Consider the following 54,705-nt stretch of genomic DNA (forward strand, 5'->3'; position numbering starts at 1 on the left):
TCTGGGTGACCTCGGTGTCCTCGCCGAGGGCGCGCCGCAGCGACTCGGGCGCGGACTCGGGGAACGGCTCGGTGACCACCAGCCTGATGGTGGCCCGGCCCCGGGACCGGGTCAGCTCGAACGGTGAGCCACTGGCGATCACCCGGCCGTGGTCCACGACGTGGACCTGGTCGGCCAGCCGCTCGGCCTCCTCGAGGTAGTGCGTGGTGAGCACGATCGTCACCCCGGCCCCGCGGAGCTCGGTCAGCAGGTCCCACGTGGTGCGCCGCGCCGCGGGGTCCATGCCGGCGGTCGGCTCGTCCACGAAGACCAGCTCGGGCCGGCCGACCAGGGCCATCGCGAGGCCGAGCCGCTGCTGCTGGCCACCGGAGAGCCGCCGGTAGGGGGTGCGCCCGCACTCGTCGAGGCCGAGCCGCTCGACCAGCAGCCCGACCGGCACCGGGTGGGCGTGCAGCGCGGCCACGTGCCGCAGCATCTCCTCGGCGCGGATGCCCGACCAGGCGCCGCCGGACTGGAGCATGACCCCGATCCGGGGGAGCAGGTCCCGCCGCTGTCGCACCGGGTCGAGACCGAGCACCCGGACGCTTCCGGCCTGCGGACGCCGGAATCCCTCGCAGGTCTCCAGGGTCGTGGTCTTGCCGGCGCCGTTCGGCCCCAGGACCGCGGTGATGCTGCCGCGCTCGACCCGCATCGAGAGTCCGTCCACGGCCACCGTGTCGCCGTACCGCATGACGAGGCCCGTGATCTCGACGGCAGGCTCGAGCGGGGAGGGGGCGGGCACCGTCCCAGTCTAGGAAGCCGGGCCGCGGCACCCGGGGGTAAGGGGTGCCTTACTTGAACCGGTGCCAGCAATAACGCAACAATGATGTTGTGCAATTCGTCAGGACCCCCGATCAGCCCGACAGCGAGCGGCCGCAGCGCGCCGCCCGCGAGGCTGACGCGCCCACGCGCGCGCGGGTGGCCCGGTCGATCCTCGAGCAGGGTCCCTCGACCGCGGTCGAGCTGGCCCGCCGGCTGGGGCTGACCCCGGCCGCGGTCCGCCGACACCTCGACCACCTGGTCGAGGACGGTGCCGTGCAGGCCGGTGAGCAGCGCGTCCACGGGCCCCGTGGCAGGGGACGGCCGGCGCGGGTCTTCGCCCTGACCGAGTCCGGTCGCGACGCCTTCGACCAGCAGTACGACGACCTCGCCGCGCAGGCCCTCCGGTTCCTGGCCGAGCAGCAGGGCGACGAGGCCGTGCTGGAGTTCGCCCGCCGCCGGGTGGCGTTCATCGAGCGGGACTTCGCCACCGTCTCCGACCTGCACCCCGAGCTGTCGCCGCCGGAGGTGCTGGCCAGGGTGCTCACCGACGGCGGGTACGCCGCCTCCGTGCGCGCCCTGCCCATCGGCGACCAGCTCTGCCAGCAGCACTGCCCCGTGGCCCACGTCGCCCACGAGTTCCCCCAGCTGTGCGAGGCCGAGACCGAGGCGATCGCCTCCGTGCTCGGCCGCCACGTGCAGCGACTCGCCACGATCGCGCACGGTGACGGCGTGTGCACGACCTGTATCCCGAATCTCCCGACCGACGACGAGAGTGGAGCCCGACCATGACCACGACCCCCAGCATCGAAGAGCTCAACCCCGAGCTGCAGGGCATCGGCCGCTACGAGTTCGGCTGGTCCGACAAGGACGACGCGGGCGCCACCGCGACCCGCGGGCTCAACGAGGAGGTCGTCCGCGACATCTCCTCGAAGAAGAGCGAGCCGCAGTGGATGCTCGACCTCCGGCTCAAGGGCCTCAAGCTCTTCCACCGCAAGCCCATGCCCACCTGGGGCTCGGACCTGTCGGCGATCGACTTCGACAACATCAAGTACTTCGTCCGCTCCAGCGAGAAGCAGGCCACCTCGTGGGAGGACCTGCCCGAGGACATCAAGAACACCTACGACAAGCTCGGCATCCCCGAGGCGGAGAAGCAGCGCCTCGTGGCCGGCGTCGCGGCGCAGTACGAGTCCGAGGTCGTCTACCACTCGATCCGCGAGGACCTCGAGGAGCAGGGCGTCCTGTTCCTCGACACCGACACCGCGCTGCGCGAGCACCCGGAGATCTTCCAGGAGTACTTCGGCACGGTGATCCCGGTCGGCGACAACAAGTTCGCCGCGCTGAACACCTCGGTGTGGTCGGGCGGCTCGTTCATCTACGTGCCCAAGGGCGTCCACGTGGACATCCCGCTGCAGGCCTACTTCCGGATCAACACCGAGAACATGGGCCAGTTCGAGCGCACGCTGATCATCGTCGACGAGGACGCCTACGTGCACTACGTCGAGGGCTGCACCGCGCCGATCTACTCCTCCGACTCGCTGCACTCCGCGGTCGTGGAGATCATCGTCAAGAAGGGCGGCCGCTGCCGGTACACGACGATCCAGAACTGGTCGAACAACGTGTACAACCTGGTCACCAAGCGGGCGACCTGCGAGGCCGGCGCCACCATGGAGTGGGTCGACGGCAACATCGGCTCCAAGGTGACGATGAAGTACCCCGCGATCTACCTCATGGGGGAGCACGCCAAGGGCGAGACCCTGTCGATCGCGTTCGCCGGTGAGGGCCAGCACCAGGACGCCGGCGCCAAGATGGTGCACGCCGCCCCGCACACCTCGAGCTCGATCCTGAGCAAGTCGGTGGCGCGCGGCGGGGGGCGCACGTCGTACCGCGGGCTGATCCAGGTCAACGAGGGCGCGCACGGATCTAAGTCCAACGTGCTGTGCGACGCACTGCTGGTCGACCAGGTGAGCCGCTCCGACACCTACCCCTACGTCGACATCCGTGAGGACGACGTGTCGATGGGCCACGAGGCGAGCGTCTCCAAGGTCTCCGACGACCAGCTCTTCTACCTCATGTCCCGCGGCATGCAGGAGGACGAGGCGATGGCGATGATCGTGCGCGGCTTCGTCGAGCCGATCGCCAAGGAGCTCCCGATGGAGTACGCCCTCGAGCTGAACCGGCTGATCGAGATGCAGATGGAGGGCGCGGTCGGCTGAGCGCCTCCCGCGCGCCGTCCGCCCCCCCACCGGGCACCGAATCTCCCCACCCAGAAAGCGACCAGTAGTGACTGTGACTGAGACCCCGGCTGTCGCCGAGGCCATCGAGACGACGAAGGTGTCCTCGCACCTGCACCCCGAGGGGTCCTTCCGCGTGGAGGACCACCCGGTGCCCACCGGGCGCGAGGAGATCTGGCGGTTCACCCCGCTCAAGCGCCTGCGCGGCCTGCACCAGGAGACCGCCCTGACCGGGGACACCGACACCCCGGTGGTGACCGCCCCCGACGGCGTCGTCGCCGAGCTGCTCGGCGCCGACAACGCCGTGAAGGGCACCAGCGGGTTCGTCCCCAACGACCGGATCAGTGCCCGCGCCTGGGAGGCGGCGGCCCGCACCCTGTCGCTGCGGATCCCCACCGAGGCCGTGGTCGAGGAGCCGATCGTGGTCACCCTCACTGGCACCGGCACCGAGGACGCCTCGGCCACGCACGCCGTCGTCACCGCGGAGCCGCACAGCAAGGCGACGGTGGTGTTCCGCTTCGAGGGCTCGATGACGCTGGCCGACAACGTCGAGATCGTGGTCGGCGACGGCGCCCAGCTCACGGTCGTCAACATCGACGACTGGGCCGACGACGCCGTGCACGTGGGCCACCGGCACGCGCAGGTCGGCCGGGACGCCACCTTCCGGCACGTCGACGTCACCTTCGGCGGCGACGTGGTCCGCCACGACACCACCGCCGAGTACGCCGGCCCCGGTGGCAGCGTCGAGATGCTCGGGCTGTACTTCGCCGACGCCGGCCAGCACATCGAGCACCGGCTCTTCGTCGACCACAACGCGCCGAACACCGAGAGCAACGTGGTCTACAAGGGCGCGCTGCAGGGCGAGGGCGCGCACACCGTGTGGGTCGGCAACGTGCTGATCCGCAAGGTCGCCGAGGGCATCGAGACCTACGAGGAGAACCGCAACCTCGTGCTCACCGACGGCTGCCAGGCCGACTCGGTGCCGAACCTCGAGATCGAGACCGGCGAGATCGCCGGCGCCGGCCACGCCTCCGCGACCGGACGCTTCGACGACGAGCAGCTGTTCTACCTGCGCTCCCGCGGGGTCGAGGAGAACGAGGCCCGGCGGCTGGTCGTGCACGGCTTCTTCAACGACCTGATCCGTCGCATCCAGGTGCCGGCGCTCGAGGAGGAGCTGGTCGCCACCGTCGAGGCGGAGCTCGCCAAGAACGTGCTGAAGGCCTTCTGATGGCGTTCGAACGAGCCTGCGCCGTGAGCGAGGTGCCGGCCGACGAGGCCCTCGGTGTCACCATCGGCCCCCTCGACCTGGCCATCGCCCGGGACGGCGAGGAGTTCTACGCCCTGCAGGACCTCTGCTCGCACGCCGCCGTCGCGCTGTCCGAGGGGGAGGTCGTGGACTGCCAGATCGAGTGCTGGCTGCACGGCTCGCACTTCGACCTGCGCACGGGCAAGCCCACGTCGTTCCCCGCCACCGAGCCGGTGGCGACCTTCCCCGTCGAGGTGCGCGGCGAGGACCTGTACGTCGACACCGCCACGACGCTCAACGGCGTCACCCCTGACTGAACCCGCTGAGACAGCGAGAGAGCGAGAGAGCACGATGAGCACACTGGAGATCAAGGACCTGCACGTCTCGGTGGCCACCGAGGACGGTGACAAGGAGATCCTCAAGGGCGTCACGCTGACCATCAAGGACGGCGAGACGCACGCGATCATGGGTCCGAACGGCTCGGGCAAGAGCACCCTGGCCTACTCGATCGCCGGCCACCCGAAGTACACCGTCACCGGCGGCTCGGTCACCCTCGACGGCGAGGACGTCCTCGCGATGTCGGTGGACGAGCGGGCCCGGGCCGGCCTGTTCCTCGCGATGCAGTACCCGGTCGAGGTCCCCGGCGTCTCGGTGTCGAACTTCCTGCGCACCGCCAAGACCGCGGTCGACGGCGAGGCCCCCAAGCTGCGCACCTGGGTCAAGGACGTCAACTCCACGCTGGAGCGGCTCGACCTCGACGCCTCGTTCTCCCAGCGCTCGGTCAACGAGGGGTTCTCCGGCGGCGAGAAGAAGCGGCACGAGATCGCCCAGCTCGAGCTGCTCGACCCCAAGGTCGCGGTGCTCGACGAGACCGACTCGGGCCTGGACATCGACGCGCTGAAGATCGTCTCCGAGGGTGTCAACCGGTTCCGCGAGCAGGAGGGCAAGGGCGTCCTGCTGATCACGCACTACACCCGGATCCTGCGCTACATCACCCCCGACTACGTCCACGTCTTCGTCAACGGCCGGATCGCCGAGGAGGGCGGCCCGGACCTCGCCGACCAGCTCGAGGCCGAGGGCTACGACAAGTACGTCAAGGCTGGCGTCTGATCATGGCCGCCACCCTCGAGGGGCTGCTGCCCGAGCTGGAGGTGATCCGCAAGGACTTCCCGATCCTCGCGCGGACCGTCGCCGGCGGGCTGCCGCTGGTCTACCTCGACTCGGCCAACACCTCGCAGAAGCCGCAGGTGGTGATCGACACGATGGTCGACCACCTGGAGCGGCACAACGCGAACGTCGCCCGGGCGATGCACCAGCTCGGGGCCGAGTCCTCCGAGGCGTTCGAGAGCGCCCGCGACCGGGTCGCGGCGTTCATCAAGGCGCCCTCGCGCGACGAGGTGGTCTTCACCAAGAACGCCTCCGAGGCTCTCAACCTCGTCGCGAACACGCTGGCCTGGGCCCGTGGCCCGCTCGCGGTCGGTGAGGGCGACGAGGTGGTGATCACGGAGATGGAGCACCACTCCAACATCGTGCCGTGGCAGCTGCTGACCGAGCGGACCGGTGCCACGCTGCGCTGGTTCGGGCTCACCGAGGACGGCCACCTCGACACCTCGAACATCGTCGACCTGATCACCGAGCGCACCAAGGTGGTCTCGCTGACCTGGGTGTCGAACATGCTCGGCACCGTCAACCCGGTCGCCGAGATCGCCCGCCGCGCCCACGAGGTCGGCGCGATCGTCGTGGTCGACGCCTCGCAGGCGGTGCCGCAGATCCCGGTCGACGTTGTCGCCTCCGGGGCCGACGTCCTGGTCTTCACCGGCCACAAGGTGGTCGGTCCGACCGGCATCGGCGTGCTCTGGGGCCGGCGCGAGCTGCTCGAGCAGCTGCCGCCCTTCCTCGGCGGTGGCGAGATGATCGAGACCGTGACGATGCAGCGCTCGACGTACGCCGGGATCCCGCACCGGTTCGAGGCGGGCACGCCCCCGATCGTGGAGGCCGTCGGCCTCGGCGCGGCGGTCGACTACCTCGACCACATCGGCATGGAGAACATCCACCGCCACGAGCAGGCGATCACCGGCTACGCCCTCGACGGCCTGGCCACGGTGCCGGGCCTCACCGTCCTCGGTCCGCTCCAGGCGACCCAGCGGGGCGGCGCGATCTCGTTCGAGCTGGACGGCGTCCACCCGCACGACGTGGCGCAGGTGCTCGACGCCCGCGGCGTCGCCGTCCGGGCCGGGCACCACTGCGCCAAGCCGGCCCACCAGCGGTACGGCGTGCAGAGCTCGACCCGCGCGTCGTCGTACCTCTACACGACGCCGGCGGAGATCGACGCCCTGGTCGAGGCGCTGGAGTACACCCGTTCCTACTTCAAGGTGGGTTGAGCGATGTCCACGGACCTTGACGCGATGTACCAGGAGATCATCCTGGACCACTACAAGAACCCGCTCCACAAGGGCCTGCGCGACCCGTTCCAGGCCGAGGTGCACCACGTGAACCCGACCTGCGGCGACGAGGTGACGCTGCGCGTGCAGGTCGCCGACGGTCTCGTCTCCGACGTCTCCTACGACTCGGTGGGCTGCTCGATCTCGCAGGCGTCGGCCTCGGTGATGGCCGACCTGCTCATCGGCAAGCCGGTCGAGGAGGCGATGGCGGTGCACGAGAGCTTCCTGGCCCTCATGCAGGGCCGTGGCTCCGTGGAGCCGGACGAGGACGTGCTCGAGGACGGCATCGCGTTCGCCGGTGTCGCCAAGTTCCCCGCGCGCGTGAAGTGCGCACTACTGTCCTGGATGGCGTGGAAGGACGCGACCGCCCAGGCACTGGAGGAGAAGCCATGACCGACCACACTGTCGACCACACCGACCTGCCCGAGGTGGATCTCACCGGGGGCTCCAGCGTCACCACCGACGACGTGACCGAGGCGATGAAGGACGTCGTGGACCCCGAGCTCGGGATCAACGTCGTCGACCTCGGCCTGGTCTACGACGTCCACCTCGACGAGTCGGCCAACTGCGTGCTGGACATGACGCTGACCTCGGCGGCCTGCCCGCTGACCGACGTGATCATGGACCAGACCAACCAGGCGCTCGAGGGCCTGGTCGCCGACGTCGCGATCAACTGGGTCTGGATGCCGCCGTGGGGCCCGGACAAGATCACCGACGACGGCCGCGAGCAGCTGCGCGCCCTCGGTTTCAACGTCTGAGCCGCGGGTGGAGCGGTCGGCGGTCGAGGCGTTCTGGGAGCTGGCACGCTTCCACGCCAAGCTGAACACGATGCCGACCTACTTCGGGCCGACCACCCTCGAGGTGGTGCCGCCGCCGGCCTGGTCGTTCGGCGCGACGCCGGAGGTGGCCGACGAGCTCCTGACGCTGGTGCTCGCCGGCACCAAGACCGCCACGGCGAGCGCCCGCTGGGACTACGACGCCGAGGACGAGCCGCTGCCGCAGCCGGGGGCCCTGAGCATCATCCTCGACGGGAGCGGCCACCCGCGTGCGCTGATCGAGACCACCGAGGTCGCGGTGGTGCCGTTCGCCGAGGTGGACGAGGAGCACGCCCACCTCGAGGGTGAGGACGACCGGACGCTCGCCTCGTGGCGGGAGGTCCACCAGCGCTTCTTCACCGACCTCGCCGCGCCCGGGCACGCCTTCACCTCCGACATGCCGGTCGTGCTCGAGCGGTTCCGCGTGGTCTACCAGGAGGCCTAGGGTCACCGGGTCTTGCCGCTCGGCCGACCGCGGAGGACGCTGAGTCCATGGGTGTAGCCGAGCAGGTCGCGGGGCACTACGGTCGCCCGGGCCTCGAGCAGGACGTGCTCACCGCCGTGGCCGAGGCCGGCCTGGACCTGGACCACCTGCGCCCGCTGGACCTTGCCGAGATCGACGAGTTCCACCTCGGCGGTCTGGAGACGATGCGCTCGCTGCTGGCCGAGCTGGACCTGGGTCCCGGCCGCCGGCTGCTCGACGTCGGCTCCGGGATCGGGGGACCGGCCAGGCTGGCAGCCGCCGAGTTCGGCTGCCCGGCCACGGGGGTGGACCTGACGCCCGAGTTCGTCGAGACGGCGCGCACCCTGACCCGGCTGGTGGGCCTCGAGGACCAGGTCGTCTTCGAGACCGCGGACGCGGCGGCGCTGCCGTTCGCGGAGGGCGCCTTCGACCGGGCGACGATGATCCACGTCGGCATGAACCTGCCCGACAAGGCCTCGGTCTTCGCCGAGGTGCGCCGGGTCCTCGAGCCCGACGGGCTGTTCCTGATCTTCGACCAGATGCTGACCGGCGACGCCGAACCCGACTACCCGGTGCCGTGGGCCGCCGAGGCCTCGGCCTCGTTCCTCGAGACGCCGGCGCGCTACCGCGAGCTGCTCGGCGAGGCCGGCTTCACCGTCGACCTCGAGCGGGACCTGACCCACGAGGGCGTCGCCTTCTTCGAGCGGATGCGGGCCGAGGCGGACGCGGCCGGCGGGCCACCGGCGCTGGGCCTGCACGTGATGTTCGGCGCCGAGTGGCCCCAGCGGGTGGCCCACGACGCCGCGGCGCTCGTCCAGGGCGTCCTCACGGCGAACGTGGTCGTGGCGCGGGCGACCTGACCGGGGCCGCCCGGTCGGCTAGCGTCGCCGCGTGCCCCCACCTCCCGGTCCCGACGTCGTGCCCGTGCCCGGCCAGCGGCTGCCGCGCTGGGTCGAGAACTTCGGCGGCCGGCACGGCTCGACCCGGCTCGCGGTCACGGACGGGGCCCTCCGAGGCGAGGCGGAGGACGGCTCCTGGTTCGTGGCGCGGCTGCCGTTCGGGGCGTCGTACGACGGCCCGGCCGAGGTGGCCGCGTTCGCCGACGCCGCCCTGCCGCCCGCCGCCTGGGGGGTGCTGCTGGTCCGCAAGGGCGGCTTCGCCGTCGCCCGGCTGACGGGGGAGCGGATCGTGGAGTCGAAGGTCGGCCAGCGGCACGTGCAGGGCCGGACCAAGGCCGGTGGGCAGAGCCAGCAGCGGTTCGCCCGGCGCCGGGACAACCAGGCCAGGCAGGCCTACGAGGCGGCCGCGGGGCACGCCGCCCGGATCCTGGGGGAGATCGGCACCGTCGTCGGAGGCGGGGACCACGCGGCGGTCGAGGCGGTGCTCACCGACGCGAGGCTGCGTCGGGTGGAGCTCGTCGAGCCCTGGCTGGCCGTGCCGGACCCGCGGCGATCCGTGCTGGAGCAGGCGGTCAGGGATGCCTGCGCCGTGCGCGTCGAGGTCGCCAACGCCTGAGCCGGCTCCCGCTGCCGGGCCGACGACCGGAGCTACGCCCCGGTCCTCCCGTCGATCCCTTCGCGCAGCAGGTCGAGGTGCCCGCAGTGCTGGGCGTACTCGGTGACCATCCGGAGCACCAGCCAGCGCAGGTCGACGTCCTCGTGCCAGTCCAGCGGCCGCGCCGTGTCGTCGAGGTCGTGCGCCGCGACGATCTCGCGGGAGACCGCACACTCCGCGCGCCAGGCCTCGAGGTCGGCGGCGAGGTCCGCGTCCGGCGGCGGGTCGAAGTCGAGGTCGGGGTCGTCGGCGGAGACGAAGAGGAACGGCACGTCGCGACGCTCGAAGTTCTGCTGGAACCACCACCGCTCGACGCCGGCGAGGTGCCGGACCAGGCCGTGCGGTGACAGCGTGGACGGCGGCATCGGCCGGGTCCGGGCCTGCTCGGGGGTGAGGCCGCGGCACTTCATCTCCAGCGTCGCCCGGTAGTGTTCCAGGTACGCCACCAGCGCCTCACGCTCGGCCGCCACGCGCGGGATCCGGGGGCGGTCGTCGTCGGCCCAGACGGGCGAGAAGTCGTCGTCGGTCAGGCCGGACTCCGGCCGGGCCGCGCCCTCGGCACGGTGATCGCTCATGCGCCGCACTGTGCCACGTCTGCCCGGGCTGTCGATCTCGCCGGGGCTCTCGGTCCGCGATCGGCGAGGCTCTACGTTCGACAGGTTCGAGGGCCCGGAAACCTGCAGATCGTAGAGAGGCTCCCGACGTCCCGGCCGAGCACGGCTAGCCCCCGCCACCTCCACCGGACCCGTCTCCGATGCCCCCGGGTGGGAACCGGTTGGCGAGGACGACCCTGGGGCTGTACTTGCCGCACCGTGCGCACTCCTGCCACCGTGCATTGGCATTGACCCGGGTCGCCCAGGTGTGGGATCCGATCCGGCAGCGGAACGGTCTCTTCTCGTTGCTCGGCTTCATGTCGCTCCCCCTTCGGCGCGAGGCTATCGCCCGACGGTCCTCGCGTCTCAGGTCTGCCGTTGCCACGGTGGCCGGAGCCCGGTCAGAGCAGCGCGTCGAGGTGGTCCCCGAGCCGCAGGCTGAGCGCGAGCAGCGGGAAGGTCGGGTTGGCATAGCCCCCGGTGGGGAACACCGAGCTCCCCGCGACCCACAGGTTGGGCACGCCGTGCACGCGGCAGTCGGCGTCCACCACGCCCCGGCGAGGGTCGTCGGCCATGCGGGTGGTCCCCATGTGGTGCGGACCACCGATGACCCGCTCCTCCCAGCCCGGGCTCGGCGGCACCAGCCGGCCCAGCCCCTCACGGCGCAGTCTGCCGTCGAGCAGCGCCAGGGTGCGCCGCAGGCTGTCCAGGTCCTGCTCGTGCAGGCGCCAGTCGAGCCGGGCACGAGGCATCCCGAACGCGTCCCGGCCGGTGCCGAGCGTGACCCGGCTCTCCGGCTGGGGCGTCTGCTCGGCGCGGGCGTAGAGCGCATGCACGCCGACGGCCGGTGCCTGGTCGCGTGCCACCCGGACCGCCTCCCGGTACGACGCGCGCACGTCGGTCGCCGTCGCGCGGTACCACGCCCGGCCGCCCAGGTCTCGGAGCGGGTGCCGGTCGCCCGGGTCTCCGGTCGGCCGACGAGCGGCGAGCCGCCGCAGGGCGCGTTCGGCGTACACGGTGGCGCGCGGCGACCAGGACAGGAACGGCTGCCCGTCGGGGTGACCCGGGGCCTCGACGACGAGCGAGGTCGCCAGCAGGCGGTCCCGCGCCTGGGCCCGGGCGCTGGTCGCCAACGCCCCTCTGATCGTCCCGGCGCTGGGGTGGTGCCGGAGCGCGTGGAACCCGGCTCGCAGCCGGGGGTGCGGGCTCAGCAGGTGGCCGGCAGGGACGTGCAGGTGCTCCATGAAGTAGCGGCCGACGACGTCGTGCTCGTTGCCGAGCCCGGCCGGCCGGTCGGCGGTGCTCGCCAGGAGCAGCCGGGGGTTCTCGATCCCGCCGGCGGCCAGCACGAAGGCCCGCGCCGTCACTCGCAGGTCCGGGCCGCGCCAGGTGCTCACGTCAGCGTGGCCGACCCGCGCGGAGCCCGGTGCCAGGTGCAGCCCGGTGACCGTGGCGTCGGTCAGCACCGTGACGTGCGGGTGGGCCTCGAGGCCGGGGCGCGCGAGCGGACCGTAGTCCATCTTTGTGGGGCTGAACTGGTAGACGACGTGCTCGAAGTCGGGGTCCAGCTCCATGGGCGGGCGGACCAGGTCCTGCCAGGTGTCGACGTCGAACCCGGCACGGGTCAGACGCAGCAGTTCGGCGGTCTCTCGGTGGTGGCGCGACAGCTCCGCGGCGTCGATGGGCCAGCCGCCGTGCTCGACCCAGCCCCGCTCCTCGAGGTCCGAGGCGTCGAGCGGCCGACTCATGCCGCCCCACCTGTTGCCACTGCCGCCCAGGAGGCGGAACCGGGCGGTGTGCAGCGGCCAGTAGGGGTGGCCGACCACCTCTCCGCGACCCAGCATCTGGGCCCGCACGGTCTGCCGCACCCCGCCGCTCTCCAGGACCAGGACCCGACGCCCCGGGCGTCCGAGCCGCGAGGCGAGGGCGAGGCCGGCCGGCCCGGCACCGACGATGCACACGTCGCACCGCAGGTCGGTGCCCGCGGCCTCGGTCAGCGCGGAGCGCAGCATCGGCGTGCCCCCTGGTCGGCCCACTCGCCGACGGCTCGACGGCCCCCCCGGGCCACTCAGGAATGAGCCTAGCCTGAGGCCTCCCACGTGCCACGATGTCCGGCATGTGGCAACCCGAGCCCGGCTGGCAGGCGCTGCGCGCCGGAGCGGGTCCCTCGACGGTCGGCGTGTGGGCAGCGGGGGAGACGGTCGTCAAGCGGGTCGCGGCGCCGCTCCCGGGAGACCCGCCGGAGCTCTCCCGGCCCGGTCACTTCGCCTATTGGCGGCGCCCGGTGGACGTGGCGCTGCACGGCACCGTCGAGGCCACCCTCGGCCTGCGCGGGCCGGCGGCGCTCAGCGTCGTCGAGGACGACGAGGGTGCCACCCTGGTGCACCCGCGGCTCGAGGCCGGGCCGGCCGGGCCGCCGACCGGTCCGTTCGCCGCCCGCGCCCTGGGCCGCTTCGCGGGGTGCGAGGTGCCGGACCTGCCGTGGCTGGCCCGCGGCCAGCTGGCCGACCGACTGTCCGCCGTCGAGCGACGCGGAGGCTGGGGGACCCTGGCCCGCACCACCGTGGCCGACGTCGCGGACGCGCTGTGGTCTCGGCGGACGAGTCTGCTCGGCCGCCTGGCCGAGCTCCCACAGGTCCTGCAGCACGGTGACCCGGTGCCGGCGAACCTGGTCCGCGCCGAGGGCGAGGACGTGCTCGCCCTCGACTGGTCCACGCTCGGCTCGGGTCCGGTCGGCGGCGACGCCGGCTACTGGACGCTCAGCGCCCGGGAGGGCTTCGAGGTGCTGGTCGCGGCCTACTGCTCCGGGCTCCCCGCCGGTCTCGCCTCCGCGGAGCAGGTGCTGCTCGGGGCCCGGGTCACCGCCGTCCTGACCGCCCTCACCCGGGCCGACTGGGCGCTGGCGCGGGTCGCCGGGGGAGAGGGCGCGCTCGCCGGGAAGTACCGCCACCCCAGCGTGGCGCCGTACCTGCGGTCCCTGCAGCGGCTGCTGCCGGAGATCGAGGCGCTGCTGGACGGCTGATCAGAGGCGAGTCGCCGCGAACGTGTCGCAGGCCTCGAAGTCGCCGGTGTCGAAGCCGGTCCGGAACCAGCGCTGCCGCTGCTCGGCCGAGCCGTGCGTCCAGCCCTCGGGGTTCACCCGGCCGGACGTCTTCTGCTGGATCCGGTCGTCACCGACGGACTCCGCCGCCTCGATGGCCAGCCGGATGTCGTCGTCGGTGAGCTCGGAGATCAGCGCCTCGCCCGCGGCGTCGTCGGTGCGGGTCGCCCCGCGCGCCCACATCCCCGCGTAGCAGTCGGCCTGCAGCTCCAGGCGGACGGCGTCGGAGTCCGGACCCTGCTGGGTGCGGACCCGGCCCATGCTGCCGGTGAGGTTCTGGACGTGGTGGCCGTACTCGTGGCCGATGACGTAGTACTCCACGAAACCGCCGTCGGGGCCGCCGAGCTGCCGCTCCAGCACCTCGTCGAAGAACCCGGTGTCGAGGTAGACCGTCGAGTCCCGAGGGCAGTAGAACGGTCCGACCTGCGAGGTCGCATCGCCGCAGCCGGTGCTGACGGTGTCCTGGAAGGTCGTGGTCAGCGCGAGCTGGTAGGGCGTCCCGGACATGGACTCGAGGTTGTCGCCCCAGTAGTCCTGGATCGAGTTCACCACCGCCACCCGGGCACAGTCGGCGCTCTCGTTGGCGTCGGCGCCGGTCCGGCAGTCGTCGTACCGCTCGGAGCCCTGCACCTGCGCCGGGTCCAGCCCGGTCGACGAGCCACCGGGCAGGCCGCCCGTGCCGCCGCCGTCGCCCAGGCACTGGGTGAGCACCACGAACAGCACGATCACCAGCAGCCCGGTCATGCCGCCGCCGGCCTTGATCCCACCGGGGACCCGGATCTGCTGGCCGCCACCGCGGCCTCCCAGGGCGCCACCGAGACCGCCGCCGGAGCGGCCGCGTCCGGAGTCGCGGACCTGGCCGCGGTCCAGCCTGGCCTTGGGGTTGAACCGCATGGTGCCTCCGCTGCCCTCCGATGCGGGCCACCGGGCCCCTCGCCCGTAGACTACGCACCCTCATGATCTCCGCCCAACAGCTCGAAGTCCGTGCCGGCGCGCGCCTCCTGATGGAGAACGTCAGCTTCCGCATCGCCGCCGGCGACAAGGTCGGCCTGGTCGGCCGCAACGGCGCCGGCAAGACCACGCTCACCAAGATCCTCGCCGGCGACGCCCTGCCCGCCAGTGGCCAGGTGCTGCGTACCGGCGACGTCGGCTACCTCCCTCAGGACCCGCGCACCGGCGACCCGGAGGTCCTCGCCCGCGACCGGATCCTCTCCGCCCGCGGCATCGACGACGCGGTGCGTCGCCTGCGCGAGGCCGAGGTCGAGATGGGCTCCGACGACCCGGCGGTGGCCGAGCGGGCGATGAAGCGCTACACCCGGGCCGACTCCGAGCTGCACGCCGGCGGGGGGTACGCCGCGGAGGCCGAGGCCTCGCGGATCGCGCACAGCCTCGGCATCGAGGAGCGGATCCTCGGCCAACCCCTCCGCACCCTCTCCGGCGGGCAGCGGCGCCGCGTCGAGCTGGCCCGGATCCTCTTCTCCGGTGCCGAGACCCTGCTCCTCGACGAGCCGACCAACCACCTCGACGCCGACTCGATCGTCTGGCTGCGGGAGTTCCTCCGCAGCCACCAGGGCGGCCTGATCGTGATCAGCCACGACAACGAGCTGCTCGAGGCCTGCGTGACGAAGGTGCTGCACCTCGACGCCAACCGGGCCGAGATCGACGTCTACAACATGGGCTGGCGCGCCTACCTCACCCAGCGCGAGACAGACGAGCGGCGCCGCAAGCGGGAGCGGCAGAACGCCGCGACCAAGGCCAAGACCCTGACCGACCAGGCGAACCGGATGCGGGCCAAGGCCAGCAAGGCCTCGGCCGCGCAGTCGATGCTGAAGCGGGCCGAGAAGATGATGGACGGCGTCGAGGCCGAGCGGCGCAGCGACAAGGTGGCCCGGATCGCCTTCCCGGCCCCCGCCCCCTGCGGGAAGACGCCGCTCACGGCCGCCGAGCTGTCGAAGTCCTACGGGTCGCTCGAGGTCTTCACCGACGTCGACCTCGCGATCGACAAGGGCAGCCGGGTGGTGATCCTCGGCCTCAACGGTGCCGGCAAGACCACGATGCTGCGGATCCTGGCCGGCGTCGACGAGGCGGACACCGGGCAGGTCCTGCCCGGGCACGGGCTGAAGGTCGGCTACTACGCCCAGGAGCACGAGACCCTGGACACCGGCCGGACGGTGCTCGAGAACATGCAGTCCGCGGCCCCGCAGCTGACCGACACCGAGGCCCGCAGCGTGCTCGGCTCGTTCCTGTTCTCCGGCGACGACGCCCACAAGTCGGCCGGCGTGCTCAGCGGTGGCGAGAAGACCCGTCTGGCCCTGGCCAGCCTGGTGGTCTCCAGCGCCAACGTGCTGCTGCTCGACGAGCCCACCAACAACCTCGACCCGGCCTCGCGCGAGGAGGTGCTGGCCGCGATCCGCACCTACGCCGGGGCGATCGTGCTGGTCACCCACGACGAGGGTGCGGTGCGGGCCCTGGAGCCGGACCGGGTGCTGCTGCTGCCGGACGGCGACGAGGACCTCTGGAACGACGGGTACGCCGACCTGGTGTCGCTGGCCTGAGCCCGCGGCGTACCGGAACAAAGCGACCCGGCACGGCGTTGATCAGGCGTCGCGCGGCGAGGACGGTGGGGTGAGACATGTCAGGGATGCACGGGATGGGCGCCACCTGGCGCCATCTGCGCTCGGACCGGAGCGTGGTCGCCAGCAAGCTCGACCGCGGCACCGTCCGCCGGGTGCTCTCGTTCGCCCGGCCGCACCGGCGTCTGATCGCGGGCTTCCTGGCGCTGACCGTCGTCGACGCCTGCCTGGTCGTGGTGACCCCGCTGCTGGTGCAGCGGATCATCGACGACGGCATCCTGAAGGGTGACACCCGACTGGTGACGACGCTGGCGCTGGCGATGGCCGGCACCGCGATCTTCGGCGGCGTGCTCACGGTCGCCTCGAGCTACCTGTCCTCGCGCATCGGGGAGGGGCTGATCTACGACCTGCGCACCCGGGTCTTCGGCCACGTCCAGCGGCAGTCGCTGGCGTTCTTCACGCGCACCCAGACCGGGGCGCTGGTCTCCCGCCTCAACAACGACGTCGTCGGCGCGCAGCGGGCGTTCACCTCCACGCTGTCGAGCACCGTGTCCAACCTGATCTCGGTGGTCGTGGTCGGCATCGCGATGCTGGCCCTGAGCTGGCAGGTCACCGTGCTCTGCCTGCTGCTGTTCCCGATCCTGCTGGTCACCTCGCGCTGGGTCAGCGGCAAGCTGGCCGGGCTCACCCGGGAGCAGATGGACGGCAACGCCGACATGGGCAACGTCATGACCGAGCGGTTCAACGTCGGCGGCGCGATGCTGCTGCGGCTCTTCGGCCGCCGCGGCGAGGAGGACGCGCTCTTCGCCGGCAAGGCCGGCCTGGTCCGTGACCTGGGCGTCCGGATCGCCCTGATCACCCGGATCTTCGGCGCCGTGCTGATGACCGTGCCCGCCCTGGCGACCGCCCTCGTGTACGGCGTCGGCGGCTACCTCGCCGTCCAGGGCGACCTGACCGTCGGGACGCTGCTGGCGCTGGCCACGCTGCTGCTGCGGCTGCTCGGCCCGCTCCAGGGGCTCTCGAACGTCCGGATCGACGTGATGACCGCGCTGGTCAGCTTCGAGCGGGTCTTCGAGGTGCTCGACCTGCCCTCCTCCATCCGCGAGCGTGAGGACGCGGTGCCGCTGCCCCGCAGCGCCTCCCGGGTCGAGTTCGACCACGTCGCGTTCCGCTACCCGCGCGCCGACGAGGTCTCGCTGGCCTCGCTGGAGGCGGTCGCCCGGACCGAGAGCCGCGACAGCGGCCCGGTCCTCCACGACATCACCTTCACCGCCGAACCGGGGCAGATGGTGGCCCTGGTCGGCCCGTCGGGTGCCGGGAAGACCACGATCACCCACCTCGTCGCCCGCCTCTACGACGTCGAGTCCGGCTCGGTCCGGGTCGGTGGCCACGACGTCCGCGAGGTCAGCCTCGAGTCGCTGGAGGACGTGGTCGGCTACGTCACCCAGGACGCGCACATGTTCCACGACACGATCCGGGCGAACCTCGTCTACGCCAAGCCGGGCGCGGACGAGCAGTCGCTGTGGAGCGCCCTCGAGGCCGCCCAGATCGCCAGGCTGGTCCGGCAGCTGCCCGACGGCCTGGACACGGTCGTGGGGGACCGCGGATACCGGCTCTCGGGCGGGGAGCGGCAGCGGCTGGCGATCGCCCGGCTGCTGCTCAAGGCGCCCTCGATCGTCGTCCTCGACGAGGCCACCGCGCACCTGGACTCCGAGTCGGAGGCGGCCGTCCAGCGGGCGCTCGACGCCGCTCTCGAGGGCCGCACCAGCCTGGTCATCGCGCACCGGCTGTCCACGATCCGCGAGGCGGACCGGATCCTGGTGATCGACGAGGGGCGGGTCGTGCAGTCCGGCACCCACCACGAGCTGATCGCCGAGGGCGGCCTGTACGGCCTGCTGCACCGCACCCAGTTCGTCGACGACCTCGACGACAGGCACCCTGTGCCCTGAGTCGGCCGGCTGGCACAGTGGGGTCATGGACCTGCAGCTGCGCGATCACGTGTACGTCGTCACCGGCGGGGCCCGCGGCCTCGGCCGGGCCACCGCCGACCAGCTGGTGGCCGAAGAGGCCCGCGTGGTGCTCTCGGGACGGAGCAAGGAGGCGCTCGACGCCGCCGTGGCCGACCTGGGCGACGCGGCCCGCGCCGTCGTCGCCGACAACGCCGACCCCGGCACGCCGTCCCGGCTGGTCGCCGCGGCCCGGGAGGAGTTCGGCCGGCTCGACGGCGTGCTGGTCTCGGTCGGCGGGCCGCCCACGGGCACCGTCACCGGCACCAGCGACGAGGACTGGACCCGGTCCTTCGAGTCGGTCTTCCTGGGCGCGGTCCGGGTGGCCCGAGAGGTCGCCGGCGCGCTCGATGAGGGCGGCTCGATCACGTTCGTGCTCTCCTCCTCGGTGCGCTCGCCGCTGGCCAACCTGGCCATCTCCAACGGACTGCGGCCGGGTCTGGCCATGGTCGCCAAGACCCTCGCCGACGAGCTGGGCCCGCGCGGCGTCCGGGTGAACGGGCTCCTGCCCGGCCGGATCGGGACCGACCGGCTGGCCGAGCTGGACGCCTCCACCGGCGACGCCGAGGCCGCCAAGGAGCGGGCCGTCGCCGGGATCCCGCTCGGCCGCTACGGCGACCCGGAGGAGTTCGGCCGGGCGGCCGCGTTCCTCATGTCGCCGGCGTCATCCTTCGTCTCCGGCGTCATGCTGCCCGTCGACGGAGGCATGCTGCGTGCGCTGTGAGGGGCGGCCGCCGCGCCACTCGTCGTACGCGAGGTAGCCGAAGCCGACCACCGCGAGCAGCCCGAAGAACCACCACTGCAGTCCGTAGAAGAAGTGCGGCCCGTCGTTCAGCTCCGGGAGCTCCGCCGGCGCGAGTGGGTCCGCCGGCTCCGGGCTCTCCTCGACGAGGTCGACGAAGCCGCGGTACGTCGCCAGGTCGAGCGCCTCGGAGATGGCGGTGCTGGAGATCGCCCGGGTGGAGGCATCGGTGACCTTGACGGCGTCCCCGGTGGCGTCGGCCCGGACCCAGCCGGTGACCGTCACCGGGCCGGGCGGGGGAGCCGGCACCTCGTCCGGCGAGGTGCCGGAGTTCTCCGTGGCCAGCCAGCCGCGGTCGACGAGCAGCGCCGGGCCGTCGTCCGTGAGCAGTGGCACCACGACGTCGATGCCCGAGGCGCCGTCCCGGGTGCGGTAGCGGACCACCACCGTGCGGGACGCGTCGTACCGGCCGGTGGCGGTGACCCGGCGCCACTGGTCCTCGCGGTCGACACCCTCGTCAAGGGAGAGCACCTCGGCGACCGGCACCGGGTCGGCGGCGGTGTTGCGCTCGACGATCGCGTTGCGGTCCTGCCGGTCGTCGAGCCGGTGGAACTGCCACTGGCCGAGCAGCCAGGCCAGCCAGGCCAGCAGGACGACCACCGCGCCGAAGACGATCCAGCGCCGAGAGAGGAGGAACGACGCGGAACGCACGCCTCCGAGGCTAGCCGGGGCCTCCCACCGTCCGCGGACCGGCCCGCGGCCTGACCACCGAGCCCCTACGATGGTCCTGTGAGCACCCTCACCGACACCTTCGGCCGCACCGCCACGGACCTCCGGGTCTCCCTGACGGACCGCTGCAACCTGCGCTGCTCCTACTGCATGCCCGCCGAGGGGCTGGACTGGCTCCCGGACGACTCCGTGCTCTCCGACGACGAGGTGGTCCGGCTGATCACGGTCGGCGTCGAGCGGCTGGGGATCAAGGAGGTCCGGTTCACCGGCGGCGAGCCGCTGGTGCGGCGCGGGCTGGTGGACATCGTCGCCCGGACCGCCGCCCTGGCGCCCCGTCCCGAGATCTCCCTGACGACCAACGCGCTGGGTCTCTCCCGGAACGCCGCCGCGCTGGCCGAGGCCGGGCTGGACCGGATCAACGTCAGCCTGGACACCGTGCGGGCCGAGACCTTCGCCACGATCACCCGACGGGACCGGTTCCACGACGTCGTCGCCGGCCTGCACGCGGCCCGGGACGCAGGCCTGGGGCCGGTGAAGATCAACGCCGTGCTGCTGCGCGGCATCAACGACGACCAGGCTCCCGAGCTGCTGCGCTGGGCGCTGGCCGAGGGGTTCGAGCTGCGGTTCATCGAGCAGATGCCGCTCGACGCCCAGCACGGCTGGCGCCGCGACACGATGGTCACCGCCGACGAGATCTTCGCCCACCTCGACACCGAGTTCGACCTCACGCCGGCCGCCGAGCCGCGCGGGAGCGCCCCGGCCGAGCTGTTCGCGGTGGACGGCGGGCCCGGCACCGTCGGCGTCATCGCGTCGGTGACCCGTCCGTTCTGCGGGGACTGCGACCGGGTCCGGCTGACCGCCGACGGCCAGGTGCGCAACTGCCTGTTCGCGCGCAGCGAGTCCGACCTGCGGACCTCGCTCCGGGAGGGTGCCTCCGACGAGGAGCTGGCCGAGCGCTGGGTCGCCGCCGTCGTCGGCAAGCGTCCGGGCCACGGCATCGACGACCCGTCGTTCCTGCAGCCGACCCGCCCCATGTCCGCGATCGGCGGCTGAGACCCCCGCACCGAGCGGGTGGGCCCCTGCCTACAGCGAGTCGACCGGCTCCACGGAGCGCAGGAAGCCCCGCGCGCCCAGGAAGTCCCCCAGCGACGCACGGTGCTCCTCGCAGGCCAGCCACGTCTTGCGCCGGTCGGGCGTGTGCAGCTTCGGGTTGTTCCACAGCAGCGCCCAGACGGCCGGCTCCCGGCACCCCTTCGCCGAGCAGGTCGGCTCGTCGGGGACGCTCGCATCGGGCTGGTCACTCACCGGGGCTCCTTGAAATAGGGGATGCCGGACGACCACGGGGGGAGCCGTCCGGCATCACGTGCCGATTCAGACGGGGGATGCTGAACCGACGCTTTCCATCTTCGCACGACGGCGTCCCTCAGCCAACCTCACGAGGCCTCCGACCGGGCGGTCCCGGGGGCGTTCCCGGGGCCGGACCCGCCGAGCTCGCGGCGTACCGGCGTGACCGTCCGCAGCCCCGGCTCGACGGAGCGTCCGGGACCCGCGTTGGCGAGGATGACGGCGATGTAGGGCAGGAAGATCGCGCCGGCCAGCAGCACCCAGAAGAACGCCCCCTGGCCGACCAGGATCGCGCCGACGAAGCAGACGACGCGCAGGCTCATCGAGAAGATGTAGCGGCGCTGCCGGGCCGCGATGTCCTCGTTCCGCGAGCGCGCCGCGGTCGTGATCCGCACCGGGTCGGGGGAGCGGCCGGGCCGCCGGGGAGACATGACCCCAGCGTACGTCGGTAGGGTCGGGAACCCACGTCCGCCGGATGTCAGCCAGCACACATCAGCCAGCACACACAGGAGGCACCTCATGTCCGACCGCACCTACCGCGTGAGCGAGATCGTCGGCACCTCGCCGGACGGCATCGACCAGGCCGTCCGCAACGGCATCGCCCGGGCCTCGAAGACCCTGCGCCACCTCGACTGGTTCGAGGTCACCCAGGTCCGTGGCCAGGTGAAGGACGGCCAGGTCGAGCACTTCCAGGTGGGTCTGAAGGTGGGCTTCCGGCTCGAGGACGAGTGAGGTGCCGGCCGGTTGGGCGTACCCGGTGGTAATCGATAGCGTCACGTGACGTGAGCAGATCAGTCCTCGTCACCGGCGGCAACCGCGGCATCGGCCGCGCCATCGCCGAGGCGTTCCTCGCCCAGGGCGACCAGGTCGCCGTCACCACGCGCAGCGGCGGAGCCCCCGAGGGGGCCCTCGACGTCCGCTGCGACATCACCGACCCCGCGGCCGTCGAGGCGGCCTTCAAGGAGGTCGAGGAGGCGCACGGACCGGTGGAGGTGCTGGTCGCCAACGCCGGGATCACCGCCGACACCCTGGTCCTGCGGATGTCCGAGGACGACTGGTCCTCGGTCATCGACACCAACCTGACCGCGTCCTTCCGGCTGGCCAAGCGGGCCGCCAAGGGCATGCTGCGGCTGCGCCGCGGCCGGATCATCCTGATCTCCTCGGTGGTCGGCCTGCTGGGCTCCGCCGGGCAGGTCAACTACGCGGCGTCCAAGGCCGGGCTGGTCGGCATGGCCCGGTCCCTGGCCCGTGAGCTCGGCTCCCGCTCGATCACGACGAACGTCGTCGCGCCCGGCTTCGTCGAGACCGACATGACCGCCGTGCTCACCGACGAGCAGAAGGACACCATCCGCACCCAGGTGCCTCTGGGCCGGTACGCCAGCCCCGAGGAGGTCGCCTCAGCCGTCAGCTGGCTGGCCTCCGACGGCGCCGGCTACGTCACGGGGGCGGTCATCCCCGTGGACGGCGGCCTCGGCATGGGGCACTGAGCCACCCCTCCCGACCCACCCCACCGCACGGCACTCTCACGGAACGGACACCCAACATGGGCATTCTCGACGGCAAGCGGATCCTGGTCGCCGGCGTCACGATGGACTCCTCGATCGGCTTCGCGGTGGCGAAGATCGCGCAGGAGCAGGGCGCCACCGTGGTGATCTCCAACTTCGGTCGCGCGCTCGGCATCACCCGCCGGATCGCCAAGCGGCTCCCGGTCGAGCCGGCCGTCTTGGAGCTCGACGTCACCGACGACGACCACCTCGCGGGCCTGGCCGACGCCCTCGGCGAGCACGTCGACGGACTCGACGGCGTCGTGCACTCGATCGCCTACGGCAACCCCGAGACGCTGCTCGGCGGCAAGTTCCTCGACGGTCCGTGGCCCGACGTCGCGCAGGCGGTCCAGGTGTCGGCGTACTCCCTGAAGTCGCTCTCGACCGCGTGCCTGCCGCTGATGTCCTCCGGCGGCTCGATCGTCGGGATGACCTTCGACGCCGGCGTCGCCTGGCCGGCGTACGACTGGATGGGGGTGGCGAAGGCCGGCCTGGAGTCCACCTCGCGCTACCTCGCCCGGGACCTCGGTCCGCAGGGAATCCGCTGCAACCTGGTCTCGGCCGGCCCGCTCAAGACCCTCGCGGCGAAGGCCATCCCGGGGTTCGAAGACCTCGAGGCCATGTGGTCGACGCGGGCGCCGCTGGGTTGGGACGAGACCGACCACGGTCCCACCGCCCGGGCCGTCTGCGCGCTGATGTCGGACTTCTTCCCGGCCACCACCGGCGAGATCGTGCACGTCGACGGGGGCTTTCACGCCATGGGTGCGTGACCGGCTAGCGTGCCCGGGTGACTTCCCTCCTCGAACTGCGGGTCCTCGAGGGCCCCAACCTGTACTTCCCGCGGGCGGCGATCAAGCTCACCCTGGACATCACGGCACTGGCCGAGGCGTCCGACGACACCGCCACCCGGTTCGCCCGGCGGATCGGCCTGCGCAACGCCCGCACGGGTGCCGCCGGCACCGGCTTCCGGCAGCGGTTCGCCGCCCGGGCCGTGGCCCGGCTGGTGCGGGCCGTGGCGGCCGAGGCCGGCACCGATCGACTGGCGGTCCGGGTGCGCACCACCGGTGACCCGCACCGGCTCGTCGTCGCCTTCCCGTGGCGGCACCGGGGCCGCGCCCAGGCGCTGGGGCGGGCGGTCGCCGACGTGATCGACGCCTTCGCCGACGCCGACGTCGAGGCCGCGGTCACCCGGGCCGCCGAGGTGGCCGCCGCCGCCGAGCCCGGTCCCGGCCCGACCACGATCACCCCGCGGATCCCGGTGGTGGCGGTCACCGGCACCAACGGGAAGACCACGACCTCGCGGATGATCGCCCACATCGCGCGGACCGACGGCCGCCTGGTCGGCTGGTCGAACACCGACGGGATCTACATCGACGGAGAGCTGGTCGAGGCCGGTGACTACTCGGGACCGTCCGGGGCGGGTCGGGTGCTGGCGCACAAGCAGGTGCGCTTCGCGGTCACCGAGACCGCGCGCGGGGGCATCCTGCTCAAGGGCATCGGGCTGACCCGCAACGACGTCTCGGTCGTCACCAACGTCACCGCCGACCACCTGGGCCTGCACGGCATCGACACCGTGGACCAGCTGGCGGAGGTCAAGGGTGTCGTGCCGCGGATCACCCGGAAGTCCGGGTGGGCGGTGCTCAACGGCGACGACCCCCGGGTGCTCGCGATGCGGAGCACGATCAAGGCGCAGCCCTGGGTGTTCTCCCGGGACCCCGACTCGCCCGCGGTCCGCGAGGTGCTCTCGGCCGGGGGTCGGGCGACCACGGTCATCGACGGCTGGGTGTGCGTGCTCGTGCCGGGCGCCGACCCGGACCCGCTCGTCGAGCTAGTCGACGTGCCGATGACCCTGGCCGGGCTGTCCCGGTTCAACGTGGAGAACACGCTCGCGGCCGCGTCGGCGGCGCTCGCCGCCGGGATCGACCGCGAGGTCGTCGTCGCGGGTCTCGGCTCCTTCCTGCCCGACGCCGAGCACAACCCGGGCCGGATGAACTTCTTCTCGATCGGCGAGGTGTCGGTGGTGATGGACCTCGCCCACAACGAGGCCGGGCTCGAGGCACTGATGGAGATCATGAACGGCGTCCGCCGCCCGGGGTCGCGCCTGCTGCTGGCCATGGGCGTCGTCGGGGACCGGCAGGACGACCTCATCGAGAAGCTCGGCGAGATCGGGGCCCGCGACAGCGACGTGCTGGCGATCGCCCACAAGGAGCGCTACCTGCGGGGTCGGACGACCGACGAGCTGGACGCGCTCATGCGCTCAGGTGCCGAGCGGGTCGGCGTCACCGACATCACGACGTACCCCACGGAGGTGGAGGGCCTGGCGGCGCTGGTCGCGCAGGCCGAGCCCGGGGACGTGGTGGCGCTGATGTGCCATGCGGAGCGGCAGCAGGCCTACGACTGGATCGCCGCGCACGGCGGCAGCCCCGACACCCCGGACGTGCTCCGCGCCAAGGTGATCGCCGCCCGCCCCTGACCCGTCGCTCGTGTCGGCCCAGGGGCCGACACAAGCGACGGGTCGAGGGTCTGGGGGCCGACAGTCACGACGGGTCGGGGACGTAGTCGGGGTCGGAGCCCGGCGCCGCGTCGCCGGCACCGGAGCCGGCCTGTGCCTGGGACGACCAGGCCTCGAGCTCGCCCATGACCATGTGGTGCTGGTCCACGCACAGGACGACCAGGTCGCCCCGGTTCGCCCGGCCCATCGCGTGCCGCAGGGCGTCCACCTCGTCGAGCACGATCTCCACCTGGCGGCACCGGGCGCCGTCCTCGCGGGCCTGCTCGACGCCCTCGGCGACCAGCGCCGCGGTGGAGCCCCGCTTGCGGCCGCGCAGCTGGACGTCCTCGCGCACCACGACCACGTCGAAGTGCTGCGCAGCGATCTCACCGAGCTCGCGCATGTCCTCGTCCCGGCGGTCCCCGGCGGTGGCGATCACGCCGATCCGGGACGGACGGGCCAGGTCGTGCCCGGACTCCATGGACTCGCCGACCCGGTCGACGAAGTCGCCCAGCATCCGCATGCCCGGCGCGTTGTGGCAGTAGTCCACGATCACGTTCACGCCGTTGACGTCGACCTCGTTCAGCCGGCCGGGGGAGAGGTAGTAGTTCGTCGAGAACGTGCGCAGGCCCTGCCGGATGTCGTGCAGCGGGGCACCGGCCGCGAACGCGGCGGCGGCCGCGGCGAGCACGTTCTGCACGTTCATCCGGGCCCGGCCGCCGAACGTCGCCGGCAGCAGGTGGGTCCAGGCGAGCTGCATCTCCCGCCGCCCGTGCCGGACGACGATCATCTCGCCGCGCTCGGACGGGTTCAGCACCAGTGCCTTCCCACCACGGCGGCAGTGCGCGTCGATCATCTCGCGCACCTCGGACCCGGGCTCCTCCATCGAGATCCACACCACCTGGCCGGAGCAGCGGCGGCGCATCTTGCGCACCAGCGGGTCGTCGGCGTTGAGGACCGCGTGCCCGTCGCGCGGCACCGCCTCGACCAGCACCGCCTTGACGTCCGCGAGCTGCTCCACGGTGTCGATGCCGCGCAGGCCGAGGTGGTCGGGCTGCACGTTCAGCACCACGGCGACGTCGTTGCGCTCGTAGCCCAGACCCTCGCGCAGGATGCCGCCGCGAGCGACCTCGAAGACCGCGAAGTCGACGCGCGGGTTCTGGAGCACCATGCGAGCCGAGCGCGGCCCGGACGCATCGGACTTGATCAGCAGCCGCTCGTCGATGACGACGCCGTCGGTGGAGGTCATGCCGACCTTGCGACCCATGCCCTTGAAGACGTGCGAGATCATCCGCGAGGTCGTGGTCTTGCCGTTGGTCCCGGTCACCGCGACGATCGGGATCCGCGACGGCGCGCCCGGCGGGAACAGCATGTCGACGACGGGCTTGGCGATGAACTGCGGCTCGCCGATCGTCGGGTGGGTGTGCATGCGGAAACCGGGGGCGGCGTTGACCTCGCAGATCGCGCCGCCGGTCTCGCGCACCGGCTCGGTGATGTCGGGGCAGATGAAGTCGATGCCGGCGATGTCCAGCCCGATCATCCGGGCGGCCTCCTCGGCGATGTCCACGTTGTCCGGGTGCGCCTCGAAGGTGCGGTCGATCGAGATGCCGCCGGTGGACATGTTGCCGGTGAGCGCCAGCTTGACCGTCTCGCCCTGCGGGGGGACGTCGGACATCTCGAAGCCCTGCTGCCGGACCAGCGCCGTGGCGGCGTCGTCGACCTTGATCCGGGTCAGCACCTTCTCGTGCCCCACCCCGCGCCGCGGGTCGGCGTTGGCCAGGTCGACCAGCTCCTGGACGGTGCTGCTGCCGTCGCCGGTCACGCTGGCCGGCACCCGCTCCGCGACGGCGGCCAGCCGGCCGTCGATGATCAGGCAGCGGTAGTCCTTGCCGACGACGAGCGACTCGACGATGACCCAGCCCCGGCGGGACTGCTCCCGGGCGATCGCGAACGCCTCGCGCACCTCGTCCTCGTCCTGCAGGTCCAGGCAGACGCCGCGGCCGTGGTTGCCGTCGAGCGGCTTGACCACGACCGGGAACCCGATCCGCCTGGCCACGGCCACCGCCTGGTCGACCGTGCGCACGGACTCCTGCTTGGGCACGGGCAGCCCGGCGGCGCTGAGCAGCTTGGTGGTCAGGTCCTTGTCCGAGGCGATGTCGACCGCGATCGAGCTGGTCTCCGAGGTCATCGTGGCCCGGATCCGCTTCGCGTGCACCCCCTGGCCGAGCTGCACCAGGGAGTGCTTGTTCAGCCGGATCCACGGGATGTCGCGGGAGACGGCCTCGTCGACGAGGGCCTGGGTGGAGGGGCCGAACGCCGTGCGCTCGGCCCGCCGGATGAACGCCTCCAGCTCCGCCTCCCAGTCGAGGCCGGGATCGGCCTCGACCAGGTGGTTGACCAGCCGGACCGCCAGCTGGGCCGCGGCCAGGCCGACCTGCTCGTCGACGTACCCGTAGATGATGTTGTAGAGCCCGGGGCTGCCCTTGACCTGGCGGGTCTTCCCGCGCCGGATGTCGTGGCCCACGACCTGCTGCAGCGCGAGCGCGCAGTGCTCGGCGACGTGGCCCAGCCAGGTGCCCTCGTTCAGCCGCTCCACGAACCCGCCGCGGCGACCGCGCGAGCACGTGTGCTCCCGGAGCCCGGGCAGCATCGCGAGCACGTTCTCGGTGAAGCCGGGCAGCGTGTTCGTCGGGAACTGCTCGAGCGAGCCGAGGTCCACGACCAGGTGGATCGAGCGGTCGTAGGACCAGACGTTGGCACCGCGGTAGACCCGGGTCTCGACGATGCTCAGGTCCGGGCTGGCCTTCCCCCCGGCCAGGGGGGTCTCGGTCCGGGTGTCGCTCATGTGCTGGCTCCGTCCTGCTGGGTCTGCTCGGTCTGCGATGACTGCTCGGTCGGGTCGGGTCTGGGGGTGGCCTTCGCCCTGCGGCTGCGGGCGATCCGTCGGCGCAGGGTGGTGGGGGAGACGTCACCGGCGGCGATGTCGCGCGCCAGCCGGCGCAGGTCGCGGCCGACCTCGGCGATCTCGGCGGCCTCGCTGTCGTCGACGACCGCCTCGGCCGGGATCAGCGCTCGCGCGTCCAGGTCGAACTCGGCTCCCGCCGGGAGGACGTGCAGCACCACCCCGGAGGCCAGCAGGGGCGCGGAGCGGCGTGCCTCGTGGGCGTTGGTGACCATCCGGTCGGGGTCGAAGAGGGTCACCGCGCCACGGCCGACCACGCGGAGCACCTCGCGGCCCTCCTCGAGGGTGACCACCGCGGCGGTGTCCTCGTCCACGCCCATGCCGATCAGCTGGGGCGACTGGGCGACGATCATCAACAGCCGCCCGTACCGGTTGCGCTGCTCGAAGTGCTGGTCGACGCACGAGTTGCGGAGCAGGCCGAGGCCCGCCGCGACCTGGGTCATCCTCTGCTTCGGCGTGGTGCCGCCGACGCCGAAGGCGACCATGTGCGAGGACTGGATGCTGGCGCCGGCCGAGGTGCCGGCGATGACCGCGCCGCGTTCCCGGGCCGCGTGGATGGCCTCCCCGAACGGGGTGCCGCACACGACGCCGGAGAGCTTGAGCTGGTTGCCGCCGGTCATGTAGATGCCGGTCACGTCGGAGAGCGCGTCCACGAAGGCCGGGTCGTGGGCCTCCTCGCGGCTCTCGGGCCGGACCGAGACGACGTCCGCGGCGCCGAGCTTGCGGAAGAGGGCGTCGTAGACCTCGACCACCTCCGGGCCCAGGGACGACGCGGTCGCGATGACCGCGATCCGCGCCTCCGGGCCGCCGCAGGCCTCGACGAAGTGGGTGAGCACCTCACGGCGTCGGAGCTTGTCCTCGGCTCCACCGATGATCATGAGGGGTCCGGGGCCGCTGGATGGCGTGATGATGTGATCCTTCCCGATCGACATGACAGGCAGGCTAGCCGGTGCCAGAGTTGGCCCGTGCAGTCCACCACCCACAGGGCCGCGCGCACCCTCGTCCTGGTGCGCCACGCCAAGGCCGAGTCGTTCGCCGAGCAGGACCACGAGCGCGAGCTCACGAGTCGCGGGGCCGGTGACGCCGCCCGGGCCGGGGAGTGGCTGGCGGGGTACGGCGTGGTCCCGGACGCCGCTCTCGTCTCCTCCGCCGCCCGGGCCGCGCAGACCTGGGAGGCGCTCGCGGAGGCCGCGGGCTACCGGCTCGACCCGGTCCTCGACGACGCGATGTACGACGCCGGGCCGGAGACCGCGCTCGACCTGATCCGGGGCACGGACCAGGTGGTGGGCACGCTCGTGGTCGTCGGGCACAACCCCACGATCGGCTACCTCGCCCAGCTGCTCGACGACGGCGAGGGCGACCCGGACGCCTCGGCCGGGATGCTGGAGGGCTACCCGACCGGCGCGCTCACCGTGCTGCGCACGAGCGGCGCCTGGACCGACCTCGAGCTCGGCGGCGCCACCGTCCTGGCCTTCCGCACCGGCCGCGAGTGATGCTCAGACCGGTGGCGCGGGGGTGACGATGCCGGCCTCGGCGTCCGCCGCCTCGACCTCCTCCCGGGAGATCCCGAGCAGGTACATGATCGCGTCGAGGTAGGGGACGTTGACCGCCGTGTCGGCGGCACGCTGGACGACGGGCTTGGCGTTGTAGGCGATGCCCAGCCCGGCGGCGTTGAGCATGTCGAGGTCGTTGGCGCCGTCCCCGATGGCGATCACGGCCGCCTCCGGGATCCCCAGCTCGGCGGCGAAGTCGCGCAGGGCCTCGGCCTTGCCGGCCCGGTCGACCACGGCCCCCTCGATGCGGCCGGTGAGCCGGCCGTCGACCACCTCGAGGTCGTTGGCGCGGGCGAAGTCGAAGCCCAGGTCCGTCGCGATCCGGTCGGTGATCCGGGTGAAGCCGCCGGAGACCATCGCGAACCGGTAGCCCAGCCGGGTGAGGGTGCGGACCATCGTGCGGGCCCCGGGGGCGTACTCGATCGCCTCGTAGACGCGGTCCAGCGCCTCCACCTCCAGGCCCTCCAGCAGCGCGACCCGCTCCCGCAGCGACTGCTCGAAGTCGAGGTCGCCGTTCATCGCGGCGGTGGTCACCTCGGCCACCTCCTGCTCGCACCCCGCGTGGGCGGCGAGCATCTCGATGACCTCGCCCTGGATGAGCGTGGAGTCGACGTCCATGACGATCAGCCGCCGGGCCCGGCGCAGCAGGTTGGCCGGCTGGACGGCCACGTCCACGCCGAGCCGGGTGGCCTCCTCGACCAGGGCCGGGCGCAGGGCGGCCGGCTCCACCCCGGAGACGTGCAGCTCGATGGCGGTCACCGGGTAGCGGGCCATCCGCTCGATGCGGTCGATGTTCGCCCCGGAGTCGGCGATCCGGCCGGCCAGCGCGGCCATGGCCGTGGCCCGCAGGGGTGCGCCGATGATCGTGACGTGGCTGCGACCGCCGCCGCGGGAGCGGTTGTCGCCGACGCCACGGTCGACCTCGACGTGCATGTCGAGGTCCGAGGCCACCCGCTCGACCCGGTCGCGGAGCCGCTTCCAGTCCCGGGGGGCACCGACCAGCACGCCCAGGACCAGTCGCCGGCGGAGCACGATCTGCTCGACGTCCAGCACCTCCACCCGGGCGGAGGCCAGGGCCTCGAACACCGCGGACGTCACGCCCGGCCGGTCCTTCCCGGTCAGCGTGATCAGCAGGGTCTTCGGCAGGTCGTCCATCGCGCCAGAGACTAGTCGCCACCGAGGACGGCTCAGGCCGGCGGCCACACCTCGGGCGAGCAGGCCGCGACCAGCGCGCGGCGTCCGGCGCCAGCCAGGGGACGCAGCGCCGCCTCCCTGGCCGCGATCTCGTGGGAGGTCACCGCGCCGCCGTCGTCCTCCAGGGCGAGCTCCACGATCGCCAGTGCCTGGATCGCCCGGTCGGCCAGCTCGACGGCCAGGGGCGGCGTACCCGGTGGGGCGGCCACGCCGCTCCGGTGCCGCAGGTTCATCAGCTCGTCGGCCACCTCGGGTCGCCAGCGGGCGACGTCGAGGCCGGCCAGCGCGGTCGCCGTCGTCGGGAGGGCGGAGCGCAGCCCGCGATCGGCCTCGCCCAGGTCGGCCAGGGGCCGCCGCGCGGCCGGCATCAGCTGCCAGACCACCCCGGCCCCGGCCCGGGTCGGGACCAGCCCGAGGTCCGCGCCGGCCAGGACGACCGCCTCCCCGGCCTCGAGGGCGGCGGCGTTGAACGCCGGTGGACCGCCCAGCCCGACCGGGTCTCCGGCGACCGGGAGGGCCAGGCCGGCGGACCGGGCGCCGCGGGAGCGCAGCCCGCCCAGCGCGAGCACCAGCGGGGTCAGTCCGGCACCGTCGAGCCCGGCCACGTCGTGGGCGGCGTCCTCGCCCACGACACCGGAGAGCAGGTCGTCGGGGGGAACCTCGCCGGCCAGCCACGCCGAGAGCCACCAGGCCATCCGGCCGGAGTCCAGGGGGAGGGGGGACGCCATGGAGGGGCAGCCTACGGGCCTCGGTAGGGTGCCCGCATGGTCGCTGTGCTCGAGTTCGCCGACGTCACCGTCAGGCGCGGCGGGGCGACCCTGCTGGACTCGGTCGACTGGACGGTCGAGGAGGACGAGCGGTGGGTGGTGCTGGGTCCGAACGGGGCCGGCAAGACCACGCTCCTGCAGGTCGCCTCGGCCCAGATCCACCCGACCGAGGGGATCGCCGGACTGCTCGACGAGGTGCTCGGCGCGGTCGACGTCTTCGACCTGCGCCCCCGGATCGGGCTCACCAGCGCGGCGGTGGCGGAGCGGATCCCCCGCGACGAGCGGGTCCGCGACGTCGTCGTCTCCGCGTCGTACGGCGTGGTCGGGCGCTGGCGCGAGGCCTACGACGAGCTCGACCACGGGCGGGCCGAGGCACTGCTGAGCGAGATCGGCGTCGGCCGGCTCGCCGACCGGACCTTCGGGACGTTGAGCGAGGGCGAGCGGAAGCGGGTCCAGATCGCCCGGGCACTCATGACCGACCCCGAGCTGCTGCTGCTCGACGAGCCCGCGGCCGGCCTGGACCTCGGCGGCCGGGAGGACCTGGTGGCCACGCTGACCGTGCTGGCCGCCGACCCCGACTCGCCGGCGACCGTGCTGGTCTCGCACCACGTGGAGGAGATCCCGCCGGGTTTCACCCACGCCCTGCTGCTGCGGGAGGGAGCCGTGGTGGCCGCCGGACCGCTCGAGGAGGTCGTCACCGAGTCGGCCCTGGGCGAGACGTTCGGCATGTCGCTCCAGGTGAGCCACGACCGGGGCCGGTGGACCGCCAGACGGCGCGTCGGGCGACACAGCAACTGACCACGCGGAGGACCACCGGGGGGCTAGGGTTCTGGGTATGGATCCGGTGGAGTGGCTGCGCGAGCACGCCTGGGAGACCTGGCTCGCCCTCAGCATCGGACTCGGCGTCGCGGAGATGTTCAGCCTCGACTTCGTGCTGCTGATGCTGGCCGCGGGTGCGGCCGTCGGCATGGTCGCGGCGCTGCTCGGCGCCCCGGTGGTGCTGCAGGTGATCCTCGCGTCGGCGGCGGCCGTGGGCGCGCTCGCCGTCGTCCGGCCCTCGGTGGTGCGGCGGATGCACCACGGTCCCGAGCTCCAGGTCGGCCACGACAAGCTCGTGGGCAAGCAGGGGCTGGTCACCGAGCGGATCACCCAGCAGGAGCCGGGTCGGATCAAGCTGTCCGGCGAGGTGTGGACCGCCCAGCCCTACGACGACACGGTGGTGATCGAGCCGGGCGAGACCGTCGATGTCCTGCAGATCCGCGGCGCCACCGCCATCGTGCACCCGGTCCCGCGCCTGGATCCCTGACGCACGTCAACGCAGAAGACAACGAAGAGAGGCAGTGCACATGCCCGCAGTACTCGTCCTGCTGGTCCTGCTGGTCCTGGCAGTGGTGGTGATCCTGGCCAAGACGGTCCGGATCATCCCGCAGGCCCGGGCCGGGATCGTGGAGAGGTTCGGCAAGTACAAGGAGAGCCTGCCCGCCGGGCTCAACATCCTGGTGCCGTTCATCGACAAGGTCCGCTACCTCATCGACCTGCGCGAGCAGGTCGTCTCCTTCCCGCCGCAGCCGGTGATCACCGAGGACAATCTGGTCGTCTCGATCGACACCGTCATCTACTTCCAGGTCACCGACCCGGTCGCCGCGACGTACGAGATCGCGAACTACATCCAGGCCGTCGAGCAGCTCACCATGACCACGCTGCGCAACATCGTCGGCGGCATGGACCTCGAGGAGACGCTGACCAGCCGCGACGAGATCAACAACCGGCTCCGCGGTGTCCTCGACGAGGCCACCGGCAAGTGGGGGATCAGGGTCAACCGGGTCGAGCTCAAGGGCATCGACCCGCCGCCGTCGATCAAGGACTCGATGGAGAAGCAGATGCGGGCCGACCGGGACAAGCGGGCCGCGATCCTCACCGCCGAGGGTGAGCGCCAGTCCGCGATCCTCACCGCCGAGGGCTCCAAGCAGTCCGCGATCCTGAACGCCGAGGGCGACCGGGAGTCGCAGATCCTGCGCGCCCAGGCGGACCGGGAGGCGGCGATCCTGCGTGCGCAGGGTGAGGGCCAGGCCATCCAGACGGTGTTCCAGGCCATCCACGACGGCCAGCCGGACCAGTCGCTGCTGGCCTACCAGTACCTCCAGATGATGCCGAAGATCGCCGAGGGTGACGCCAACAAGGTGTGGATCGTGCCGTCGGAGATCGGCCGGGCGCTCGAGGGCCTCGGCTCGACGATGAACGACCTCAAGGGGATCCCCCAGGAGGTGGACGGACCGCGGGTGCGGGTCGACATGGGACCCACCGACGTGCCGACCGAGGCCGAGCGCGACGCCGGCCTCAAGGCCACCCACGCCGCCGTCGAGGAGGCGATCGCCGAGGCCCGCAAGTCCTCGACGACCTCGCCGGACAAGGCAGCCAAGGCGGACCGGGCCGAGCCGCCGGCGCAGGAGCCGCCCGCCCAGTGACCGGGCTCGAGGTCGCCGCGGTCCTGCTCGCGGGGCTCGCGGCCGGCACCATCAACACCGTGGTGGGGTCGGGAACGCTGATCACGTTCCCGACCCTGCTCGCGTTCGGGGTGCCGCCGGTGACCGCGAACGTCTCCAACTCGATCGGGCTGGTGCCCGGCTCGGTCTCCGGCGCCGTCGGCTACCGCCGCGAGCTGGCCGGCCAGCGGGCCCGGGTGGTCCGGCTCGCGCTCGCCTCGCTGCTCGGGGGAGCGGTCGGGGCGGTCCTGCTGCTGGTGCTGCCCGCCGCGGCGTTCGAGGCGATCGTGCCCGTGCTGATCCTGCTCGGCGTGGTCCTGGTGGTGGCGCAGCCGAGGCTCTCCGCCTGGGTGGCCCGCCGGCACGAGGCGGTCGGCGGGATGTCGGCGCACGGCGCCTGGTGGGTGTGGCCGCTGGTCCTGCTCACCGGCGTGTACGGCGGCTACTTCGGCGCCGCGCAGGGGGTGCTGCTGATGGCCGTCCTGGGCATCGGGGTCCAGGAGTCGCTGCAGCGGCTGAACGGGGTCAAGAACGTGCTGGCCGCGGTGGTGAACGCGGTGTCGGGGGTGATCTTCGCGCTCGTGGCCGACGTGGACTGGTCGATCGTCGGCCTGCTGGCCGTGGGCTCGGTGGTCGGGGGTCAGCTGGGAGCGCGGTACGGTCGCCGGCTCCCGCCCACCGCGCTGCGGGCGCTGATCGTGGTCGTGGGGGTCGTGGCGCTAGTGGTGCTGGTCCTCGGCTGACCGCGCTCCACGCCCCGGGGTCGTCAACCTGGGTTGACAGATCGACATCGATCAACCATGGTTGACGGCATGGACCAGGACCTGGCGTCGGAGGACCCGGAGACGGCACTGGCCGCCGTCCTGGCCCTGCGCCGTCAGGCCACCCTGCTGGAGCGTCGCGCGGTCGGTCAGGCCCTGGGCCAGGGCTGGACCTGGGCGCAGGTCGGCCAGGCGCTGGGGATCTCGGCCCAGGCGGCGCACAAGAAGTTCGCCCGGGACCTGCGCGGACGACCGAGCGGGTAGGAAGCACGAGGAGGGATCATGTTCCTGCGCACGAGGGAGGAGCTGAGGACGGTCAAGCGGCTGCTCACCCAGGCCGAGGACGAGGCGCGGGCGATGGGCGACGACCTCCCCGGTCCGGAGCACCTGGTGCTGGCCGCGTTGGCCCTGCCGGACCGGACCGCGGTCGAGGCCCTCATCGCCGTCGGCGTCGACGAGGACGCCCTGCGGGTGGCTCTCAGCACCGCCCAGGAGCACGCCCTGCTCTCGGTCGGCGCGCAGCCGTTCGAGCTGCCGGAGGCCGACCTGGCGCCCGGCACCGGGCCGTACCGGTCGACGCCGCAGGCGCAGCGGACCTTCCGGACCGCGGCCGCCCTGGCCAAGGCGGAGCGCCCGCACCGGCTGCGCGGCGCCCACGTGGTGGCCGCCGCCGCCGACGAGTCCGAGCACGGCACCTGGGCCCGGGCGCTGTGGCTCCTGCGGGTCCCACCGGCCGATCTGCGCGCGGCCGCGCTCGAGGCGGTGCGGCACTGATGCGCTTCAGCGAGTACGAGATGACCACGGCCCTCACCGCTGCCGTCAAGGAGGTCCTCGGGACCCAGCGCCGGGACGTGCGCAAGGGCCGGGCGGACATCGAGCAGGTGTGGCGCGACATGGACCGCTTCAAGCGCTACCAGGTGCTCGAGGCCGTGGGCAGCCAGGTCCTGCCCGTCCTGGTCGCCCTGCCCGACGTCGAGGTCGCGGCGGGGCAGAGCCCGGCCTTCACCGACGACCAGATCCGCTCGGCCGTCGAGGAGGGTCTCGACGAGGACGGTGGCCGGATCCGTCGCCGGGCCGCCGTGGCCGCCAGGGTCGCCCTCGTGCGGCTCACCCTGCGGCACCTGCCGCCGCGCACCGGGGCGGACGCGTCCGGTCCCCTCGACTCGCCCTGACCCGTTCGACCCTCAGCGGGGCAGCAGGTCGCCGCGGCGCTCGACCAGCGCGGCGGGCGCGGTCAGCCGCCAGGCCTCGAAGGCGAGCTCGGCCAGCTCGTCGCGCTCCACCCCGGCCAGCCGGACCACCACCCAGCCGAAGCCACCGGCGGTGAACTGGACCTCGAAGGTCTCCGGACGCTCGGCGACGAGCGCGAGCTGCTCGGCCAGGGTCTGCTTGAGGCCGACGGTGCGGGTCGGCTCCCAGAGGTAGCCGAACGTCCGCGGCCCGACCGAGATCCGCCAGTAGCGGTCATGGTCGGTGCGACCGACCTCCGGGAGCTGGTCGACCAGCTCGAGGAAGTCCCCGATGCCGCACCCGGTCACCGGACCCTGAGCACCCTGGTCTCGCCGAACTGGTCGTGCCACCCGCGGCGGGCGACCGTGTCGGTCCTGATGCCGAAGGCGATCAGCAGGACCGCCCCGAACTGGAGCAGGGCCGCGATGACCCCGCCGATCAACGGGATGATCCCGACCAGGCCGAAGGCCTGCCAGACGTTGCGACGCAGGGACTGCTCGAGCGTCGGGTGCTCGCCGGTGGGGCCCACCACCCGGAGACTGAGCAGCATCTTGCCGAAGGTCCGCCCCTGCCGTGACTCCATCACCGCGTAGTAGCCCAGGTAGAGCGCCGTGCTCAGCACCGAGGACACGGCCGCGGCCGTCGGCGAGGAGCCGCCGTAGAAGCCGGTGGCGCTCTCGTCCAGCAGCGCGCCGACCACGACCAGGCCGATGACCAGGCCGCCCACGACGGCGAGCAGCAGCGAGTCGACCAGGCGGGCGAGGAACCGCTCGAGCAGCCGACCCGGCTCGGTCGAGGCCGGTCCGGTCTGCTCGGGGCCCACGGGATAGGTCGGGTAGTCAGACATGCCGAGGAGCCTAGCGATCCTCGACGTACGCCGTCAGCCAGCGGGCCATCTCCGCATAGACCCGCTCCCTCACCTCCGGCAGCGACAGGACCAGGTCGTGCCGACCGTCCTCCACCGCGATGCTGGTGACGTGCCGACCGACCGAGGGGGCCCAGCGCCGGATCTGCTCCACGTCCAGCACCAGGTCGGCCCGGTGCACCTCCTCGCCCATCTCCAGGGGCTGTGCCGAGCGCGAGGACGAGAGCACCAGCGCCGGGCAGCCGACCTCGAGCCCACGGTGCAGGCGGGCGTGGCCGAGCCGGATCGCGCGCAGCCACCCGGCGTGCACCGGCCACGACTCCACCGGCTTCCACAGCAGGTCGAAGTCGAACTCGCCCTCGTGGTCGCGGTGCAGGCTGCGCCCGTAGAGCCCGGTGACCCGGCGCGGGATCTGCCGGCGCGGCCGGCGTACCCCCATCTGGTTCAGGATCGCGGTGCCGACCGTGCGCATCCACCAGGCGCCCTGCATGTCGAACCACGGCGAGTTGAGGATCAGTCCCGCCGGCCGCACCTCCGGTCGCGAGTCCACCCACAGGGGGACGGTCAGCCCGCCGGTCGAGTGCGCGGTCAGGACGACGTGCGGGTGGTCGTCGCGTCGGGAGATCCGGGCCCATGCCTGGTCCAGCTCGGGGTAGTACTCCCTCAGGTCGGCCACGTAGTTCGGCGTCTGGTGCGGCAGGAGCGAGCGGCCGTACTTGCGCAGGTCGAGCGCGTAGAAGTCGTACCCGCGCTCGTTCCACCACTCGGCGTACCCGGTGTGGAAGAAGTAGTCGGCGTAGCCGTGCAGGTGCAGCACCGCCCGGGTGGTCGGCTCGCCGGCCGGGCGGGCGACCAGCGTGGCGACCACCGGCCCTTCGTCGTCGTCCGGGAGGTGCAGCGTCTCGGCGGTGTAGCCCTCGCCGAGAACGTCGACGTCGGCGTCCATGTGCCGGATCCTTGCAGATGCCCTGTGGCGGTCCTACCGTGAACCGCACACGGGCGGGGTGCACTCATGCATGAACTGGCGATCGCGGAGAGCGTGGTGTCCTCGGTGCTCGAACGCACCGGCGAGCAGCACGTGTGCGTCGTCCGACTCCGCGTCGGCCGACTGTCCGGGGTGGTGCCGGATGCGCTGCGGTTCTGCTTCGAGCTGGCCACCAGCGGCACCGCACTCGAGGGTGCCGCGCTCGAGATCGAGCACCCGGCCGGGCGGGCCAGGTGCCGCGCCTGCGAGCGGGAGTTCGAGCTGGCCGACGCGATCCTGCTGTGCGAGTGCGGCAGCGCGGACGTGACCGTCCTGTCCGGCCACGACCTCCGCGTGACCTCGGTGGAGGTGGCCTAGGTGTGCGCGACGTGCGGCTGTGGCGAGGGCGAGGTGCGGGTGACCGCGCCCGGTGACCAACACCACGGCCACGGCCACGGCCACGGCCACGAACAGGAACACGACCACGACCACGACCATCCGCTCCGCACCCACACCCTCGAGCTCGAGGTCGCGGTCCTCGCCCGCAACGACGAGCTGGCCGCCCGGAACCGGGCCTGGCTGGCCGCGCGGGACGTCGTCGCGTTGAACCTCATGAGCTCGCCGGGGTCCGGCAAGACCACGCTCCTGGAGCGCACGATCGCCGCCTCCGACCGGCCGGTCGGGGTGATCGAGGGCGACCAGGAGACGCTCTTCGACGCCGAGCGGATCCGTGCCGCCGGCGCCCGCGCGATCCAGGTCAACACCGGTGCCGGCTGCCACCTCGACGCCGCGATGGTGCAGCGTGCGCTCACCGACCTGGCGCCCGAGCCGGGCAGCGTGCTCTTCGTCGAGAACGTCGGCAACCTGGTCTGCCCGGCCCTCTTCGACCTCGGCGAGCTGCGCAGGGTCGTGGTCATCTCGGTCACCGAGGGCGACGACAAGCCGCTGAAGTACCCGCACATGTTCGCGGCAGCCGATCTCGTGGTCATCAACAAGACCGACCTGCTGCCGTACGTCGACTTCGACACCGCGCGGCTACGGGCCGACGCGCGCAGGATCAACCCCGATGTGGAGCTCCTGGAGCTCTCCGCCCGAACCGGCGACGGGTTCGCCGGCTGGCAGCAGTGGATAGCGGCACTGCTGCCCCAGTAGTCCGGTGTGACCCTTGACACACCCGGGGGCCGAGGACTAAATGGGGTGAGGAGTTGCGCAAGAGGGCCGCATCCAGTCCGGCCCCGGCAACAGGACGGGCCCCGGCCCGAGGCCCCGGCCCGGAATACGGGGTGTCTCCATGCCCACTGCGGAAGCCGTCGCAGCAGAGGAAACCCTGATCCACGTCCTGTGGATCAACGCCGGGCTCAGTTGTGACGGGGACTCCGTCTCACTGACCGCGGCCACGCAGCCGAGCATCGAGGAGATCGCACTGGGCGCCCTGCCGGGCCTGCCGCAGATCGCCGTCCACTGGCCGCTCATCGACTTCGAGTGCGGGCCGACCGGCGGTGCCGACGACTTCCTCGAGTGGTTCTTCAAGGCCGACCGCGGCGAGCTCGAGCCGTTCGTGCTGGTGGTCGAGGGGTCGATCCCCAACGAGCAGCTGCACGACGAGGGCTACTGGTGCGGCTTCGGCAACGACCCGGCCACCGGGCAGCCCATGACGACCAGCGAGTGGCTCGACCGGCTGGCCCCCAAGGCGACCGCGGTGGTCGCCGTCGGCACCTGCGCCACCTACGGCGGCATCCATGCGATGGAGGGCAACCCCACCGGCGCGATGGGGGTGCCGGACTATCTCGGCTGGGACTGGAAGTCGAAGGCCGACATCCCCATCGTCTGTGTGCCCGGCTGTCCGGCGCAGCCCGACAACATGTCCGAGACGCTCACCTACCTGCTCTACATGGCCACCGGCCAGGCGCCGATGATCCCCCTCGACGACGCGCTCCGGCCCACGTGGCTGTTCGGCCAGACGGTCCATGAGGGCTGCGACCGCGCCGGGTACTACGAGCAGGGCGACTTCGCCGACGAGTACGGCTCGCCCAAGTGCATCGTCAAGCTCGGCTGCTGGGGCCCCACCGTGAAGTGCAACGTGCCCAAGCGCGGCTGGATCAACGGCGTGGGCGGTTGTCCGAACGTCGGCGGGATCTGCATCGGGTGCACGATGCCGGGCTTCCCCGACAAGTTCATGCCGTTCATGGACGAGCCACCCGGCGGCAAGCTGTCCACGACCGCGGTGGGCCTGTACGGCAGCACGATGAGCCGGCTGCGGAAGCTCACCACCGACACGCTCGACAAGGAGCCGAAGTGGCGCAAGCGGGGAAGGCAGCTGACCACCGGCGCCACCCGCACCTGGTAACCCGTCCACCCTCGCGATGACCGACAGGAAGAGGCGACGCATGACGTCGACGATCCCGACACCCAGCAGCACCAAGGAAGGGGCCGACGGCCTCGTGGAGATGGCGTGGGACCCGATCACCCGGATCGTCGGCAGCCTCGGCATCTACACCAAGATCGACTTCACGCAGAAGGTCGTGGCCGAGTGCAAGAGCACCAGCTCGATCTTCCGTGGCTACTCGATCTTCATGAAGGGCAAGGACCCGCGCGACGCGCACTTCATCACCAGCCGGATCTGCGGCATCTGCGGTGACAACCACGCGACCTGCTCCTGCTACGCCCAGAACATGGCGTACGGCGTCAAGCCGCCGCACCTGGGTGAGTGGATCGTGAACCTCGGCGAGGCCGCGGAGTACATGTTCGACCACAACATCTTCCAGGAGAACCTGGTGGGGGTGGACTACTGCGAGAAGATGGTCGCCGAGACCAATCCGGGCGTGCTCGAGCTCGCCAACGACACCGAGGCGCCGCACGCCGACGCGCACGGCTACCGCACCATCGGCGACATCATGCGCTCCCTGAACCCGTTCACCGGCGAGTTCTACCGCGAGGCGCTGCAGGTCAGCCGCTGGACCCGCGAGATGTTCTGCCTGATGGAGGGTCGGCACGTGCACCCCTCCACGCTCTACCCGGGCGGTGTCGGCACCGTCGCCACGGTCCAGCTCATGACCGACTACATCACCCGGCTGATGCGATACGTCGAGTTCATGAAGAAGGTCGTGCCGATGCACGACGACCTCTTCGACTTCTTCTACCAGGCCCTGCCCGGCTACGAGGAGGTCGGCAACCGCCGGATCCTGCTGGCCTGCTGGGGCTCCTTCCAGGATCCCGAGCACTGCAACTTCGACTACAAGGACATGACCGAGTGGGGCCGCAGGATGTACGTCACTCCGGGCGTGGTCGTCGACGGCGAGCTGGTCACGACCGACCTCGTCGAGATCAACCTCGGCATCCGGATCCTGCTCGGCTCCTCGTACTACGACGACTGGGAGGACCAGGAGGTCTTCGTCCGGAACGACCCGCTGGGCAACCCGGTCGACCGCCGGCACCCCTGGAACCAGCACACCAACCCCAAGCCGCAGAAGCGCGACCTCGACGACAAGTACAGCTGGGTGATGAGTCCCCGCTGGTTCGACGGCCAGGACTACCTCGCGCTCGACACCGGCGGCGGCCCGCTGGCCCGGCTGTGGTCCACCGCGCTGGCCGGCCTGGTGGACATCGGCTACGTGCAGTCGACCGGCTCGTCGGTGCGGATCAACCTCCCCAAGACCGCGCTCAAGGGACCGGTCGAGCTGGAGTGGAAGGTGCCGCGGTGGAGCAACACCATCGAGCGGAACCGGGCCCGGACCTACTTCCAGGCGTACGCCGCCGCGTGTGCGCTGCACTTCGCCGAGAAGGCGCTGGCGGAGATCCGCGCCGGCCGGACGAAGACCTGGGAGAAGTTCGAGGTGCCCCAGGAGGGCATCGGCTGCGGCTTCACCGAGGCGGTGCGCGGCGTCCTGTCGCACCACATGGTGATCCGGGACGGGAAGATCGCGAACTACCACCCCTACCCGCCCACCCCGTGGAACGCCAACCCCCGCGACAGCTACGGCACACCCGGCCCCTACGAGGACGCCGTCCAGGGTCAGCCGATCTTCGAGGAGAACGATCGCGAGCACTTCAAGGGCATCGACATCATGCGCACGGTGCGCAGCTTCGACCCGTGCCTGCCGTGCGGCGTCCACATGTATCTCGGCGAGGGACAGAAGCTCGAGCTGATCCACTCGCCCACGCAGTCGGTCAGCGGCTAGGCGACGATGGAGGACCCCGCGCAGGCCGACCGGCTGCGGGCCACCGGTGACCGGATCGACGTCCTCCTGGAGGCCAGCGGCTCCGGCGGGGTCCTCGCCCGACAGCGGGCCGAGGAGCTGGTCCGGCTCACCGCTGACCTCTACGGCGCGGGCATCGAGCACATCCTCGAGATCCTCCACGACGCCGGACGCCTCGACGACGACGTCCTGGCGGCGCTGGCGGCCGACGACCTGGTCGCCAGCCTGCTGCTCGTGCACGGGCTGCACCCCTACGACGTCGGGCTGCGCGTCGAGCAGGCGCTCGAGAGCGTGCGTCCCTATCTCGGCTCCCACGGTGGCGACGTGGAGCTGCTCGGCATCACCGAGGAGGGCACCGTCCGGCTCCGCCTGCTCGGCAGCTGTGACGGCTGTCCCTCGTCGTCGGTCACCCTGAAGCTCGCCGTCGAGGGTGCCATCGAGGCAGCCGCCCCCGAGGTCACCGGCATCGAGGTGGAGGAGGCGGCGTCGACCGGGGGACAGGGGCTGATCCCGGTCGACGCACTCCGCAGCCGCCTCGACCTGACGACCGACGAGGGGGCGGCGCCGTCCTGGGAGGCGGCGTCCGGTCTCGCGGACCTCGCCCCGGGCGAGGTGCGGCTGGTCGAGGTCGCCGGGTTGCCCGTCCTCGGGTGCCGGATCGGCACCGACCTGTTCGCCTATCAGGACGGCTGCCCGCGGTGCGAGGCGTCGCTGCGCGGCGCCGCGCTCGCGCGCCGGCTGGGCGCCGCTGTCGGCGAGGCGGTGCTGCGGTGCCCCGCCTGCCGGGCGCACTACGACGTCCGCCGGGCCGGCGTGAGCCTCGACGAGGAGGGCGGCGATCCGCTGACCCCGGTCCCCCTGCTCACCCGGGACGGCGTCATCTCGGTCGCGGTGGCCGCGCCGGTGTCGGCATGAGCAGCCGATGACCGGCACCGGCCGGGCCCCGTTGTCGGCACTCCGGCGGATCACCGGCACCCGACCGGATCCGGTGGTCGGCGAGCGCTGCGAGATGTGCGCGGAGCCGATCACCGACCAGCACCAGCACGTGGTGAACGTGGAGAGCCGGACCATCATGTGCGCCTGCCGCGGCTGCTACCTGCTTTTCACCGCCGAGCACGCGGAGATGCGCTACCGGGCGGTGCCCGACCGGTATCTCTCCTTCCCCGAGTCCGGCTTCGGTGCGGGGGAGTGGGACCAGCTGCAGATCCCGGTCGGTCTGGCCTTCCTGTTCCACCACTCCGTGCAGGACCGGATGGTCGCCTTCTACCCCGGCCCGGCCGGCGCCACGGAGTCCGAGCTCCCGCTCGACGCCTGGGAGCGGATCCTCGCCGGCACCCCGGAGCTCGGCGTGCTCCGTCCCGACGTGGAGGCCCTGCTCGTCCGCGGCCCGGACCGTGATCAGGACGGCTACGCCTGCCACGTGGTGCCGATCGACACCTGCTACGAGCTGGTCGGTCGGCTGCGGTCGCTGTGGCGCGGGTTCGACGGCGGCCAGGAGGCCAGGGCCGCCATCGCCGACTTCTTCGCGGCCGTCCGGGCACGCAGCCTGCCCGCCCCCGTGGAGCCGCGATGAGCGCCTGGACGTTCGAGGTCGTGGAGATCTTCGCGGAGCCGTACGCCGCGGCGCCGCAGCTGACCGCGCGGCTGCGGATCCACGAGGCGACCGGGCAGCAGGTCCATGCCATCGCCCTGCGCTGCCAGGTGCGCATCGAGCCGCAGCGGCGTGGCTACGAGGAGCGGGACGAGACCGGTCTGCGCTCCCTGTTCGGGGAGCGGGACCGCTGGGCGGAGACCCTCCGGCCCTTCCTCTGGATGCAGTGCAGCGCCATGGTCCAGGGCTTCACCGGCGTCACCGAGGTCGACCTCGCGCTTCCCTGCACCTACGACTTCGAGGTGACGGGCTCCCGCTACCTGCAGGCGCTCGGGGACGGCACGGTGCCCCTGGCACTGCTGTTCTCCGGGACGGTGTTCACGAAGGGCAGGGCGGGGTTCGGCGTCGAGCAGGTGCCGTGGGACTGCGAGGCCGGCTACCGGCTGCCGGTCTCGGTGTGGCAGGAGATGATCGCCTCCTACTTCCCGGGCACCGGCTGGCTGCGGCTGGACCACGAGTCGATCGACGCGCTCGCCGACTACCGCACCCGACACGGCCTGACCTCGTGGGAGGAGACCGTGCGGAGCCTGCTCGCCGCCCGGGACGAGGCCCCGGCATGACCGGCATGACCGGCGGGACCGCGGCGACCGGCTCCCTCGACCGGGTGCGGGGCATCGCGGACGCGGTGCTCTACGAGGGCTACCTGCTCTACCCCTACCGCGCGAGCTCGTCGAAGAACCAGTCCCGCTGGCAGTTCGGGGTGCTCGGTCCGCCCCGGGCCGAGCCCGCGAGCTTCGCCGAGGACCCGCGCCTGGAGATGCAGTGCCTGCTGGAGGCGACCGGGGCCGACTCACCGAGCGTCGAGTCCCGGCTCCGGTTCCTCCAGCACCAGACCCGCACCGTGGAGCGTCGCGTGGACGGGGGGCACGTCCCGGTCGGCGAGCTGGTCGTCGACGGGGTCACCCTGCTCAGCTGGCAGGAGGCGCACGAGTGCGAGGTCGTGCTGCCGGCGTACGACCCGGGTCCGGCCCTGGCCGGGGCCGACGCGGCGCCGGTGCGGACCCGGGTCGAGGTCCCCGGCGGGGAGGAGGTCGAGGTGGTGCGCGACGCCGGAGGCGCCCGGGTCGGCAGGATCGTGCGCCGACGCAGCCCCCTGGTCGCCCAGGTGGAGATCCGGGCCGAGCCCGACGACGGCTACGCCCGGCTGAGCGTCGCCGTGGCCAACGACCACCCGGAGACCGCCGCCGGCAAGGAGGACGCCCTGCGGCTGGCCCTGATCAGCGCCCACATGCTCGTGAGCGCCGCGGGCGGGGCCGGCTTCGTCTCGCTGCTCGAGCCGCCTGCCGCCGCGGCCGCCGCGGCCGCCAGGTGCCGGCAGCACCGCTGCTTCCCGGTGCTGGCCGGGCTGCCCGGGTCGACCGACGTCGTGCTCGGCTCCCCGATCATCCTCTACGACCACCCGGAGATCGCCGAGGAGAGTGCCGGCGCGCTGTTCGACTCCACCGAGATCGACGAGATCCTGACGTTGCGGGTGATGACGATGACCGACGAGGAGAAGGCGGAGGCGCGGGCGACGGACCCGAGGGCGGCCGAGATCGTCGACCGCTGCGACGCGATGTCCGACGACGCCCTGCAGCAGCTGCACGGAGCGCTCCGCAGCCCCGAGCCGCGGCTCTTCGACACCGGGGAGGTGCCCTGGTGGGACCCCGCCGCCGACGAGAGCGTCCGGCCGGAGGTCGACAGCGTCGTCGTCGACGGCGTGCGGGTGGCCAAGGGCAGCCTGGTGCGGGTGCACCCGTCCCGCCGCGCGGACGCCCAGGACCTCTTCTTCGCCGACCGGGTCGCCCGGGTGACCGCCGTGCTCTCCGACGTCGACGGCGGCACCCACGTGGCGCTGGTCCTCGCCGACGACCCGGCGGCCGACCTGCACGAGTGGTACGGCCGCTACCTCTACTTCGCACCGGACGAGATCGAACCCCTGGACCAGGCACGTGAGGCACGAGAGGAGAGCCACCCATGAGAACGATCGGCATGCTGACGACGATCATCGCGGCCGCCGTCGCGGTCGGCGCGGTCGCGGTCGGGATCCGTTCCGCGCCCGACATCAAGCGCTACCTGCGGATGCGTCAGATGTGAGGCCCCGGGTCCTGGTCGCCGGCATCGGCAACCTGTTCCGCAGCGACGACGGGTTCGGTCCCGAGGTCGTGCGGCGGCTGGTCGCGGGCGGAGGCCTGCGCGGACTGCCCGGGGACGTGCGCGCCGTCGACTACGGCATCCGCGGGATGCACCTGGCCTACGACCTGCTCGACGGCTACGACGCGCTCGTGATCGTCGACGCGACGCCCGGGCCAGGCGCACCCGGCGAGGTCGCGGTGCTCCGGGTGCGCGAGGACGACCTCGGCCGGGGCGGCCTCGATCCGCACGGGATGGCCCCGGTGGCCGTGCTCGCCTCGTTGGGGGAGCTCGGCGGGCGACTCCCTGCGACGTACGTCGTCGGCTGCCGGCCGGCCGACCTCGACGACGGCATCGGTCTCTCCGAGCCGGTGACCGAGGCCGTGCCGGTGGCGATGGACACCGTGCTGACGCTGCTCCGCGAGCGGGTCCTGGCCGATGCGGCACCGGCTCGGACGTCCGGGGGGAGGGGCTGACATGTGCCTGGGGATCCCCGGCCGGGTGGTGCGGGTGCTCGACGGCAACGCGGGCATGCTCGCCCTGGTGGACGTGCTCGGCGCGCAGCGCCCGATCAACCTCGGCATGCTGGAGGACATCGGCGTCGAGCCGGGCGAGTGGGTGCTGATCCACATGGGCTTCGCCCTCGAGCGGATCGACCGGGCCGCGGCGGACGCCGCGATGAGCGGCCTGGAGATGATGGGGCGCGGGCCGAGCGACGACCAGGTGGGGGCCGGCCCGTGACCGGGGTGGTGGTCGTGGCTCCGACCCGGGTCCGGGTCCGGGTGACGGTGTCCGGGCTCGTGCAGGGGGTCGGCTTCCGGCCGTTCGTGTACGTCACCGCCAGCGCCCTCGGTCTGACCGGGCGGGTGGCGAACACCCCCGCAGGAGTGCTGGCCGAGGTGGAGGGTGACACGGTGGCGGTCACGGAGTTCCGTCGACGGCTGGTCGCCGAGGCACCGCCGCTGGCCGTGGTCGAGGCCGTCGAGCACGGCGAGGTGCCCGCGCGAGGCGGCACCGGCTTCACGATCGAGGCGACGACGGACGGAGAGGGTCGCACCCTCGCCTCACCAGACGTGGCGACCTGCTCGGACTGCCTGGCCGAGCTCGCCGACCCCGGGGACCGCCGGCACCGGCACCCGTTCATCACCTGCACCAACTGCGGGCCGAGGTTCACGATCATCACCCGGCTGCCCTACGACCGGGCCGGCACCACGATGGCCGACTTCGCCATGTGCGCCGCCTGCCGCGCGGAGTACGACGACCCGACGGACCGCCGCTTCCACGCCCAGCCGATCGCCTGCCATGACTGCGGACCGACGCTGGAGCTGGTGGTGGGCGGGGATCTCCGATCCGGGGAAGGGGCGCTCCGAGGCGCTCGCGACCTGCTCGCGGCCGGGTGCATCGTCGCCGTGAAGGGACTCGGGGGCTACCACCTGGCCTGTGACGCCGGCAACGGGGCGGCCGTCGCCGAGCTGCGCCGCCGCAAGCGGCGGGGCGACAAGCCGTTCGCGGTGATGACCCGCGACCTCGCCGCGGCGGAGCGGCTGGTGCGGGCCACCGGCCCGGAGCGGCGACTCCTCACCGGTGGCCGCCGGCCGATCGTGCTGCTCCCGCGCCGGGAGGGTGCCGCCGTCGCCGCGGCGGTGGCCCCCGGACACCCGCTCCTCGGGCTGATGCTTCCCTACACGCCCCTGCACGTGCTCCTGCTCGAGGAGCCGGGCCCGCGGTCGCTGGTGATGACCTCGGGCAACCGGTCCGGGGAGCCGATCGTCACCGACGACCAGGACGCACTCGACCGGCTCGCCTCGCTCGCCGACGGATGGCTGAGGCACGACCGGCGGATCGAGGTGCCCTGCGACGACTCGGTGGCGAGGTTCGTCGCCGGCGCCGAGCTCCCGCTCCGGCGCTCCCGTGGGCACGCGCCGCTGCCCGTGGCCCTGCCGTTCGACGTGTCGCCGGTGCTCGCCACCGGTGGCGACCTGAAGAACACGTGCGCGGTGGCGTCGGGTCGCTACGCGTGGCTGAGCCAGCACGTCGGCGACCTCGACGACCTGGCCACCCAGGACGCGCTCGCGTCGTCGGTGGCCCATCTCGAGGAGCTGACGGGGGTCGACCCCGGCCTGGTCGTCACCGACGCCCACCCGGGCTACCGGGCGCACCGGTGGGCCCGCGAGCGGGCCGGGGACCGACCCCTGCGGACCGTCCAGCACCACCATGCCCACGTCGCCTCGGTCATGGGCGAGCACGGGCTGGCCGGCGGCGAGGAGGTCATCGGGGTGGCGTTCGACGGCACCGGCTACGGCGACGACGGGGCGGTCTGGGGCGGGGAGGTGCTCGTGGCCGGCTACGGGTCGTACCGGCGAGCGGCGCACCTGCGCTACGTGCCCCTGGCCGGCGGCGATGCCAGCGTGCGCCGGCCCTACCGGATGGCGCTGGCACACCTCTGGGCCGCCGGGGTCGCCTGGGACGACGACCTGCCCGCGGTGGGCGTCTGCCCGGTCACCGAGCGCGGAGTGCTGCGACACCAGCTCGAGACCGGGTTCGGGGCCGTGCCCACCTCCAGCATGGGCCGGCTCTTCGACGCGGTCTCGTCCCTGGTCGGGGTCCGGCACACCGTGGACTACGAGGCCGAGGCCGCCATCGAGCTCGAGGTGCTGGCCGCGGGGGCTGCGGGTGCCCCCGACCCGGTCCCGACGGCGTACTCGTTCGAGGTGACCGGCGACGAGCCGCTCGTGGCGGATCCCGCGCCGGTGGTGCGGGCGGTGGTCGCCGACGTCCGTGCCGGCACGGCCCCCGACCTGATCGCCGCCCGGTTCCACGCGGCTGTCGCCGACCTGGTGGTGCGGCTGGCCGTGCACGAGCGCACGCGGAGCGGCCTCCGCACCGTCGCGCTGGCCGGCGGCGTGTTCCAGAACGCCGTGCTGCTGGAGTCCGCAGAGCGCCTGCTGGCGGGGCGCGGGTTCACGGTCCTGCGCCCCCGGCTCCTGCCGCCGCACGACGGCGGGCTGGCCCTCGGACAGATCCTGGTCGGCTCCCGAGTCCGACCCCGACAGTGAGAAGAAGGAGAGGCCCATGTGCCTGGCAGTTCCGGGCCGCGTCGTGTCCGTCACCGAGAGGGACGGCACCACGATGGCCGACGTCGACTTCGGCGGCCTCCGCAAGGAGGTCTGCCTCGAGTACATCCCCGACGTGAAGGTGGACGAGTACGTCATCGTGCACGTCGGCTTCGCCATCCAGCGCCTCGACGAGCAGTCCGCCCAGGAGACGCTGGCCAACTTCGACAGGCTCGGGATCCTCGAGGAGGAGTTCGGCGACGGTTTCGAGATCGCCGCCCGGCAGGCAGGAGCGGAAGGATGAGGTACCTCGACGAGTTCAGCGACCCGGACCTGGCCGGCAAGCTGGTGGACCAGATCCACGCCGTGACCACGCAGCCGTGGGCGATGATGGAGGTGTGCGGCGGGCAGACGCACTCGATCATCCGGCACGGCATCGACCAGCTCCTGCCCGAAGGAGTGGAGATGATCCACGGGCCCGGGTGCCCGGTCTGCGTCACCCCGCTGGAGATCATCGACAAGGCACTGGCGATCGCCGAGCAGCCCGGGGTGATCTTCTGCTCCTTCGGCGACATGCTCCGGGTGCCCGGCTCCGGCAAGGACCTGTTCTCGATCAAGAGCGCCGGCGGGGACGTCCGGGTCGTGTACTCGCCGCTGGACGCGCTGACGCTGGCGAGGGAGAACCCCGACAAGCAGGTGGTCTTCTTCGGGATCGGCTTCGAGACCACGGCCCCGGCGAACGCGATGACGGTCTACCAGGCCAAGCGGCTGGGCATCGAGAACTTCTCCCTGCTGGTCTCGCACGTGCTGGTGCCGCCGGCCGTCGCCGCGATCATGGAGTCGCCGACCTGTCGGGTGCAGGCGTTCCTCGCCGCCGGCCACGTCTGCAGCGTGATGGGCACGGCGGAGTACCCGCCGCTCGCGGAGAGGTACGGCGTGCCCATCGTGGTGACCGGCTTCGAGCCGCTGGACATCCTCGAGGGCATCCGCCGGACCGTCATCCAGCTGGAGGAGGGGCGGCACGAGCTCGAGAACGCCTACCCCCGCGCGGTGGTCGCGGAGGGCAACCCCGCGGCGATGGCGATGCTGCGCGACGTGTTCGAGGTGACCGACCGGACCTGGCGGGGCATCGGGATGATCCCGGAGAGCGGGTGGCGGCTCTCGGAGCGCTATGCACGGTTCGACGCGGAGGAGCGGTTCTCGGTCACCGACATCCACACCGACGAGTCGGCGCTGTGCCGCTCGGGCGAGGTGCTCCAGGGGCTGATCAAGCCCCACGAGTGTGCCGCGTTCGGCAAGGAGTGCACTCCGCGCAATCCGCTCGGGGCGACGATGGTGTCCTCGGAGGGCGCCTGCGCGGCGTACTTCACCTATCGCCGACTCGAGCTGGTCGAGAGCTGAGGAGGAGTCGATGGGCGAGCATCCGGACTTCGACGGCTGGGTCTGTCCGGCCCCGCTGAGGGACACCCCGACGATCGTCATGGGCCACGGGGGCGGTGGCGCGATGTCGGGGGAGCTCATCGAGCAGCTGTTCCTGCCCGCCTACGGGGGTGCTGCCAGGGCGGACCTGGGCGACTCGGCCGTGCTCGCCGTGCCGGGGCTGCGGGAGGGGGCGAGGCTGGCCTTCTCGACCGACTCGTTCGTCGTCAGGCCGATGTTCTTCCCCGGCGGCTCCATCGGGGACCTGGCCGTGAACGGGACGGTCAACGACCTCGCGATGTCCGGGGCCACACCGCTCTACCTGTCGACGGCGTACATCCTCTCCGAGGGGACCGCGCTGGCCGACATCGGCCGGGTGGCCACCGCGGTCGGCAAGGCGGCCGAGTCGGCCGGAGTGCAGCTGGTCACCGGAGACACCAAGGTCGTCGACAGCGGCAGCGGGGACGGCGTCTACGTCAACACCGCCGGCATCGGCATCGTGCCGGCCGGCGTGGAGATCGGACCGACGCGGGCCGAGGTGGGCGACGTCGTGCTGGTCAGCGGTGACATCGGCGTGCACGGGATCGCGGTGATGAGCTGCCGGGAGGGCCTGGAGTTCGGCACGAGGATCGAGAGCGACACGGCTGCGCTGCACGGACTGGTGGCCGACCTGCTCGGCACCGGCGTGGACGTGCGGGTCCTGCGAGACCCCACCCGTGGCGGGGTCTCGGCAACGCTGAACGAGATCGCGAGGGCCTCCGGTGTGGGCATCGAGCTCGTCGAGCGGGACCTGCCGATCCCGCCCGAGGTCAAGGACGCCTGCGGACTGCTGGGGCTGGATCCGCTCCAGGTCGCGAACGAGGGCAAGCTGCTCGCGGTGGTGCCCGCGGACGGGGCGGAGCAGGTGCTCGAGGCGATGCGGCGTCATCCGCTGGGATCGGGGGCTGCCAGGATCGGCCGTTGCGTGGCCGAGCATCCGAGGATGGTGGTGGCCCGCACCGGCCTGGGCGGCACCCGCGTGGTCGACCTGCCGATCGGCGAGCAGCTGCCCCGGATCTGCTGAGCATGAGCGCCGAGGGGGCGGTGCTGTTCGCCCGCTACGCCTACCCGCCCAACGCCCTGGGCTACTGCGGTCCCGAGGGTGCCGAGGCGATGCTCCGGCCGGCGGCCGTGGCCGACATCGAGCGCCGTGCCCGGCAGTTCGACGGCGCCTGGTCCTACCTGGAGCTGCTCGCGGAGGCACACGGGTCGGGCGACCCGCTCTCGGCTGCGGTGGTCGAGGCCTACTGGCTCGGGAGCCCCCTGCTCGACGGGCTTGCCCCGAACCTCCTCGTGGAGCGGCTCCGTGAGCGGTTCGCCGGTCAGCCCGGCGGCACCTGGCGCCAGGCGGGCGACCGGGCCCGTGCCCACCACAGCTTCCAGGTGTTCGAGGTGTATCCGTGGGCGGAGCTGCTCCGGGCGGGCCGCCCGGTGGCCCCGGCGCTCCACGTGCTGGACCGGTGCCGGATCAGGGTGGGGGAGGTGGTGGCCGCCGCCGGGGAGGCGGTCACCGTCTCCAGTGACCGTCTGCGGTGGGACCCCCCGGAGCTGACGGTCACCGGACCGGTCACTGAGGAGGCCCGCTGGTCGGTCGGAGGGCTGAGCCTGATCCCCGCTCCGGAGGTGGGCGACCTGGTCGCTCTGCACTGGGACTGGGTGTGCGACACGGTGAGCCCGCGCCAGGCGGAGCACCTGGCCGCACTCGAGCGCAGGCAGCGCCGCTCGATCGGCCGGATGCCCGGCGTCTGAGTCACACTCAGACCACCCCTGGGGGTGGTCCGGGGGCTTGGTGGGTGGGCTAGTGTCAATAGTCCGACGTAACTATTTGTCGGATCAGCAGTTGGGGAAGTGTCCAGGTCGAGATCCGACCGGACTCTCGGGGGGATGCCGGACCTTTCCGGCAGGTAATGGGGGAATCCCTCGATGCGTCATGCTCTCTTCGGACGTGGGCTGGTCGCCGGTGCGACCGCCGCGCTCCTCGCCACCGCAGCACTCTCGCCGGCCACGGCCACACCCGGCAACGGCAACGGCTCGCCTCCGGGCAACAACGGCACCGTCAAGGTCGTCGGCTCGGGCGACGTCGACGACATCCCACAGAACCACCCGCACGTGGGCTGTGACTTCCTGCTGGAGTGGTACGGCTTCGACAAGGGGGAGGACGTCGTCTCGACGGTGTCCTTCGCGATGCAGGCGCCCACGGCCGACGTCGGCCTCGCCGTCAGCGGTCCGAGCACGGTCTTCGTCGGCGAGGACGACGCCTCCGGCGCGGGCAACGACCTGGACGGTCGCCAGGAGTACACGCTCAGCTTCGACGGTGCGCCGCACCCGCAGCAGGGCTACCACGTGAAGCTCACCGTCAGCACCCCCCGATCGCAGGGCAACGACACCAAGACCAAGGTGTTCTGGGTCGAGGGCTGCGAGGAGCCGGTGACCCCCGAGGAGCCGGTGACCCCTGAGGAGCCGGTGACCCCCGAGGAGCCGGTGACCCCCGAGGAGCCGGTGACCCCCGAGGAGCCGGTGACGCCCGAGACGCCCGAGGAGCCGGTGACCCCCGAGCAGCCGACCACGCCGGACGACTCCTCGATCACCGACGGGGCGGTGAGCCCGCCGAAGGCCGGGAACGCCCCGAGCGGCCAGGCGCCGTCGATCCAGGCGCCCGCGAACCAGGCGCCGTCCGGCCTGGCGCCGGCGGCGCAGGTCCCGACGAGCATCGATGCCGGGCTGGGCGCGGCGTCGTCGACCCCGGCACAGGACCGGGCTCCGCTCGTCCTGCTGGTGCTGGGTGGCCTGCTGGGCCTGGCCGGGCTGACGCTCCGCCGGCGCAGCCCCGCCCGGATCCGTCGCTGACGTGATCCGTCCGATCGGCCCGGTGGCGACGCTCGTCGTCGCCACCGGGGCCGTGCTGGCCGGCCTCGGTGGCCTCGGCCTCGTGTCCACCGCCCCGGCGCCTGCCCAGGGTCCCGGTGAGGGGTCCGGCGAGGTCGCCGCGCAGGTGTCCGCGCCGGACCGGTCCTTCCGGGTGGGCGCCCGGCCGCGGCTCGAGACGTCGGCGGATCCCGAGTCGCCGCAGACCCCCGGCCGGCCGCCCGAGCGCCTGGTGCTGCCGTCGCTGGCGGTGGACGCCCCAGTGGTGCCGATCGCGGCACAGGGCGAGGTGCTGGTGCCTCCGGCCGATCCGCAGGTCATCGGCTGGTGGGCGGCCGGTGCGGCGCCGGGCGCGTCGACCGGCACGACCCTGGTCACCGGCCACACGGTCTCGACCGGGGGTGGTGCGCTGGACGACCTCGAGGAGGTGCGGCCCGGCGACCCGGTCACCGTGGGCACGGGAGCCGACACCGTCGACTACGTGGTGCGGCGGGTGGAGGAGTTCTCCAAGGGCGAGCTCGCCCGGCGCGCCGAGGAGCTCTTCCGGCAGGACGGCCCGGGCCGGCTGGCGATCGTGACCTGTGAGGACTGGGACGGGTCGCAGTACCTCTCCAACGTCGTCGTGACCGCCGTTCCGCGTTAGCCCGCCGCGGCCCGGGGTGCCTCGGTCCGTGCCCGTCGACGCCCCAGCACCGACGCCACGACCAGGCCGGCCACGAAGGCGCCCAGGGTGCCGAGCGCCTCGTCGCCGAGCGTGTCCTCGTAGGCGGTGTCGAGCTCGGTGCCGTGGCGGATGAACGTGTACCACTCGCCCAGCTCCCACCCGATGGCCAGGAGGGCGCCGATGCCGGTGACCAGGACGACCACGGCCCACCGCGGCCGCACCCGGGCGCAGACGATGAGCCCGAGGCCGGTGCACAGCAGCAGCCAGTTGCCGAAGTGGTTCAGGTCGTCCCACCAGGCGACCGCGTCGTAGAGGTCGAGGCTGTTGCCGGTGACGTCGACGAGGAACGGCAGCATGACCAGCGTGAACGCGCCGTACGGCGGGGCGGCGGGGTCCGCGCGCCGACGGGAGACCAGCCACCACGCGACGGGGACCGCCAGCATCAGCAGGGGGTAGGCCACCAGCCGGGCGCCGAACGCCTTGTCGGCGAACCGCTCGATGCCGGGCCAGTACTCCGCCACGAGCAGCTGCGCCACGGTCGCGAGCAGGACGGCGGCCGGCACCCAGGCCGGGCAGGAGCGAGGTCTCACCGGCACATTGTCGCCGGAATAGCCGACCACGGAGGGCTGTTGAGAGGTCGTTGCTCCTTCAACCAGCAGGAGGTGGTCGCATGCAGTTCGGCATCTTCACCGTCGGAGACGTCACCCCGGACCCCACCACGGGACGGACCCCGACCGAGCACGAGCGGATCCGGGACACGATCACGATCGCCCGGAAGGCCGAGGAGGTGGGACTCGACGTCTTCGCCACCGGCGAGCACCACAACCCGCCGTTCGTGCCGTCGGCACCGACCACCACCCTCGCCTACATCGCCGCCGTGACCGAGCGGCTGCTGCTGTCCACCTCCACCACGCTGATCACCACCACCGACCCGGTGCGGATCGCGGAGGACTACGCGACGCTCCAGCATCTCTCCGACGGCCGGGTCGACCTGATGCTCGGCCGGGGCAACACCGGCCCGGTCTACCCGTGGTTCGGCAAGGACATCCGTGACGGCGTCCCGCTGGCGGTCGAGAACTACGCCCTGCTGCGCCGGCTCTGGCGCGAGGAGGTCGTCGACTGGGAGGGCAGGTTCCGCACGCCCCTGCAGGGGTTCACGGCGACGCCCCGACCGCTGGACGGCGTACCGCCGTTCGTGTGGCACGGCTCGATCCGGACCCCCGAGATCGCCGAGCAGGCGGCCTACTACGGCGA

General features: G+C 72.5%; 62 protein-coding genes (2 of these 62 only partly in view). 47 read left to right on the plus strand and 15 right to left on the minus strand.

Annotated elements, in window-relative coordinates; translation table 11 throughout:
* Positions 1-781 carry the 5' portion of an ABC transporter ATP-binding protein gene (locus IE331_RS07150; RefSeq protein ID WP_318646791.1) on the minus strand. 167 nt of this gene lie to the left of the window's left edge, so the window shows 781 of its 948 coding nt (coding positions 1-781); the start codon lies at positions 779-781; its stop codon lies off the left edge, out of view.
* Positions 782-870: 89 nt separating this feature from the next.
* Between IE331_RS07150 and IE331_RS07155 the strand changes: the two genes are divergently transcribed.
* The 11 genes from IE331_RS07155 (at position 871) to IE331_RS07205 (ending at position 9,512) form a co-directional block, all read left to right on the plus strand.
* Complete coding sequence (locus IE331_RS07155; RefSeq protein WP_192142057.1) at positions 871-1,590, plus strand: helix-turn-helix transcriptional regulator; 720 nt, start codon at positions 871-873, stop codon at positions 1,588-1,590.
* Entirely contained in the window at positions 1,587-3,014 is a 1,428-nt protein-coding gene (gene sufB / locus IE331_RS07160; RefSeq protein ID WP_192142059.1) for a Fe-S cluster assembly protein SufB, read from the plus strand. The genes IE331_RS07155 and sufB overlap by 4 nt, the downstream gene beginning before the upstream one ends.
* Before the next feature lie 67 nt (positions 3,015-3,081).
* Positions 3,082-4,260 (plus strand): Fe-S cluster assembly protein SufD, encoded by a 1,179-nt coding sequence (gene sufD / locus IE331_RS07165; RefSeq protein WP_192142062.1) that lies wholly within the window; start codon positions 3,082-3,084, stop codon positions 4,258-4,260.
* Positions 4,260-4,595 carry a non-heme iron oxygenase ferredoxin subunit gene (locus tag IE331_RS07170; protein ID WP_192142064.1) on the plus strand — a complete coding sequence of 112 codons (336 nt, stop codon included), beginning with the start codon at positions 4,260-4,262 and terminating at the stop codon, positions 4,593-4,595. The genes sufD and IE331_RS07170 overlap by 1 nt, the downstream gene beginning before the upstream one ends.
* 34 nt (positions 4,596-4,629) lie before the next feature.
* The gene (gene sufC / locus IE331_RS07175; RefSeq protein WP_192142066.1) at positions 4,630-5,388 is read left to right on the plus strand and encodes a Fe-S cluster assembly ATPase SufC; all 759 of its coding nucleotides are present in this window, start codon (positions 4,630-4,632) and stop codon (positions 5,386-5,388) included.
* A 2-nt stretch (positions 5,389-5,390) separates the two neighbouring features.
* Positions 5,391-6,659, plus strand: coding sequence for a cysteine desulfurase (locus tag IE331_RS07180; RefSeq protein ID WP_192142068.1), 1,269 nt, complete (start codon positions 5,391-5,393; stop codon positions 6,657-6,659).
* Between the two features lie 3 nt (positions 6,660-6,662).
* The gene (gene sufU / locus IE331_RS07185) at positions 6,663-7,112 is read left to right on the plus strand and encodes a Fe-S cluster assembly sulfur transfer protein SufU (protein WP_192142070.1); all 450 of its coding nucleotides are present in this window, start codon (positions 6,663-6,665) and stop codon (positions 7,110-7,112) included.
* On the plus strand, positions 7,109-7,477 hold the full coding sequence (locus IE331_RS07190; protein ID WP_192142072.1) for a metal-sulfur cluster assembly factor: 369 nt from the start codon (positions 7,109-7,111) through the stop codon (positions 7,475-7,477). The genes sufU and IE331_RS07190 overlap by 4 nt, the downstream gene beginning before the upstream one ends.
* Positions 7,478-7,484: 7 nt before the next feature.
* A complete protein-coding gene (locus IE331_RS07195) occupies positions 7,485-7,979 on the plus strand; it encodes an ASCH domain-containing protein (RefSeq protein WP_201931359.1) in 495 nt (164 codons plus the stop codon).
* Positions 7,980-8,026: 47 nt separating this feature from the next.
* Positions 8,027-8,857 (plus strand): SAM-dependent methyltransferase, encoded by an 831-nt coding sequence (locus IE331_RS07200; RefSeq protein WP_192142074.1) that lies wholly within the window; start codon positions 8,027-8,029, stop codon positions 8,855-8,857.
* Positions 8,858-8,888: 31 nt separating this feature from the next.
* Entirely contained in the window at positions 8,889-9,512 is a 624-nt protein-coding gene (locus IE331_RS07205; RefSeq protein WP_192142076.1) for an acVLRF1 family peptidyl-tRNA hydrolase, read from the plus strand.
* A 32-nt stretch (positions 9,513-9,544) separates the two neighbouring features.
* Here IE331_RS07205 and IE331_RS07210 read toward each other — a convergent pair whose 3' ends face one another.
* Together IE331_RS07210 and IE331_RS07215 are read right to left on the minus strand one after the other, a co-directional pair.
* Positions 9,545-10,126 (minus strand): DinB family protein, encoded by a 582-nt coding sequence (locus IE331_RS07210; RefSeq protein WP_192142077.1) that lies wholly within the window; start codon positions 10,124-10,126, stop codon positions 9,545-9,547.
* Positions 10,127-10,545: 419 nt separating this feature from the next.
* Positions 10,546-12,156, minus strand: a complete 1,611-nt coding sequence (locus IE331_RS07215) for a GMC oxidoreductase (RefSeq protein ID WP_192142078.1) — start codon at positions 12,154-12,156, stop codon at positions 10,546-10,548.
* A gap of 104 nt (positions 12,157-12,260) precedes the next feature.
* On the opposite strand from IE331_RS07215, the gene IE331_RS07220 reads away from it, so the two are divergent.
* The gene (locus IE331_RS07220) at positions 12,261-13,166 is read left to right on the plus strand and encodes a phosphotransferase (RefSeq protein ID WP_192142079.1); all 906 of its coding nucleotides are present in this window, start codon (positions 12,261-12,263) and stop codon (positions 13,164-13,166) included.
* Here IE331_RS07220 and ypfJ read toward each other — a convergent pair whose 3' ends face one another.
* Entirely contained in the window at positions 13,167-14,138 is a 972-nt protein-coding gene (gene ypfJ, locus IE331_RS07225) for a KPN_02809 family neutral zinc metallopeptidase (RefSeq protein ID WP_192142080.1), read from the minus strand.
* A gap of 62 nt (positions 14,139-14,200) precedes the next feature.
* Between ypfJ and abc-f the strand changes: the two genes are divergently transcribed.
* The 3 genes from abc-f to IE331_RS07240 all read left to right on the plus strand — a co-directional run bounded on the left by abc-f (position 14,201) and on the right by IE331_RS07240 (position 18,547).
* Entirely contained in the window at positions 14,201-15,799 is a 1,599-nt protein-coding gene (gene abc-f / locus IE331_RS07230; RefSeq protein ID WP_192142081.1) for a ribosomal protection-like ABC-F family protein, read from the plus strand.
* Positions 15,800-15,876: 77 nt separating this feature from the next.
* Positions 15,877-17,766: an ABC transporter ATP-binding protein gene (locus IE331_RS07235; protein WP_192142082.1), complete on the plus strand. Its 1,890-nt coding sequence runs from the start codon at positions 15,877-15,879 to the stop codon at positions 17,764-17,766.
* Between the two features lie 25 nt (positions 17,767-17,791).
* Entirely contained in the window at positions 17,792-18,547 is a 756-nt protein-coding gene (locus tag IE331_RS07240; protein ID WP_192142083.1) for an SDR family oxidoreductase, read from the plus strand.
* Here the strand turns inward: IE331_RS07240 and IE331_RS07245 are convergent.
* A complete protein-coding gene (locus IE331_RS07245) occupies positions 18,488-19,276 on the minus strand; it encodes an SURF1 family cytochrome oxidase biogenesis protein (protein WP_192142085.1) in 789 nt (262 codons plus the stop codon). The two genes, IE331_RS07240 and IE331_RS07245, sit on opposite strands and share 60 nt — an antisense overlap.
* 78 nt (positions 19,277-19,354) lie before the next feature.
* Here IE331_RS07245 and moaA point away from each other — a divergent pair, with 78 nt between their 5' ends.
* Complete coding sequence (gene moaA / locus IE331_RS07250; protein ID WP_192142087.1) at positions 19,355-20,347, plus strand: GTP 3',8-cyclase MoaA; 993 nt, start codon at positions 19,355-19,357, stop codon at positions 20,345-20,347.
* 30 nt (positions 20,348-20,377) lie between these two features.
* Here the strand turns inward: moaA and IE331_RS07255 are convergent, their stop codons facing one another.
* Positions 20,378-20,599 (minus strand): hypothetical protein, encoded by a 222-nt coding sequence (locus IE331_RS07255; protein ID WP_192142089.1) that lies wholly within the window; start codon positions 20,597-20,599, stop codon positions 20,378-20,380.
* A 128-nt stretch (positions 20,600-20,727) separates the two neighbouring features.
* Positions 20,728-21,069, minus strand: coding sequence for a DUF3099 domain-containing protein (locus tag IE331_RS07260; RefSeq protein WP_192142091.1), 342 nt, complete (start codon positions 21,067-21,069; stop codon positions 20,728-20,730).
* A gap of 88 nt (positions 21,070-21,157) precedes the next feature.
* Between IE331_RS07260 and IE331_RS07265 the strand changes: the two genes are divergently transcribed.
* Genes IE331_RS07265 through IE331_RS07280 form a run of 4 tightly spaced genes read left to right on the plus strand, consistent with a single transcriptional unit; the run spans position 21,158 to position 24,655 of the window.
* Positions 21,158-21,370 carry a dodecin gene (locus IE331_RS07265; protein ID WP_192142093.1) on the plus strand — a complete coding sequence of 71 codons (213 nt, stop codon included), beginning with the start codon at positions 21,158-21,160 and terminating at the stop codon, positions 21,368-21,370.
* 50 nt (positions 21,371-21,420) lie between these two features.
* Entirely contained in the window at positions 21,421-22,125 is a 705-nt protein-coding gene (fabG, locus tag IE331_RS07270; protein ID WP_192142095.1) for a beta-ketoacyl-ACP reductase, read from the plus strand.
* A gap of 56 nt (positions 22,126-22,181) precedes the next feature.
* Positions 22,182-22,952 (plus strand): enoyl-ACP reductase FabI, encoded by a 771-nt coding sequence (gene fabI, locus IE331_RS07275; RefSeq protein WP_192142097.1) that lies wholly within the window; start codon positions 22,182-22,184, stop codon positions 22,950-22,952.
* A 17-nt stretch (positions 22,953-22,969) separates the two neighbouring features.
* Positions 22,970-24,655, plus strand: coding sequence for a Mur ligase family protein (locus IE331_RS07280; RefSeq protein WP_192142099.1), 1,686 nt, complete (start codon positions 22,970-22,972; stop codon positions 24,653-24,655).
* A 64-nt stretch (positions 24,656-24,719) separates the two neighbouring features.
* Here IE331_RS07280 and cphA read toward each other — a convergent pair whose 3' ends face one another.
* Entirely contained in the window at positions 24,720-27,518 is a 2,799-nt protein-coding gene (gene cphA / locus IE331_RS07285; RefSeq protein WP_192142101.1) for a cyanophycin synthetase, read from the minus strand.
* Positions 27,515-28,567, minus strand: a complete 1,053-nt coding sequence (locus IE331_RS07290; protein ID WP_192142103.1) for a cyanophycinase — start codon at positions 28,565-28,567, stop codon at positions 27,515-27,517. The genes cphA and IE331_RS07290 overlap by 4 nt, the downstream gene beginning before the upstream one ends.
* Before the next feature lie 33 nt (positions 28,568-28,600).
* Here IE331_RS07290 and IE331_RS07295 point away from each other — a divergent pair, with 33 nt between their 5' ends.
* On the plus strand, positions 28,601-29,128 hold the full coding sequence (locus IE331_RS07295; RefSeq protein WP_192142105.1) for a SixA phosphatase family protein: 528 nt from the start codon (positions 28,601-28,603) through the stop codon (positions 29,126-29,128).
* Positions 29,129-29,131: 3 nt separating this feature from the next.
* On the opposite strand, the gene serB is transcribed toward IE331_RS07295, so the two are convergent.
* Both serB and IE331_RS07305 read right to left on the minus strand, forming a co-directional pair.
* Positions 29,132-30,343 (minus strand): phosphoserine phosphatase SerB, encoded by a 1,212-nt coding sequence (gene serB, locus IE331_RS07300; RefSeq protein ID WP_192142107.1) that lies wholly within the window; start codon positions 30,341-30,343, stop codon positions 29,132-29,134.
* Between the two features lie 32 nt (positions 30,344-30,375).
* Entirely contained in the window at positions 30,376-31,110 is a 735-nt protein-coding gene (locus tag IE331_RS07305) for a hypothetical protein (protein ID WP_192142109.1), read from the minus strand.
* Between the two features lie 36 nt (positions 31,111-31,146).
* Here IE331_RS07305 and IE331_RS07310 point away from each other — a divergent pair, with 36 nt between their 5' ends.
* From IE331_RS07310 to IE331_RS07340, 7 genes are all read left to right on the plus strand, one after another.
* Positions 31,147-31,947: an ABC transporter ATP-binding protein gene (locus IE331_RS07310; RefSeq protein ID WP_192142111.1), complete on the plus strand. Its 801-nt coding sequence runs from the start codon at positions 31,147-31,149 to the stop codon at positions 31,945-31,947.
* Between the two features lie 37 nt (positions 31,948-31,984).
* Positions 31,985-32,455 (plus strand): NfeD family protein, encoded by a 471-nt coding sequence (locus tag IE331_RS07315; RefSeq protein ID WP_201931366.1) that lies wholly within the window; start codon positions 31,985-31,987, stop codon positions 32,453-32,455.
* 40 nt (positions 32,456-32,495) lie between these two features.
* A complete protein-coding gene (locus tag IE331_RS07320) occupies positions 32,496-33,614 on the plus strand; it encodes an SPFH domain-containing protein (protein WP_192142113.1) in 1,119 nt (372 codons plus the stop codon).
* On the plus strand, positions 33,611-34,375 hold the full coding sequence (locus tag IE331_RS07325) for a sulfite exporter TauE/SafE family protein (RefSeq protein ID WP_192142115.1): 765 nt from the start codon (positions 33,611-33,613) through the stop codon (positions 34,373-34,375). Before IE331_RS07320 ends, IE331_RS07325 begins: the two co-directional genes overlap by 4 nt.
* A 69-nt stretch (positions 34,376-34,444) precedes the next feature.
* Positions 34,445-34,657: a helix-turn-helix domain-containing protein gene (locus IE331_RS07330; protein ID WP_192142117.1), complete on the plus strand. Its 213-nt coding sequence runs from the start codon at positions 34,445-34,447 to the stop codon at positions 34,655-34,657.
* 18 nt (positions 34,658-34,675) lie between these two features.
* On the plus strand, positions 34,676-35,167 hold the full coding sequence (locus IE331_RS07335; protein ID WP_192142119.1) for a Clp protease N-terminal domain-containing protein: 492 nt from the start codon (positions 34,676-34,678) through the stop codon (positions 35,165-35,167).
* Positions 35,167-35,565 carry a hypothetical protein gene (locus IE331_RS07340; protein ID WP_192142120.1) on the plus strand — a complete coding sequence of 133 codons (399 nt, stop codon included), beginning with the start codon at positions 35,167-35,169 and terminating at the stop codon, positions 35,563-35,565. The genes IE331_RS07335 and IE331_RS07340 overlap by 1 nt, the downstream gene beginning before the upstream one ends.
* A gap of 12 nt (positions 35,566-35,577) precedes the next feature.
* Here IE331_RS07340 and IE331_RS07345 read toward each other — a convergent pair whose 3' ends face one another.
* The 3 genes from IE331_RS07345 to IE331_RS07355 are packed head-to-tail and all read right to left on the minus strand — an operon-like array spanning position 35,578 to position 37,434.
* Positions 35,578-35,931, minus strand: a complete 354-nt coding sequence (locus IE331_RS07345; protein ID WP_201931368.1) for an MmcQ/YjbR family DNA-binding protein — start codon at positions 35,929-35,931, stop codon at positions 35,578-35,580.
* Positions 35,928-36,470 (minus strand): RDD family protein, encoded by a 543-nt coding sequence (locus tag IE331_RS07350; RefSeq protein ID WP_192142121.1) that lies wholly within the window; start codon positions 36,468-36,470, stop codon positions 35,928-35,930. Before IE331_RS07350 ends, IE331_RS07345 begins: the two co-directional genes overlap by 4 nt.
* A 10-nt stretch (positions 36,471-36,480) precedes the next feature.
* Positions 36,481-37,434, minus strand: a complete 954-nt coding sequence (locus IE331_RS07355) for an alpha/beta hydrolase (protein ID WP_192142123.1) — start codon at positions 37,432-37,434, stop codon at positions 36,481-36,483.
* Between the two features lie 66 nt (positions 37,435-37,500).
* Between IE331_RS07355 and IE331_RS07360 the strand changes: the two genes are divergently transcribed.
* From IE331_RS07360 to IE331_RS16495, 18 genes are all read left to right on the plus strand, one after another.
* On the plus strand, positions 37,501-37,830 hold the full coding sequence (locus IE331_RS07360) for a hydrogenase maturation nickel metallochaperone HypA/HybF (RefSeq protein ID WP_192142125.1): 330 nt from the start codon (positions 37,501-37,503) through the stop codon (positions 37,828-37,830).
* Positions 37,831-38,604 (plus strand): hydrogenase nickel incorporation protein HypB, encoded by a 774-nt coding sequence (gene hypB / locus IE331_RS07365; RefSeq protein WP_192142127.1) that lies wholly within the window; start codon positions 37,831-37,833, stop codon positions 38,602-38,604.
* A gap of 139 nt (positions 38,605-38,743) precedes the next feature.
* Positions 38,744-39,799 carry an NADH-quinone oxidoreductase subunit B family protein gene (locus IE331_RS07370; RefSeq protein ID WP_192142129.1) on the plus strand — a complete coding sequence of 352 codons (1,056 nt, stop codon included), beginning with the start codon at positions 38,744-38,746 and terminating at the stop codon, positions 39,797-39,799.
* Between the two features lie 40 nt (positions 39,800-39,839).
* Positions 39,840-41,630 carry a nickel-dependent hydrogenase large subunit gene (locus IE331_RS07375; protein WP_192142131.1) on the plus strand — a complete coding sequence of 597 codons (1,791 nt, stop codon included), beginning with the start codon at positions 39,840-39,842 and terminating at the stop codon, positions 41,628-41,630.
* Between the two features lie 6 nt (positions 41,631-41,636).
* A complete protein-coding gene (locus IE331_RS07380) occupies positions 41,637-42,563 on the plus strand; it encodes a NifU family protein (RefSeq protein WP_192142134.1) in 927 nt (308 codons plus the stop codon).
* A 7-nt stretch (positions 42,564-42,570) separates the two neighbouring features.
* A complete protein-coding gene (locus tag IE331_RS07385) occupies positions 42,571-43,221 on the plus strand; it encodes a DUF5947 family protein (protein ID WP_192142136.1) in 651 nt (216 codons plus the stop codon).
* Entirely contained in the window at positions 43,218-43,859 is a 642-nt protein-coding gene (locus IE331_RS07390) for a DUF6084 family protein (RefSeq protein WP_192142138.1), read from the plus strand. Before IE331_RS07385 ends, IE331_RS07390 begins: the two co-directional genes overlap by 4 nt.
* Entirely contained in the window at positions 43,856-45,259 is a 1,404-nt protein-coding gene (locus IE331_RS07395) for a hypothetical protein (protein ID WP_201931370.1), read from the plus strand. Before IE331_RS07390 ends, IE331_RS07395 begins: the two co-directional genes overlap by 4 nt.
* Entirely contained in the window at positions 45,256-45,375 is a 120-nt protein-coding gene (locus IE331_RS17085; RefSeq protein WP_404821741.1) for a DUF6893 family small protein, read from the plus strand. Before IE331_RS07395 ends, IE331_RS17085 begins: the two co-directional genes overlap by 4 nt.
* Positions 45,372-45,887: a hydrogenase maturation protease gene (locus IE331_RS07400; protein ID WP_192142140.1), complete on the plus strand. Its 516-nt coding sequence runs from the start codon at positions 45,372-45,374 to the stop codon at positions 45,885-45,887. Before IE331_RS17085 ends, IE331_RS07400 begins: the two co-directional genes overlap by 4 nt.
* 1 nt (position 45,888) lies before the next feature.
* Complete coding sequence (locus tag IE331_RS07405) at positions 45,889-46,152, plus strand: HypC/HybG/HupF family hydrogenase formation chaperone (protein ID WP_192142142.1); 264 nt, start codon at positions 45,889-45,891, stop codon at positions 46,150-46,152.
* Positions 46,149-48,467 (plus strand): carbamoyltransferase HypF, encoded by a 2,319-nt coding sequence (gene hypF / locus IE331_RS07410; RefSeq protein WP_192142144.1) that lies wholly within the window; start codon positions 46,149-46,151, stop codon positions 48,465-48,467. Before IE331_RS07405 ends, hypF begins: the two co-directional genes overlap by 4 nt.
* Positions 48,468-48,483: 16 nt before the next feature.
* On the plus strand, positions 48,484-48,768 hold the full coding sequence (locus IE331_RS07415; protein WP_192142146.1) for a HypC/HybG/HupF family hydrogenase formation chaperone: 285 nt from the start codon (positions 48,484-48,486) through the stop codon (positions 48,766-48,768).
* The gene (hypD, locus tag IE331_RS07420) at positions 48,765-49,865 is read left to right on the plus strand and encodes a hydrogenase formation protein HypD (RefSeq protein ID WP_192142148.1); all 1,101 of its coding nucleotides are present in this window, start codon (positions 48,765-48,767) and stop codon (positions 49,863-49,865) included. Before IE331_RS07415 ends, hypD begins: the two co-directional genes overlap by 4 nt.
* 10 nt (positions 49,866-49,875) lie before the next feature.
* Positions 49,876-50,946 carry a hydrogenase expression/formation protein HypE gene (gene hypE / locus IE331_RS07425; RefSeq protein WP_192142150.1) on the plus strand — a complete coding sequence of 357 codons (1,071 nt, stop codon included), beginning with the start codon at positions 49,876-49,878 and terminating at the stop codon, positions 50,944-50,946.
* Positions 50,947-50,948: 2 nt separating this feature from the next.
* Positions 50,949-51,671 carry a DUF6390 family protein gene (locus IE331_RS07430; RefSeq protein WP_192142152.1) on the plus strand — a complete coding sequence of 241 codons (723 nt, stop codon included), beginning with the start codon at positions 50,949-50,951 and terminating at the stop codon, positions 51,669-51,671.
* 174 nt (positions 51,672-51,845) lie between these two features.
* Positions 51,846-52,769, plus strand: a complete 924-nt coding sequence (locus tag IE331_RS16490) for a hypothetical protein (protein ID WP_225579668.1) — start codon at positions 51,846-51,848, stop codon at positions 52,767-52,769.
* Between the two features lies 1 nt (position 52,770).
* Positions 52,771-53,430 (plus strand): class F sortase, encoded by a 660-nt coding sequence (locus tag IE331_RS16495; RefSeq protein WP_201931372.1) that lies wholly within the window; start codon positions 52,771-52,773, stop codon positions 53,428-53,430.
* Here IE331_RS16495 and IE331_RS07450 read toward each other — a convergent pair.
* On the minus strand, positions 53,427-54,041 hold the full coding sequence (locus IE331_RS07450; protein ID WP_192142158.1) for a hypothetical protein: 615 nt from the start codon (positions 54,039-54,041) through the stop codon (positions 53,427-53,429). The two genes, IE331_RS16495 and IE331_RS07450, sit on opposite strands and share 4 nt — an antisense overlap.
* A gap of 80 nt (positions 54,042-54,121) precedes the next feature.
* On the opposite strand from IE331_RS07450, the gene IE331_RS07455 reads away from it, so the two are divergent.
* Positions 54,122-54,705, plus strand: partial view of an LLM class flavin-dependent oxidoreductase gene (locus IE331_RS07455; protein ID WP_192142160.1) — the 5' portion only. It continues 544 nt past the right edge of the window; only the first 584 of its 1,128 coding nucleotides appear in the window; the start codon lies at positions 54,122-54,124; its stop codon lies beyond the right edge, outside the window.

Source organism: Nocardioides donggukensis, from assembly GCF_014842875.1.
GTDB classification, from domain to species: Bacteria; Actinomycetota; Actinomycetes; order Propionibacteriales; family Nocardioidaceae; genus Nocardioides; species Nocardioides donggukensis.

Coding starts and splice junctions, on each gene's coding strand:
- sufB (WP_192142059.1), top strand. CDS start 1,587: ATGACCACGACCCCCAGCATCGAAGAGCTCAACCCCGAGCTGCAGGGC.
- IE331_RS07170 (WP_192142064.1), top strand. CDS start 4,260: ATGGCGTTCGAACGAGCCTGCGCCGTGAGCGAGGTGCCGGCCGACGAG.
- sufC (WP_192142066.1), top strand. CDS start 4,630: ATGAGCACACTGGAGATCAAGGACCTGCACGTCTCGGTGGCCACCGAG.
- IE331_RS07180 (WP_192142068.1), top strand. CDS start 5,391: ATGGCCGCCACCCTCGAGGGGCTGCTGCCCGAGCTGGAGGTGATCCGC.
- sufU (WP_192142070.1), top strand. CDS start 6,663: ATGTCCACGGACCTTGACGCGATGTACCAGGAGATCATCCTGGACCAC.
- IE331_RS07190 (WP_192142072.1), top strand. CDS start 7,109: ATGACCGACCACACTGTCGACCACACCGACCTGCCCGAGGTGGATCTC.
- IE331_RS07200 (WP_192142074.1), top strand. CDS start 8,027: ATGGGTGTAGCCGAGCAGGTCGCGGGGCACTACGGTCGCCCGGGCCTC.
- IE331_RS07210 (WP_192142077.1), bottom strand. CDS start 10,126: ATGAGCGATCACCGTGCCGAGGGCGCGGCCCGGCCGGAGTCCGGCCTG.
- IE331_RS07215 (WP_192142078.1), bottom strand. CDS start 12,156: ATGCTGCGCTCCGCGCTGACCGAGGCCGCGGGCACCGACCTGCGGTGC.
- IE331_RS07220 (WP_192142079.1), top strand. CDS start 12,261: ATGTGGCAACCCGAGCCCGGCTGGCAGGCGCTGCGCGCCGGAGCGGGT.
- ypfJ (WP_192142080.1), bottom strand. CDS start 14,138: ATGCGGTTCAACCCCAAGGCCAGGCTGGACCGCGGCCAGGTCCGCGAC.
- abc-f (WP_192142081.1), top strand. CDS start 14,201: ATGATCTCCGCCCAACAGCTCGAAGTCCGTGCCGGCGCGCGCCTCCTG.
- IE331_RS07235 (WP_192142082.1), top strand. CDS start 15,877: ATGTCAGGGATGCACGGGATGGGCGCCACCTGGCGCCATCTGCGCTCG.
- IE331_RS07240 (WP_192142083.1), top strand. CDS start 17,792: ATGGACCTGCAGCTGCGCGATCACGTGTACGTCGTCACCGGCGGGGCC.
- IE331_RS07260 (WP_192142091.1), bottom strand. CDS start 21,069: ATGTCTCCCCGGCGGCCCGGCCGCTCCCCCGACCCGGTGCGGATCACG.
- IE331_RS07265 (WP_192142093.1), top strand. CDS start 21,158: ATGTCCGACCGCACCTACCGCGTGAGCGAGATCGTCGGCACCTCGCCG.
- fabI (WP_192142097.1), top strand. CDS start 22,182: ATGGGCATTCTCGACGGCAAGCGGATCCTGGTCGCCGGCGTCACGATG.
- cphA (WP_192142101.1), bottom strand. CDS start 27,518: ATGAGCGACACCCGGACCGAGACCCCCCTGGCCGGGGGGAAGGCCAGC.
- IE331_RS07290 (WP_192142103.1), bottom strand. CDS start 28,567: ATGTCGATCGGGAAGGATCACATCATCACGCCATCCAGCGGCCCCGGA.
- serB (WP_192142107.1), bottom strand. CDS start 30,343: ATGGACGACCTGCCGAAGACCCTGCTGATCACGCTGACCGGGAAGGAC.
- IE331_RS07305 (WP_192142109.1), bottom strand. CDS start 31,110: ATGGCGTCCCCCCTCCCCCTGGACTCCGGCCGGATGGCCTGGTGGCTC.
- IE331_RS07310 (WP_192142111.1), top strand. CDS start 31,147: ATGGTCGCTGTGCTCGAGTTCGCCGACGTCACCGTCAGGCGCGGCGGG.
- IE331_RS07315 (WP_201931366.1), top strand. CDS start 31,985: ATGGATCCGGTGGAGTGGCTGCGCGAGCACGCCTGGGAGACCTGGCTC.
- IE331_RS07320 (WP_192142113.1), top strand. CDS start 32,496: ATGCCCGCAGTACTCGTCCTGCTGGTCCTGCTGGTCCTGGCAGTGGTG.
- IE331_RS07330 (WP_192142117.1), top strand. CDS start 34,445: ATGGACCAGGACCTGGCGTCGGAGGACCCGGAGACGGCACTGGCCGCC.
- IE331_RS07335 (WP_192142119.1), top strand. CDS start 34,676: ATGTTCCTGCGCACGAGGGAGGAGCTGAGGACGGTCAAGCGGCTGCTC.
- IE331_RS07340 (WP_192142120.1), top strand. CDS start 35,167: ATGCGCTTCAGCGAGTACGAGATGACCACGGCCCTCACCGCTGCCGTC.
- IE331_RS07350 (WP_192142121.1), bottom strand. CDS start 36,470: ATGTCTGACTACCCGACCTATCCCGTGGGCCCCGAGCAGACCGGACCG.
- IE331_RS07355 (WP_192142123.1), bottom strand. CDS start 37,434: ATGGACGCCGACGTCGACGTTCTCGGCGAGGGCTACACCGCCGAGACG.
- IE331_RS07360 (WP_192142125.1), top strand. CDS start 37,501: ATGCATGAACTGGCGATCGCGGAGAGCGTGGTGTCCTCGGTGCTCGAA.
- IE331_RS07370 (WP_192142129.1), top strand. CDS start 38,744: ATGCCCACTGCGGAAGCCGTCGCAGCAGAGGAAACCCTGATCCACGTC.
- IE331_RS07375 (WP_192142131.1), top strand. CDS start 39,840: ATGACGTCGACGATCCCGACACCCAGCAGCACCAAGGAAGGGGCCGAC.
- IE331_RS07380 (WP_192142134.1), top strand. CDS start 41,637: ATGGAGGACCCCGCGCAGGCCGACCGGCTGCGGGCCACCGGTGACCGG.
- IE331_RS07385 (WP_192142136.1), top strand. CDS start 42,571: ATGACCGGCACCGGCCGGGCCCCGTTGTCGGCACTCCGGCGGATCACC.
- IE331_RS07390 (WP_192142138.1), top strand. CDS start 43,218: ATGAGCGCCTGGACGTTCGAGGTCGTGGAGATCTTCGCGGAGCCGTAC.
- IE331_RS07395 (WP_201931370.1), top strand. CDS start 43,856: ATGACCGGCATGACCGGCGGGACCGCGGCGACCGGCTCCCTCGACCGG.
- IE331_RS17085 (WP_404821741.1), top strand. CDS start 45,256: ATGAGAACGATCGGCATGCTGACGACGATCATCGCGGCCGCCGTCGCG.
- IE331_RS07405 (WP_192142142.1), top strand. CDS start 45,889: ATGTGCCTGGGGATCCCCGGCCGGGTGGTGCGGGTGCTCGACGGCAAC.
- IE331_RS07415 (WP_192142146.1), top strand. CDS start 48,484: ATGTGCCTGGCAGTTCCGGGCCGCGTCGTGTCCGTCACCGAGAGGGAC.
- hypD (WP_192142148.1), top strand. CDS start 48,765: ATGAGGTACCTCGACGAGTTCAGCGACCCGGACCTGGCCGGCAAGCTG.
- hypE (WP_192142150.1), top strand. CDS start 49,876: ATGGGCGAGCATCCGGACTTCGACGGCTGGGTCTGTCCGGCCCCGCTG.
- IE331_RS07430 (WP_192142152.1), top strand. CDS start 50,949: ATGAGCGCCGAGGGGGCGGTGCTGTTCGCCCGCTACGCCTACCCGCCC.
- IE331_RS16490 (WP_225579668.1), top strand. CDS start 51,846: ATGCGTCATGCTCTCTTCGGACGTGGGCTGGTCGCCGGTGCGACCGCC.